The organism is Nitrosomonas europaea (assembly GCF_900167395.1).
Lineage (GTDB): Bacteria > Pseudomonadota > Gammaproteobacteria > Burkholderiales > Nitrosomonadaceae > Nitrosomonas > Nitrosomonas europaea.
This window is the reverse complement of sequence record NZ_FUWK01000001.1, coordinates 150,172-196,572: the sequence shown is the minus strand read 5'-3', so window position 1 is coordinate 196,572 and position 46,401 is coordinate 150,172. Positions and strand designations below refer to the sequence as shown.

At 52.6% G+C, this 46,401-nt stretch carries 47 protein-coding genes, 3 tRNA genes and 2 other RNA genes (1 of these 52 only partly in view); 31 read left to right on the top strand and 21 right to left on the bottom strand.

What is annotated here, in order from left to right; translation table 11 throughout:
- From B5D58_RS00915 to B5D58_RS00880, 8 genes are all read left to right on the top strand, one after another.
- The coding region (locus B5D58_RS00915; RefSeq protein ID WP_143779539.1) for an integrase core domain-containing protein at positions 1 to 355 on the top strand (355 nt) is incomplete at its 5' end.
- Between the two features lie 89 nt (positions 356 to 444).
- Positions 445 to 765, top strand: coding sequence for a helix-turn-helix domain-containing protein (locus tag B5D58_RS00910; RefSeq protein ID WP_011112990.1), 321 nt, complete (start codon positions 445 to 447; stop codon positions 763 to 765).
- Positions 762 to 1,673, top strand: a complete 912-nt coding sequence (locus B5D58_RS00905; protein WP_011112991.1) for an ImmA/IrrE family metallo-endopeptidase — start codon at positions 762 to 764, stop codon at positions 1,671 to 1,673. The genes B5D58_RS00910 and B5D58_RS00905 overlap by 4 nt, the downstream gene beginning before the upstream one ends.
- Positions 1,674 to 1,690: 17 nt before the next feature.
- Positions 1,691 to 2,905 (top strand): hypothetical protein, encoded by a 1,215-nt coding sequence (locus B5D58_RS00900; protein WP_011112992.1) that lies wholly within the window; start codon positions 1,691 to 1,693, stop codon positions 2,903 to 2,905.
- A gap of 125 nt (positions 2,906 to 3,030) precedes the next feature.
- On the top strand, positions 3,031 to 3,249 hold the full coding sequence (locus B5D58_RS00895) for a hypothetical protein (RefSeq protein ID WP_041356897.1): 219 nt from the start codon (positions 3,031 to 3,033) through the stop codon (positions 3,247 to 3,249).
- The gene (locus B5D58_RS00890; protein ID WP_041356898.1) at positions 3,246 to 3,752 is read left to right on the top strand and encodes a DUF2924 domain-containing protein; all 507 of its coding nucleotides are present in this window, start codon (positions 3,246 to 3,248) and stop codon (positions 3,750 to 3,752) included. Before B5D58_RS00895 ends, B5D58_RS00890 begins: the two co-directional genes overlap by 4 nt.
- Positions 3,749 to 5,104 carry a recombinase family protein gene (locus B5D58_RS00885; RefSeq protein ID WP_011112994.1) on the top strand — a complete coding sequence of 452 codons (1,356 nt, stop codon included), beginning with the start codon at positions 3,749 to 3,751 and terminating at the stop codon, positions 5,102 to 5,104. Before B5D58_RS00890 ends, B5D58_RS00885 begins: the two co-directional genes overlap by 4 nt.
- The gene (locus B5D58_RS00880; RefSeq protein ID WP_011112995.1) at positions 5,101 to 5,568 is read left to right on the top strand and encodes a hypothetical protein; all 468 of its coding nucleotides are present in this window, start codon (positions 5,101 to 5,103) and stop codon (positions 5,566 to 5,568) included. Before B5D58_RS00885 ends, B5D58_RS00880 begins: the two co-directional genes overlap by 4 nt.
- 21 nt (positions 5,569 to 5,589) lie before the next feature.
- On the opposite strand, the gene B5D58_RS00875 is transcribed toward B5D58_RS00880, so the two are convergent.
- The 7 genes from B5D58_RS00875 to B5D58_RS00845 all read right to left on the bottom strand — a co-directional run bounded on the left by B5D58_RS00875 (position 5,590) and on the right by B5D58_RS00845 (position 11,039).
- Positions 5,590 to 6,441 (bottom strand): hypothetical protein, encoded by an 852-nt coding sequence (locus B5D58_RS00875; protein WP_011112996.1) that lies wholly within the window; start codon positions 6,439 to 6,441, stop codon positions 5,590 to 5,592.
- 11 nt (positions 6,442 to 6,452) lie between these two features.
- Positions 6,453 to 7,034 carry a helix-turn-helix domain-containing protein gene (locus B5D58_RS00870; protein ID WP_143779491.1) on the bottom strand — a complete coding sequence of 194 codons (582 nt, stop codon included), beginning with the start codon at positions 7,032 to 7,034 and terminating at the stop codon, positions 6,453 to 6,455.
- 106 nt (positions 7,035 to 7,140) lie between these two features.
- Positions 7,141 to 7,932, bottom strand: coding sequence for a TIGR04255 family protein (locus tag B5D58_RS00865; RefSeq protein ID WP_234988944.1), 792 nt, complete (start codon positions 7,930 to 7,932; stop codon positions 7,141 to 7,143).
- 420 nt (positions 7,933 to 8,352) lie between these two features.
- Positions 8,353 to 8,712, bottom strand: a transfer-messenger RNA (tmRNA) gene (gene ssrA, locus B5D58_RS00860).
- Positions 8,713 to 8,785: 73 nt separating this feature from the next.
- Positions 8,786 to 9,433, bottom strand: a complete 648-nt coding sequence (locus B5D58_RS00855; protein ID WP_011112999.1) for an HAD-IA family hydrolase — start codon at positions 9,431 to 9,433, stop codon at positions 8,786 to 8,788.
- 26 nt (positions 9,434 to 9,459) lie between these two features.
- Positions 9,460 to 10,167: a bifunctional 2-polyprenyl-6-hydroxyphenol methylase/3-demethylubiquinol 3-O-methyltransferase UbiG gene (ubiG, locus tag B5D58_RS00850; RefSeq protein ID WP_011113000.1), complete on the bottom strand. Its 708-nt coding sequence runs from the start codon at positions 10,165 to 10,167 to the stop codon at positions 9,460 to 9,462.
- Positions 10,168 to 10,343: 176 nt separating this feature from the next.
- The gene (locus tag B5D58_RS00845; RefSeq protein WP_011113001.1) at positions 10,344 to 11,039 is read right to left on the bottom strand and encodes an OmpA family protein; all 696 of its coding nucleotides are present in this window, start codon (positions 11,037 to 11,039) and stop codon (positions 10,344 to 10,346) included.
- Positions 11,040 to 11,395: 356 nt separating this feature from the next.
- On the opposite strand from B5D58_RS00845, the gene B5D58_RS00840 reads away from it, so the two are divergent.
- Genes B5D58_RS00840 through mutM form a run of 4 tightly spaced genes read left to right on the top strand, consistent with a single transcriptional unit; the run spans position 11,396 to position 15,155 of the window.
- Positions 11,396 to 12,166 (top strand): ABC transporter ATP-binding protein, encoded by a 771-nt coding sequence (locus tag B5D58_RS00840; protein WP_011113002.1) that lies wholly within the window; start codon positions 11,396 to 11,398, stop codon positions 12,164 to 12,166.
- Positions 12,163 to 12,909, top strand: a complete 747-nt coding sequence (locus B5D58_RS00835; RefSeq protein WP_011113003.1) for an ABC transporter permease — start codon at positions 12,163 to 12,165, stop codon at positions 12,907 to 12,909. Before B5D58_RS00840 ends, B5D58_RS00835 begins: the two co-directional genes overlap by 4 nt.
- 23 nt (positions 12,910 to 12,932) lie before the next feature.
- Positions 12,933 to 14,294 (top strand): GldG family protein, encoded by a 1,362-nt coding sequence (locus tag B5D58_RS00830; RefSeq protein ID WP_011113004.1) that lies wholly within the window; start codon positions 12,933 to 12,935, stop codon positions 14,292 to 14,294.
- Positions 14,295 to 14,339: 45 nt separating this feature from the next.
- Positions 14,340 to 15,155 (top strand): bifunctional DNA-formamidopyrimidine glycosylase/DNA-(apurinic or apyrimidinic site) lyase, encoded by an 816-nt coding sequence (mutM, locus tag B5D58_RS00825; RefSeq protein WP_011113005.1) that lies wholly within the window; start codon positions 14,340 to 14,342, stop codon positions 15,153 to 15,155.
- A gap of 18 nt (positions 15,156 to 15,173) precedes the next feature.
- On the opposite strand, the gene B5D58_RS00820 is transcribed toward mutM, so the two are convergent.
- Complete coding sequence (locus B5D58_RS00820; protein WP_041357376.1) at positions 15,174 to 15,806, bottom strand: DsbA family protein; 633 nt, start codon at positions 15,804 to 15,806, stop codon at positions 15,174 to 15,176.
- Between the two features lie 18 nt (positions 15,807 to 15,824).
- Positions 15,825 to 17,639: a translational GTPase TypA gene (gene typA / locus B5D58_RS00815; RefSeq protein WP_011113007.1), complete on the bottom strand. Its 1,815-nt coding sequence runs from the start codon at positions 17,637 to 17,639 to the stop codon at positions 15,825 to 15,827.
- 129 nt (positions 17,640 to 17,768) lie between these two features.
- On the opposite strand from typA, the gene B5D58_RS00810 reads away from it, so the two are divergent.
- From B5D58_RS00810 to B5D58_RS00780, 7 genes are all read left to right on the top strand, one after another.
- A complete protein-coding gene (locus B5D58_RS00810; RefSeq protein ID WP_011113008.1) occupies positions 17,769 to 18,374 on the top strand; it encodes a riboflavin synthase in 606 nt (201 codons plus the stop codon).
- Positions 18,371 to 19,480, top strand: coding sequence for a bifunctional 3,4-dihydroxy-2-butanone-4-phosphate synthase/GTP cyclohydrolase II (ribBA, locus tag B5D58_RS00805; protein WP_011113009.1), 1,110 nt, complete (start codon positions 18,371 to 18,373; stop codon positions 19,478 to 19,480). The genes B5D58_RS00810 and ribBA overlap by 4 nt, the downstream gene beginning before the upstream one ends.
- A 55-nt stretch (positions 19,481 to 19,535) precedes the next feature.
- A complete protein-coding gene (ribH, locus tag B5D58_RS00800) occupies positions 19,536 to 20,030 on the top strand; it encodes a 6,7-dimethyl-8-ribityllumazine synthase (protein ID WP_011113010.1) in 495 nt (164 codons plus the stop codon).
- On the top strand, positions 20,027 to 20,530 hold the full coding sequence (gene nusB, locus B5D58_RS00795; protein ID WP_011113011.1) for a transcription antitermination factor NusB: 504 nt from the start codon (positions 20,027 to 20,029) through the stop codon (positions 20,528 to 20,530). Before ribH ends, nusB begins: the two co-directional genes overlap by 4 nt.
- A gap of 67 nt (positions 20,531 to 20,597) precedes the next feature.
- A complete protein-coding gene (gene thiL / locus B5D58_RS00790; protein WP_011113012.1) occupies positions 20,598 to 21,596 on the top strand; it encodes a thiamine-phosphate kinase in 999 nt (332 codons plus the stop codon).
- Complete coding sequence (locus tag B5D58_RS00785) at positions 21,574 to 22,116, top strand: phosphatidylglycerophosphatase A family protein (protein ID WP_011113013.1); 543 nt, start codon at positions 21,574 to 21,576, stop codon at positions 22,114 to 22,116. Before thiL ends, B5D58_RS00785 begins: the two co-directional genes overlap by 23 nt.
- Entirely contained in the window at positions 22,113 to 22,655 is a 543-nt protein-coding gene (locus tag B5D58_RS00780; RefSeq protein ID WP_011113014.1) for a CinA family protein, read from the top strand. The genes B5D58_RS00785 and B5D58_RS00780 overlap by 4 nt, the downstream gene beginning before the upstream one ends.
- A 178-nt stretch (positions 22,656 to 22,833) precedes the next feature.
- Here the strand turns inward: B5D58_RS00780 and B5D58_RS00775 are convergent, their stop codons facing one another.
- Positions 22,834 to 23,706, bottom strand: coding sequence for a DUF6733 family protein (locus B5D58_RS00775; RefSeq protein ID WP_011113015.1), 873 nt, complete (start codon positions 23,704 to 23,706; stop codon positions 22,834 to 22,836).
- A gap of 398 nt (positions 23,707 to 24,104) precedes the next feature.
- Between B5D58_RS00775 and rnpB the strand changes: the two genes are divergently transcribed.
- Positions 24,105 to 24,393, top strand: an RNA gene (gene rnpB / locus B5D58_RS00770) — RNase P RNA component class A.
- A gap of 94 nt (positions 24,394 to 24,487) precedes the next feature.
- Here the strand turns inward: rnpB and B5D58_RS00765 are convergent.
- From B5D58_RS00765 to B5D58_RS00730, 8 genes are all read right to left on the bottom strand, one after another.
- A complete protein-coding gene (locus B5D58_RS00765) occupies positions 24,488 to 25,702 on the bottom strand; it encodes a porin (RefSeq protein WP_011113016.1) in 1,215 nt (404 codons plus the stop codon).
- 313 nt (positions 25,703 to 26,015) lie between these two features.
- Complete coding sequence (recQ, locus tag B5D58_RS00760; RefSeq protein WP_011113017.1) at positions 26,016 to 27,665, bottom strand: DNA helicase RecQ; 1,650 nt, start codon at positions 27,663 to 27,665, stop codon at positions 26,016 to 26,018.
- Positions 27,662 to 28,072: an RNA-binding S4 domain-containing protein gene (locus B5D58_RS00755; RefSeq protein WP_011113018.1), complete on the bottom strand. Its 411-nt coding sequence runs from the start codon at positions 28,070 to 28,072 to the stop codon at positions 27,662 to 27,664. The genes recQ and B5D58_RS00755 overlap by 4 nt, the downstream gene beginning before the upstream one ends.
- An 89-nt stretch (positions 28,073 to 28,161) precedes the next feature.
- Positions 28,162 to 28,995 (bottom strand): sulfite exporter TauE/SafE family protein, encoded by an 834-nt coding sequence (locus B5D58_RS00750; RefSeq protein ID WP_011113019.1) that lies wholly within the window; start codon positions 28,993 to 28,995, stop codon positions 28,162 to 28,164.
- Positions 28,996 to 29,001: 6 nt separating this feature from the next.
- Complete coding sequence (locus B5D58_RS00745) at positions 29,002 to 30,741, bottom strand: bifunctional protein tyrosine phosphatase family protein/NAD(P)/FAD-dependent oxidoreductase (RefSeq protein ID WP_011113020.1); 1,740 nt, start codon at positions 30,739 to 30,741, stop codon at positions 29,002 to 29,004.
- Positions 30,742 to 30,855: 114 nt separating this feature from the next.
- Positions 30,856 to 31,227, bottom strand: a complete 372-nt coding sequence (locus B5D58_RS00740; RefSeq protein ID WP_011113021.1) for an ArsR/SmtB family transcription factor — start codon at positions 31,225 to 31,227, stop codon at positions 30,856 to 30,858.
- The gene (locus B5D58_RS00735; protein ID WP_011113022.1) at positions 31,224 to 31,691 is read right to left on the bottom strand and encodes a YeeE/YedE family protein; all 468 of its coding nucleotides are present in this window, start codon (positions 31,689 to 31,691) and stop codon (positions 31,224 to 31,226) included. Before B5D58_RS00735 ends, B5D58_RS00740 begins: the two co-directional genes overlap by 4 nt.
- Before the next feature lie 27 nt (positions 31,692 to 31,718).
- Entirely contained in the window at positions 31,719 to 32,147 is a 429-nt protein-coding gene (locus B5D58_RS00730) for a YeeE/YedE family protein (protein WP_011113023.1), read from the bottom strand.
- A gap of 107 nt (positions 32,148 to 32,254) precedes the next feature.
- Here B5D58_RS00730 and B5D58_RS00725 point away from each other — a divergent pair, with 107 nt between their 5' ends.
- Entirely contained in the window at positions 32,255 to 33,118 is an 864-nt protein-coding gene (locus tag B5D58_RS00725; protein WP_011113024.1) for an MBL fold metallo-hydrolase, read from the top strand.
- A 49-nt stretch (positions 33,119 to 33,167) separates the two neighbouring features.
- Here B5D58_RS00725 and B5D58_RS00720 read toward each other — a convergent pair whose 3' ends face one another.
- A complete protein-coding gene (locus B5D58_RS00720; RefSeq protein WP_011113025.1) occupies positions 33,168 to 33,749 on the bottom strand; it encodes a peptidoglycan L,D-endopeptidase MepK in 582 nt (193 codons plus the stop codon).
- Between the two features lie 26 nt (positions 33,750 to 33,775).
- Entirely contained in the window at positions 33,776 to 35,512 is a 1,737-nt protein-coding gene (locus tag B5D58_RS00715; protein WP_011113026.1) for a L,D-transpeptidase family protein, read from the bottom strand.
- Between the two features lie 369 nt (positions 35,513 to 35,881).
- On the opposite strand from B5D58_RS00715, the gene dnaA reads away from it, so the two are divergent.
- The 10 genes from dnaA to B5D58_RS00665 all read left to right on the top strand — a co-directional run bounded on the left by dnaA (position 35,882) and on the right by B5D58_RS00665 (position 43,747).
- Positions 35,882 to 37,261, top strand: a complete 1,380-nt coding sequence (gene dnaA / locus B5D58_RS00710) for a chromosomal replication initiator protein DnaA (protein ID WP_011110653.1) — start codon at positions 35,882 to 35,884, stop codon at positions 37,259 to 37,261.
- Between the two features lie 200 nt (positions 37,262 to 37,461).
- The gene (gene dnaN, locus B5D58_RS00705) at positions 37,462 to 38,583 is read left to right on the top strand and encodes a DNA polymerase III subunit beta (RefSeq protein ID WP_011110654.1); all 1,122 of its coding nucleotides are present in this window, start codon (positions 37,462 to 37,464) and stop codon (positions 38,581 to 38,583) included.
- Between the two features lie 48 nt (positions 38,584 to 38,631).
- The gene (gyrB, locus tag B5D58_RS00700; RefSeq protein ID WP_011110655.1) at positions 38,632 to 41,061 is read left to right on the top strand and encodes a DNA topoisomerase (ATP-hydrolyzing) subunit B; all 2,430 of its coding nucleotides are present in this window, start codon (positions 38,632 to 38,634) and stop codon (positions 41,059 to 41,061) included.
- Positions 41,062 to 41,083: 22 nt separating this feature from the next.
- A complete protein-coding gene (locus B5D58_RS00695) occupies positions 41,084 to 41,527 on the top strand; it encodes a YbaN family protein (RefSeq protein ID WP_011110656.1) in 444 nt (147 codons plus the stop codon).
- A 50-nt stretch (positions 41,528 to 41,577) separates the two neighbouring features.
- Entirely contained in the window at positions 41,578 to 42,309 is a 732-nt protein-coding gene (locus B5D58_RS00690) for a pseudouridine synthase (protein WP_011110657.1), read from the top strand.
- 135 nt (positions 42,310 to 42,444) lie between these two features.
- Positions 42,445 to 42,520: transfer RNA gene (locus B5D58_RS00685), tRNA-Gly, on the top strand.
- 91 nt (positions 42,521 to 42,611) lie between these two features.
- Positions 42,612 to 42,685: transfer RNA gene (locus tag B5D58_RS00680), tRNA-Cys, on the top strand.
- 25 nt (positions 42,686 to 42,710) lie between these two features.
- Positions 42,711 to 42,799: transfer RNA gene (locus B5D58_RS00675), tRNA-Leu, on the top strand.
- Positions 42,800 to 43,020: 221 nt separating this feature from the next.
- Entirely contained in the window at positions 43,021 to 43,344 is a 324-nt protein-coding gene (fdxA, locus tag B5D58_RS00670; RefSeq protein ID WP_011110658.1) for a ferredoxin FdxA, read from the top strand.
- Between the two features lie 43 nt (positions 43,345 to 43,387).
- Positions 43,388 to 43,747: an exosortase system-associated protein, TIGR04073 family gene (locus tag B5D58_RS00665; protein WP_011110659.1), complete on the top strand. Its 360-nt coding sequence runs from the start codon at positions 43,388 to 43,390 to the stop codon at positions 43,745 to 43,747.
- 23 nt (positions 43,748 to 43,770) lie between these two features.
- On the opposite strand, the gene mfd is transcribed toward B5D58_RS00665, so the two are convergent.
- Positions 43,771 to 46,401 carry the 3' portion of a transcription-repair coupling factor gene (mfd, locus tag B5D58_RS00660; RefSeq protein ID WP_011110660.1) on the bottom strand. It continues 834 nt past the right edge of the window, so the window shows 2,631 of its 3,465 coding nt (coding positions 835-3,465); the start codon falls outside the window, past its right edge — the gene reads right to left on this strand; the stop codon is at positions 43,771 to 43,773.

Here is a 46,401-nt window from a genome sequence, read left to right as displayed (position 1 = left end):
CCAGTTCACCCACCGCAAAACAGACAGGCATGCTTTCTTGCATATCTTCGACCGTGTCTGCCTGGAAAATGGTACGGAACATCGCCTGACCCAGCCAAATCACCCCTGGACCAATGGTCAAGTCGAACGCATGAACCGCACCCTCAAGGAAGCAACCGTCAAACGCTATCATTATGAAAATCATCAACAGTTGCGAGAGCATCTTTACAGCTTCCTGAATGCCTACAACTTCGCCAGGCGACTCAAAACCTTACGAGGACTCACACCTTACGAATACATCATCAAATGCTGGCAAAACGAACCTGAACGTTTTATCATCAATCCATACCATCACAAAGTGGGACTAAACATCTAGGAGTAATGCGGAGTTTGTCAAGCAGGTACGAATCCGTTCGGCGTAGTGGTATTATTTTCGGCCTGACGCCAACACATGAGGAGAGACCGGTGCCATCGCCCCTGGGGGACAAGATCCGCGCATTGCGGAAGCAAAAGAAGCTCAGTCTGGAACAGTTGGCCGAACTGACCGACTCCAGCAAGAGCTACATCTGGGAACTGGAAAACAAAGACGACCCGAAACCATCGGCCGAGAAGATCGGCAAGATCGCTACCGTCCTCGAGGTCACCACGGAGTTCCTGCTGACCGAGTCGGCAACCACCCCGGACGAGGAAGTGCTCGACGAGGCCTTCTTCCGTAAGTACAAAAACATGTCCGAGCCCGACAAGAAGAAGATCCGCAAGATCCTCGATGCCTGGGAAGATGAATGACGGACGCGAAAAAGCCCATGGCCGAGGCCAACCGCATCTCGTCCATGCTCAACACGGTTCTCGGTGCGGATCGCTTTCCGGTCAAGGTTGACGAGCTGGCGCTGGAGTATTCCCGCCAGTGCTTTTCGGACTCGCCGATCGACACGGTTCGGGGCGAGGATCTGGAAGGTTTCGATGGTCTGCTGAAGGCCAACAAGGCGCGCTCGAAGTGGCTGATCCTCTACAACAGCGCCACCCCGTCGGAAGGCCGAAAGCGCTTCACGATTGCGCATGAGTTCGGCCACTACATACTGCACCGCCACCAGCAGGACCTCTTCGAGTGCGGCGGCGACGACATCGAGACGGGTGACAACAACGAGCGCGACATCGAGGCCGAGGCGGATCTGTTCGCCTCAACCCTGCTGATGCCGCTGGACGACTTCCGGCGCCAAGTGGATGGACAGCCGATCAGCTTCGATCTGCTCGGCCACTGCGCCGACCGCTATGGGGTATCGCTGACGGCTGCCGCCCTGCGTTGGACTGAGATCGCACCCAAGCGCGCGATACTGGTGGCCAGCCGCGACGATCACATGCTGTGGGCCAAGTCGAACAAGGCGGCCCTCAAGTCCGGCGCCTACTTCGCGACGCGCAAGAACACCATCGAGCTTCCGCACGATGCGCTGGCGCACAGCTACAACGCCTTTGACATGTGCGACAACCGGACGGGGCGCGCTCAGTCCTGGTTTGCCCGTGAACCTGCCAGCATGCCGGTCACGGAGATGACGCGCGTCGCGGGTCAGTACGACTACACGCTGACACTGCTATTGCTGCCTGAGGCCGAGTGGCAGGGAGCGCGGCACGATGATGAGGAACCGGAGGAAGACACCTACGACCGCTTCATCCGCAACGGCCAGTACCCGGTGCGGTAGCTCATGGTGGATCGATCATGAGCGCCCACAAGTGGCAATTCGCTTCCCGTTTCCGCCGTCATGCGTTTGGCTGGCGCTCCGATACGCCGGTGCAGCGGATCAAGGAAGCCATCACGGAGATCAAGCAGGTCGCCCGCAAGGAGCCTGTACTCGCGGCTGAAGGAGCCATCACCCTGCTGGAAAAGCTCTCCCCAGCGCTGGAGCAGGTGGACAGTTCATCGGGCGCACTGGGGTCGGCCGTCAACAAGGCCATCGATACCCTGGTGCCCATCATCGTCAAGGCTGACGTCGAGCCGAAGCTGCGACAACGCTGGCTCGAACGCTTGTGGCAAGCGCTGCAGGACGACGAAATGCCCTACATCGAAGTGCTCGGCGATTACTGGGGCGAGTTGTGCGTGACGCCGGAACTGGCGTCGCACTGGGCCGATGAGTTTTTGCCGGTCGTCGAGAGCGTGTGGAGCCCGAAGGCTTCCGGACACGGATTCTTCAAAGGCACCAGCGCTTGCCTGGCATCGATGTACGCTGCAGGTCGCCATCAGGAGCTGTGGGCGCTGCTCGATAAGGCACCCTTCAAATGGTGGCACGACCGGCGCTGGGGCGTGAAGGCATTGGCAGCGATGGGCAAGAAGGCGGAGGCGATCCGCTACGCCGAGGAGTCGCGCGGTCTCAATGATCCTGGCTGGCAGATTGCCCAGGCCTGCGAAGAGATCCTGTTGTCCTCCGGTTTTCTCGACGAGGCCTACCGCCGCTATGCCATCGAGGCAAATCAGGGCACGACGAACCTGGCGACGTTTCGCGCCATCGCCAAGAAGTATCCCCACAAGCAGCCGGAAGAGATCCTACGCGACCTGGTAGCCAGCACGCCTGGCGCCGAGGGCAAATGGTTCGCCGCTGCGAAGGATGCGGGCCTGTTTGATGTGGCGATCGAACTGGCCACGCGCAGCCCGACCGATCCGCGCACGCTGACACGCGCTGCCCGTGACTATGCCGAGAAGCAGCCAGCATTCGCGCTCGCAGCCGGCTTGGCCGCGTTGCGCTGGATCTCTCTTGGACACGGCTATGAAATTACCGGCACTGATGTGCTCGATGCTTATTCGGCAGTCACGCAGGCGGCGGTGAACGCTGTTGTGCCAACCCAGCAGGTCAACGAGCAGATCCGGGACATGATCGCCAGCACCCAGCCCGGCAATTCGTTGATGAAGACCATCCTCGCCCGTCATCTGGCGAACTAAAAGGGACCTGCTTTTCGCAGCAACCCGCATCGGTTCGCACGGCTCCGAAACTCCCTCATGGTGTCGGCGGCAGTCCATCCGGACAATTTCACTGCATGTGAGTTTGACCGAGAGGACCGCCACCGATGCATCAAATCAACCATCTACCACCGGAGCGGATGACGCCGGAACAGCGTCGCCACGAGATCGCGTCGTTGCTGGCCAACGGCCTGGCACGCTTGCGTATCACCGGCGCAGAAGAGTCCGCAAACAAGCCAGAAGCGAGCGGGTTTGAGCTTGGCTTCTCTGGCAACCAGCGCGTTCATACAGACCCCGTCAACAAGACAACTACGGAGTCGAAATGAGCACGCAAACACCATCATTTTCCACGCCGCCATCGGTGGCGGCGCAGATCGCGAGGCTTCCCGAGATGCCGATGGCAGAAATCCGGGCACTCTGGCAGAAGCTGGTCGGTGGCGACACGCCCACCCACAACCGCCAGTTCCTCGAGCGCCGGATTGCCTACCGGCTGCAGGAGCTGGAATTCCGCAAGGCCGACGCCAACCTGCTGGATCGCAACCAGCGTCGAATCGAATCACTGGTCGAAACCGGCAAGGTGAAAAAACGCGACCGCGATTACCGTCCGGCCGCAGGCACGGTACTGGTTCGGGAATACAAAGGCGTCGAGTACCGCGTGATCGCGACCGCCGACGGCCAGTATGACTTCCAGGGACGCATATACCCGAGCCTCTCGATGATCGCCCGCGAAATCACCGGCATGCGCTGGTCGGGTCCGCTGTTCTTCGGGCTCAAGCCGCCGTCCAACGCCAAGGCCAAGCCGTCCCCCAAGAAGAGAGGTGGGCGATGAGCGAAGTCTTGAAGCGCCGCATGCGCTGTGCGGTCTACACGCGCAAATCCACCGATGAAGGGCTGGACCAGGAGTACAACTCGATCGACGCGCAGCGCGATGCCGGTCATGCCTACATCGCCAGCCAGCGCGCCGAAGGCTGGATTCCGGTCGCCGACGATTACGACGATCCCGCCTTTTCCGGCGGCAACATGGAACGCCCGGCGCTCCAGCGCATGATGGCGGACATCGAAGCCGGCAAGATCGACGTGGTCGTCATCTACAAGATCGACCGCCTGACACGCAGCCTGGCCGACTTCTCCAAGATGGTCGAAGTGTTCGAGCGCTACGCTGTGTCGTTCGTGTCGGTCACCCAGCAGTTCAACACGACGACCTCGATGGGCAGGTTGATGTTGAACATCCTGCTGTCCTTCGCGCAGTTCGAGCGCGAAGTCACCGGCGAACGTATCCGCGACAAGATCTCGGCCAGCAAGCGCAAGGGTATGTGGATGGGTGGCGTGCCGCCGCTGGGCTACGACGTCGAGAACCGGCGGTTGGTGCCCAACGAGCGCGAGGCCAAACTGATCCGGCACATCTTCCAGCGTTTCGTCGAGCTCGGTTCCAGCACCGCACTGGTCAAGGAGCTGAAACTGGATGGCGTGACGTCGAAGGCGTGGACCACACAAGACGGCAAGACTCGCGATGGCAGGCTGATCGACAAGGGCCACATCTACAAGCTCCTCAGTAACCGGACTTACCTTGGCGAGTTGCGTCACAAGGACCAGTGGTACCAGGCCGAGCACCCGCCCATCATCAACCGCGAACTGTGGGACAGCGTCCATGCGATCCTGGAGACGAATGGTCGAGTGCGGGGCAACACGACGCGGGCCAAGGTTCCCTATCTGCTCAAGGGCATCGTGTTCGGCAACGACGGCCGCGCACTGTCGCCGTGGCACACCACCAAGAAGAATGGCCGGCGCTACCGTTACTACGTGCCCCAGCGCGACGCCAAGGAACACGCGGGTGCCTCGGGGTTGCCGCGATTGCCGGCCGCAGAACTCGAGTCGGCGGTGCTCGATCAACTGCGCGCAATCCTGCGTGCCCCGAATCTCCTGGGTGAGATGTTGCCGCAGGCGATCAAGCTCGATCCTACTTTGGACGAGGCGAAGATCACCGTGGCCATGACCCGGCTCGACGCGATTTGGGATCAACTGTTCCCGGCCGAGCAGACCCGGATCGTGAAGTTGCTGGTGGAGAAAGTCATCGTGTCGCCCAATGACCTCGAAGTGCGGCTGCGCGCCAACGGCATTGAGCGTCTGGTGCTGGAGCTGCGCCCCGAACCGGTCGAGCAACAGGAGGTAGCACGGGCATGAGCGACATCCGAATCCAGAAGACCGGTGAGCCGGACATCCTGCAGACCAGCGACGGCAGGCTGACCCTGTCAGTGCCGATCCAGATCAAACGCCGCAGCGGCCGCAAACTGGTCACCTTGCCAAACGGCGAAACTGCGCCGGTCAGGCCGTGGGACGTGGCACCGACCTCCATCCAACTGGCGCTGGCTAGGGGTCACCGCTGGCTGGCGATGCTCGAATCAGGAGAGGCGAAGTCCTTGAAGGAGATCGCCACGCGGGAAGGAATCGACAACAGCTACGTCAGCCGGATGGTCAACCTGACCACGCTGGCGCCCGACATCGTGGCGGCCATCCTGGACGACGCATTGCCGAACCACGTCACGCTGTTTGACCTGGCGGTGGACCCGCCCGCGTTGTGGGATGAGCAGCGGAGAAAAGTCTGGGACACTTCGTTTAGCACTTCCCGTCTCATGCAGGACGCTTAGGAGTCGCTCCGTTCAGTTGGATCAAGGTGTGATCATTGGTTGTGGAGGGTCTTCTTGAAGGCTCATATGCTCCAGGCGCCATTGCTTCAGCATCTCACGTTGAGCGACGGTAATGGCACTGTCCGAAATTGGGTCGCAATACATGAGGCAGATGTTTTTCCATCCTGAGTCCTTGGGGTGAAAGGCTGCCTCGAAAAGCTCTTCCAGCGCTTCAGCTGCCTTGCCTGCGACTTGTGCAGCAGCAGGCTCGTCTCGAAGGCTGTCATAGAGCACGACAATCCCAAGCTGATAGACGTCATCCGGCCCATCGCGCTCAACGTCTTTACCTTCATCAAGATCGAAAAGCAGTGCGCGTATGTGATCGCCACCGTCTGCCAGGATGCCCTCTATGCGTTTAAGAAAGGTTCGTTTTCCTGGTAGGTTGGCACTACGCAGGCGGTCCTCAAAAGCTTCTGGAAACGCGGCGCGGTGATAACGAGACGCGAGCCACCGCTGAAGTATTCCGATACCCTGGCCATCAAGCCATATGTCTTGGCGGGGGTGAGTGGAAAATAGTTCATGCTTTGCTACTGGCCGCTTACTCGTTGCCAATAGTTCGATTGCTACGGGTCCGGCCTCTGACTGATATTCGATGTGCAGGCGCCTGGCAGTTTTGCCGAATGAATCTCCGCCAAGCTTGTCAATGCGTTTGCCGACCACGACCTCAACGCATGGTTCTTTGTCCTGCGATGCTGATAGGTCGCAGTCGTGGGAAGCGACCACAGCGAAGTGCTGATCATCACATTCGGGAGCCAGCAGATTGAGCGCCTTCGCTGCTTCAAGAGTTACGACATTGCCTTGGCGCCATGAAAACTGCCGATCATTGTCTGCCATGCACTGGCCCCTCACGCATCTTCATCAAGGTGAGGAGAACCAAATTCTGTGGAAGTACCGGGAGTCGCAGATCTTCCCGCTAGACGTGCAGCGAGGCGCTGGCGTTGCTGGGATTCCCTGACCAGAGTGGCGGCGAGCGTTTTTGCCAACTCCACGGCATTTCCGTTTTCTCTGACGGCGTCCAAAATGGACTGGCCACCAGCAATCTTTCTGCGGAAAACTTGAGGGGATGCCTCGATCTCAGCTTCAATGAATACGTCAGTCGCTCGTGCCAGCTCTGAAAGACGTTGTGCGTTTCGCTGCGAAAGAGTGCCTCCCTTAATCCACTCATGTACTGCTTGTCGCGATACGCCAAATACCCTGGAAAGCTCGGAAACTGAGATCTTCGTGACCGCACGAATGTGTGCGATGTCTCGAGCAGATTCGCTGATGGCGCCTACCGAGCTCTCGCTCAGTCCGCTGATCTCGATCTGGTTGATGTCCCAATTTGCAGTAGCCGCGCTAGCGTGCAAATAGTTCGGCGACAGCAATCCAAACGTACCAGCTACGCAATAGGTCAAGATGCGCCCTCGAAGATTATTCTGCCGCGCCATGTCCACAAGAAGATCATCTTCTTTCGTAAATGCGGCAGTTCGGGCTATGGGTCTTGCTGGACCATTGGTCTGATAGGCTGCGTACATGTTTATCTCCTTTGCGTTTTTAGCTATTCCACGCTGAGACCGCGATCGGCGTAACAGTTGCGTCAAATGCAATGCCGACACCATCACGCAACACTTGCAGCTGAGATTTTATGAGTTCCAGATTGAAAGGGTGCCGGCCTTCGATTGAAGCATCGGTATCAACGATGGCATGAACGCCATTGATCTCGCGGAATCGATCGGCAACCTTCACTCCAATGGGTTGAAGATCCATTGGAAATCCTAGCGGCCCAGATTGGATGATCGTTCGTGCGAGAACGGCGCACTTGGCTGTTTGGATATGTGTTTCGGAAAACGAGTGAGAGACCGTGACATCTTCCGGCAAACGGCTGCTCAGCCCGAGCACGCCAGGCGCCAAGTACTCAGCGAGCCCTGTCTCACCACCAGGAGGAACGACTGCGTCGAGGTACCGTAGACCAATCCGCTCGGAGTGGGCCAACGTGACGCATTCGTGAACGATGGCCAACCCTCGCATGAATTCGTCAGCAAGCGCTTCAAACGTTTCATACTCTGTCGTGTGAAACGATAGGGCATTCTGTTCGACGATGAACCCCCTGGTGCTGTCAGTGCTAAAAAACATCAGTCGCTCGACTTGTTCAACGACCGGGGGCTGTGTTTGTGGGGCGTCTCCCAGTTGTGGCGCAAGCGTAAATGCCATGGCGATCCCTTTCTTGAAGTCGGGGTAGCCCGCTTTCCGCATACGATCCTGGATGTCGGGTGCGTAGGAGCCGAGCCGAAGGACGGGGTTGTGCCGGACTTGGGCAATGGTGAAGTACACCGGTGCGTTCTTCATTTTTTGGCCCATGGCACTCTCCAGTTGACGGCGGGATTGACACTTTACAGTATAGTTGACACCTTGTGAAGCGGTAGGTTCACAAGGAAAGACACTGCTGTAAGCGTTGATGCAGACGGGTCGTCTGCGCGAACTTGTTTCCTCCGCCACCCGATGCTGCAATCCAACGGCTTGATTCGTCCGCGCGTAACTCTCTGATTTGTATGGGGCTGACTTGCGGTCTTTGCGGACTTCGGGCCGGTTTCAGGGAGCGAGGTCGGAGCGAGGAATGGCCAGGAGAGAGTGGAATGTGGTCCGGAACGGGCTGAGAGGCTGACCGGTGCAGTCCGCAGGCTTCCGCAGGAACCCGCAAGAACACGCGGGAACCGGTGCGATCAGGCAAGAAAAAACCCCAACCGAGAATGGTTGGGGTTTTGTTATTGGTGGAGGCGGCGGGAATTGAACCCGCGTCCGCAAGTCCTCTACAGACAGTTCTACATACTTAGCCATGTTATTTAATTTGACCTGGCATCCGCCAACCGGCAGGCTGATGACAGGCGAGTTACCTATTTTTTAGCGCTCTGCAAAGTAACCCTGCAAAACGCGATCCTCGTTAATGACTCCACTGTCTGTTGCCAGACCCGGCGTTGAGGCCCACCGGTGTGGAGTTTAGCCGGATTAAGCGGCTAAAGCGTAGTTTTCGTCGTTTGCGACTATTTTTTTTCAGCTGTTTTACGAGGGTACTGAACCTCGGTATGCCCTGCGCTGCTTTGCAACCCACGTCGAAACCGGATCGCCCCCTAATAATAAATTCTTGTCGTTTAAGAGCTAGTATTAATGAGAAAGTTCAACCGGGGGGGTGGATTGTAACAGATTAAATGTGATGCAGCAGATCACGCGGGTGATCGATCAGTTCAGCAGCACCCCACGTCTCCGGTGGCGCACAATTGCCAAGATAGCCGTAGAGTGCCACGATGGGTTTCACCCCGGCAGCGAGGCTGGCCTGTACATCACGAATATCGTCACCCAGATAAATACAATGATCAGGAGCCATGTTTATCTGGCGACAGGCAGTAAGTAACGGCTCAGGATGTGGTTTGCTGTAAGGAGTATCATCTCCACTGATGATACAGGCTGCACGATGGTGTAAACCCAGCAGATGCATCAGTGGTCCGGTGAATTTTGCAGGCTTATTGGTGACGATTCCCCATGGAATGGCCCGGCTATCCAGTTGTTCGAGCAGTTCGGTGATTCCCGGAAACAGGCAAGTATCCTGGCATAACTGCTCGGTATAAAACGAAAGAAATTCCTCTCGCATAGCCTGATATTCAGGGTCGCCCGGTTTCAGGTCAAAACCGAGACTTAGTAACCCGCGTGCTCCGGCAGAAGCTTCGGTACGGATCAGTTCGATCGGCAGAGGAGGCTGATTGCGGGCAGTACGTTGCCGGTTGAGTGCGCGACCGAGATCCGGTGCGGTATCCGCAAGGGTGCCGTCGAAATCAAATAAAACGGCTTCGATCATCCGTCGTTAAATGCATTAACCTCGAATCAGGCCCGGAACGCCATGATGTAATTGACACTGGTATCTGCTTCTAGTGCATAAACCTTTGTAATCGGATTGTAGGTCATACCGACGATTCCGGATTCCATGAGTCCGGCACTGCGAGCCATGTGTGCCAATTCAGAAGGCTTGATGAACTTTGCATATTCGTGCGTTCCCCGCGGCAGCAGCCGAAGGATGTATTCAGCGCCGATGATGGCATAGAGATAGGATTTCGGATTACGGTTCAGCGTCGAAAAAAATACCCATCCACCACTTTTCACAAGGCGAGCACAAGATTGAATCACACTGGCAGGATCAGGCACGTGCTCCAGCATTTCCATACAGGTAACGACGTCGTAGTAGCGGGGACGTTCCGTTGCAAGTGCTTCCACGGTTATTTTACGGTAATCAACCTGATTACCACTTTCCAGCAGGTGTAATTTCGCTACTTTCAACGCCTTGTCGCTCAGATCGATTCCCGTCACGCTGGCGCCACGTGCTGCCATGGATTCTGACAATATTCCGCCACCACAGCCAACATCGATGACTGTTTTCTCACTTAGCCCGCCAATAATTTCATCGATATAGTTCAGCCGGAGCGGATTGATTTCATGTAACGGTTTGAATTCACTGTTTGGATCCCACCAGTGGTGTGCCAGTTGGCTGAATTTTTCCAGCTCCATTGGATCTGCATTGATACCATCATTATCCATACGATTACTTACCTGAAAATTAACCGGAAAAATGCTTTTGCCAATAAACCATACGCTTGGGTGATTCGTAGCTTGATCCCAGTATAACAAGTTCCCGATCGGGATCTCTTTCAATACTAAAAAGCCCTGCACACCGGCAGGGCTTTTTAGCGATCCAAACGAATATGAATCAAATTTTAGTTAACGGTTTCTCTCGTACCGGCAACTTCAATTTCCACACGACGATCCGGCGCCAGACAATCGATCAAAGCTCTGGTTGCCTTGGTTCCATGGCAGGAATCACCCGTAACCGGGTTGGCTTCACCTTTACCATCCGTGAAGATACGATCAGAGCCGATTCCTTTGGAAACCAGATAGCTCTTGACTGCTTCCGCGCGTTTTATGGACAGGTTTTTGTTATAAGCTTCCGAACCGATACGGTCGGTATAACCTACAGCAATGATCAAGTCGTAATTCACGCCTTCCAAGTTAGCAGCAAAATCATCCAGTGCCTGTTTGCCGGCTGGTTTCAGGACGGCCTTGTCAAAATCGAACAAGGCATCAGCAGAAAAAGATACTTTCTCAGGTTCGGTAACAACAGGAACTACCGGTGGTGGTGCCTCAACCACTTGTTCAGGTTGTTTGACCAGATCAGGATCGCACTCATAGATGGCTTTGGCAGGTGTCCAGTAGCCGGTACGCCAGCACAGGCCAGTCGAATTTCTCGCTACGACACCACGATCATCCACAGCGTAAGCCTCAGCTTTGTCCACCGCACTCAAACCCTGTCTTTCTTCCTCATGTGTATTGGCCATTACGGCTCCGGATGCCAGCAATCCGGGCAAAATAACGGCTCCCATCAGGTATTTCCTGGCTAATATCATTTTTTTCATGCTGTTGTCCTTATCCTCAGGTATAAAAATACTGTGTCAATCACCACACTCACTCTTTTTATACGACCACTCGCACTGTCACGATCCTCCCGCTCATCGCAATCAGCATAACTGCTCGCATACTACCGGCGTCGATTATGATTTGATCCTTTTACCTTTGTCAAACCGAAGTGTATCTTCTGCACAACACTGTATCAAAGCAAATGACTCAGAATGGACTAAACTGCGGAAAGTGTTAATACAGTAAATTTCATGACCTTATTCATGACCCTATGATAGCCGCGAGATTGAGGGAGCAGCCCTTTTATCGAAAAAATCTGCCGGGATGAGTAATATAATGAGGTGCGGATCTGATAATGTTTATTGATGTGACCTCGAACAGCCCTCATCCAGTCATTGAAGCCAATGGGTTAAGCCGTCATTTTGGTGATCGTGTCGCCGTACATGATGTAAACCTGAAATTGCACCGTGGTGACATTCTCGGGTTTCTGGGGCCAAATGGCGCCGGCAAAAGTACCACCATGCGAATGCTGACCGGCAATCTGGCACCGAGCAGTGGAAGCGTGCATATTTGCGGAACCAATCTGCTGGATGATCCGCTGGAAGCAAAACACCATATTGGTTATCTGCCTGAAATTCCGCCACTCTACAAGGAACTGACGGTAGATGAGTATTTACGCTTTGCCGCCCGGCTGCATGGTCTTGCCAAAACATCGCTGCAAATTGCCCTGGATGAAGTAAAACAGCAGTGTGAACTGAATGATGTGGGAAAACGACTGATTGGCGTTCTGTCGAAAGGTTATCAGCAGCGCGTTGCAATTGCGCAGGCGATCATCCACCGGCCGCAACTGATCATCCTGGATGAACCCACAGTCGGCCTCGATCCCAATCAGATCCAGAAAGTGCGCGCACTGATTTGTGAACTCGGCAAGACTCACGCCATCATTCTTTCCTCGCACATCCTTTCAGAAGTGGAAAGTGTATGCAATCGCGTGCAAATCATGCATCAGAGCAAACTGGTGCTGGATGACAGTCTGGATAACCTGAAACGGCAAAACATGAATCTGGAAAACATATTCATCCAACTCACTGCCGGAAATACACCCACCGGGGAGTCAGTGCAATGATGATGCTTACCATTGCCGGCAAGGAGTTGAAACTGCTGTTCGCGTCATCACTGGTATGGATCTTTCTGGCGGGAATGCAACTGGTACTGGCCTGGGTATTTCTGGGACGGCTGAACACTTTTCTCGAAATACAACCCCAACTGGCACAACTGGCCAACCCGCCAGGTGTTACTGAAGTGATCATCTCACCCGTTTTTTCCGTAGCCTCTATCGTACTGCTGGCCGTCACACCCGTGCTGAGCATGCGCCTGTTTGCGGAAGAGCGCCGCAACCATACACTGGCCATGCTGATTTCTGCACCGGTTTCCACATCAGCCATCGTACTGGGCAAATTCATGGCACTGATGATTTTCTTCTGCCTGATACCCCTGCTGATCGTAACACTGGCCATTTCATTACTGACCGGGGGAACGCTGGATTTTGGCCTGCTGGGGAGTAATGTGATCGGATTGATCCTGCTGGCAGGCTGTTTTGCTGCACTGGGGCTGTATATTTCCAGCCTCACATCCCACCCGACCGTTGCAGCACTGGGTTGCCTGGGCGTGCTGCTGTGCCTGTGGGTAATGGATATCGTGGCAATCGAGTCGGAAAGCGCCGCGCATCACTTTTCCCTGTTCAGACATTTCGAAAGTTTCAATATCGGCCTGATCGACTCGTTCAGCCTCGTCTTTTTTCTCCTGTTCACCATTACCTTTCTGGTATTGACCATCCGTCATCTGGAAGGTGAACGACTGAATGGCTGAACTTTCCTTCCAACCGGTTTTTTATGGCACGCTTCAATAAAAAGTTACGGTTACGATCCCGCTGGCAGAGCGGTATATTCACCGCCCTGTTTCTGATACTGGTAGGGACACTGGGCTATCTGGCGCAGGAATTCCGCATACAGTGGGATATCAGCCAGAACAACCGCAACAGCCTGAGCCAGGCCAGTATCGATCTGCTACAAACACTCGATGATCCTCTGCATGTCACGGTTTATGCAACGCAGCAAGATCTGCAGCTGGGAGATATTCGCGGAATCATCAGCAACTTCATCAGTGTATATCAGCGAATCAAGCCCGACCTGACCCTGAATTTCATCGATCCGGTAGAGCAACCACAACAGGCACAAAGCGCAGGAGTCAGGCTCAATGGTGAAATCGTCATCAGTTATAAACAGCGCAAGGAGCGCCTTACCTCTATCAACGAACAGGCATTTTCAAACGCACTGGTGCGGCTGGCACGCACTGAAAAAAAACAACTGCTGATATTGTCCGGCCATGGTGAGCGGAAAATGGATGGTATCACCCAGCGGGATCTGGGAAATTTCGGTAAAAAACTGCAGGAAACCGGCTTCGAAAGCACACTATTCAGCCTTACCGATCCACCTGAGATTCCGGATACCGGCGTACTGGTCATCGCCTCCCCGCAAATCGAATTGCTGGAAGGGGAAGTGAAAAAGATTCTGGATTACCTTGCCCGCGGCGGGAATCTGCTGTGGCTGGTAGATATCGGTTCATTGAACGGATTACTGCCTCTGGCCGAGAAACTGGGAATCGTATTTACCCCCGGCGTCATTGTCGATCCTCAGGCAAACCGGCTGAGAGTACCTACCACTTTCGCACTGGCAACACGCTACGGCGCACATGCCGTAACGGAAAACTTTGACTACATCACAGTATTTCCTTTTGCGCGCCAGCTCATCCTGGAGGAAGGTACCGACTGGCACCGTACCATCCTGGCAGAAGCTGCGCCTGAAGGCTGGGTGGAAACCGGCTCAACCGATTCGTCGGAAGGTGAAATCACCTTCGATGAGGAAAACGACGTTTCAGGCCCGATAAGTGTTGCCGTGGCATTGAGCCGGGTGGTGGAAGATCGCGAACAGCGGATCATCGTGGCGGGCAGCGGGCATTTTCTGGCCAATGGCTATCTCGGTAATGGTGGCAATCTGGATCTGGGCATGAACATGATCAACTGGCTCGCCGGTGATGAAGCGTTTATCCCGATTCAGCCACGTGCCACCCTCGACAGCCAGCTGGCGCTGAGCGAACTGCAATTGACCCTGATCGTCACCGGCTTCCTTATCATCCTGCCGCTGGTGTTTCTTATCGGCGGAATTTCTATTAACTGGTACCGCAAGCGCAGATGACGTGCGATCCGGTCTCTGCCGCTCATTGCTGGCTCCTGCCCGATCATGCCGGAATTACCTGAGGTCGAAATCACCCGGCGCGGAATCGACACCCATCTGGCCGGCAGGGTCATCACGCAGATCAGCATTCGCAATCCCGTTCTGCGCTGGCCGATATCTGCCGGGTTGATTGCCCTGTTACCCGGACAGCGGATCAATGCAATCGCCCGGCGAGCCAAATATCTGCTGTTTGCCTGCAGCAGAGGAACGCTCATCATGCACCTGGGCATGTCCGGCAATTTGCGTGTGTTGCCTGAATCGACTCCACCACAATTGCACGATCATTTCGATCTGCAAGTGGACAATGGAATGATGCTGCGTTTTCGTGATCCGCGGCGGTTTGGCGCCATCCTGTGGTGGGATGGCGATATTCGTCAGCATCCGCTATTACAGAAACTGGGTCCCGAACCTTTGAGCGATGATTTCGATGGACAGTTTCTGTATACAAAAACACGAGGGCGCAACGCCAGTATCAAGGAAGTGCTCATGAACCAGCACATCGTGGTCGGTATAGGCAACATTTACGCCAATGAAGCTTTGTTTCAAGCCGGGATTTCCCCTCTGGCCGCGGCTGGCAGTCTGAATACCATGCAATGCGAACGGTTGGTTGATGCTGTCAAGGCGACTCTGCTGCGTGCAATCAAGGCTGGAGGAAGCAGTCTGCGTGACTTCACTGATTGTGAAGGCAGTCCGGGTTATTTTCAGCAGCAATATTGGGTGTACGGGCGAGCCGGCCAGTCATGCCGGCAATGCGGAGAGCTTGTGAGTAAAACCCGGCAAGGCCAGCGGTCCACTTTCTTTTGTGCACGGTGTCAGCACTAAAAAATCAGTCAGCTTCAATCAAACTCCATGCTGCTGCAGCCAGGTGTCCAGCAGCTGGCGCAATGCTTCGATCGGACGATAACCTGTAGTAATCAGATAGCGATCTGTTCCGCTTTCAACCACAAGCGCCGGAAATCCACTTATTCCCCATTGTGCCACACGCTGAAAACCTGCCAGTGTCCGCTGTTTCGCCTCATCAGATTGAAATACCGGAGTAAATCGTGATTCCGGTATGCCCAGATCTACTGCAAGTTTTTTCAAAATGGCAAGTTGCGCAACATCTTCCTGCCCGACATAAAAAGCACGCTGTATCGCGGCAAAAAAAGGAAATACCTTTTCCGGTTCGATCAGTGAAACACTGACGACACCCCGGCAGGCAGGTTCGGTGTCGTAAATGAAACCTTCCGGCAAAGCATTTTCAAAAGTGAAAGGCTGGCCAGTAGTGATATGTACTGAATGCCAGTGATGCAGGATTTGTGCTCTTTTTTCCGGTAAAAGCGGCGTGTTCGTTCCCGGCCGCAATCCACCCGGCATTATCTTCACCGTTAAAAATGCTGAATATTCCTGCCGGATGTTCTCGATTACCGGTGCAAACCCCCAGCACCATGAACACATGGGGTCGGCTATATACCACAGAACCGGTTTTTCCATGGCCATTAGCCAAGAATGTCAGGCTGCGCTGCGGGATGCCCGTTTACGTTCGTGTTCCAGCAGGAAGCGTTTACGGATGCGAATGCTTTTCGGCGTAATTTCAACCAGCTCGTCATCTGCGATGAATTCGATGGCTGATTCCAGCGTCAACTGAATCGGCGGTGTCAGCACCACTGCCTCGTCATGGCCGGATGCCCGGATATTGGTCAGTTGCTTGCCCTTGATCGGGTTAACAACCAGATCATTCTCACGGCTGTGGATACCAATCACCATGCCTTCATACAATGGCTCTCCGGGGCTGACGAACATACGTCCGCGTTCCTGCAGCTTCCACAGCGCGTAGGCCACCGCCTCGCCCATTTCTGCTGAAATCAGCACCCCGTTTTTGCGTGAGGCCATATCCGGCCGCATTGGTGCATATTCATCAAAAACATGACTCATGATGCCGGTACCACGCGTCAGCGTCATAAATTCCGACTGGAATCCGATCAGGCCGCGTGCGGGAATACGGTAATCCAACCTGACCCGACCGCGCCCGTCAGTCACCATATCCAGCAGGTCACCACGGCGTGTTCCCAGCGCTTCCATTACCGCGCCCTGATTGGCTTCATCGATATCGACGGTCAGAACCTCGAACGGTTCACACTTTTCACCATCAATTTCACGGATCACCACCTTGGGACGGGACACCGCCAGTTCATAACCTTCCCGGCGCATGTTTTCGAGCAGAATCGTCAAATGCAATTCGCCGCGGCCGGAAACGAGAAACGAGTCGGTTTCACCGGTTTCTTCCAGCCGCAACGCAACATTGGTCAGCAGCTCCTTTTCAAGACGTTCACGCAACTGGCGGCTGGTAACGAATTTACCTTCCTTACCTGCAAAAGGCGAGGTGTTGACCTGAAAATTCATCGAAAGCGTCGGTTCATCGACTACCGGCATCGGCAATGCCTCCGGATGATCGATATCCGCCAGGGTCGTTCCGATACCGAGTTCCTCGATACCGCTGATCAGCACAATGTCACCGGCCGCGGCTTCGCTCAGCTGGATCCGATCCAGCCCGCGAAATCCGGATACCTGATTGACACGTGCTTTTTTCGGTGCCCGCTCACCTGTCAGCACCATGACTTCCTGCCCCGGCTTCAGGCGACCACGATTGATCCTTCCAATACCGAGACGTCCGACGAAACTCGAATAATCGAGCGCACTGATCTGCAGCTGCAGCGGCTGGTCGGGATCACCCACCGGCGCCGGAACATGTTTGAGTATCATGTCGAACAGCGGGCGCATGTCGCTGCCAGGCTGATTGGCATCCAGCGTGGCATAGCCGTTGAGTGCAGAAGCATAAACCACCGGAAAATCGAGCTGCTCCTCAGTAGCATTCAATTTATCGAACAGATCGAACGTCTGGTTCACGACCCAGTCCGGCCGTGCGCCAGGACGATCGATTTTGTTGACGACCACGATCGGACGCAAACCGGAAGCCAGTGCTTTACGGGTCACGAACCGGGTTTGCGGCATGGGACCCTCAACGGCATCCACCAGCAGCAGCACGCCATCCACCATCGACAGTACGCGCTCGACCTCTCCACCGAAATCGGCATGGCCCGGCGTATCCACGATATTGATATGTACACCCGCGTAGTCGATTGCACAATTCTTGGAAAAAATCGTGATTCCGCGTTCGCGCTCGATATCATCCGAATCCATCACTCGTTCAGCAACAGTCTGGTGAGCGGCGAAGGTGCCGGCCTGGTGCAGCAGCTTATCCACCATCGTGGTCTTGCCATGGTCCACATGGGCGATAATGGCGATATTACGGAGCAGGCGTGTCATAATTGAAAGTTCCTCGGCAGTCGGTCTGGACGATTCCAGACAAACTGTGAATTATATCAGTGATCGAGCTGCCCGATTGACCGGGGTCTCATCTGTTTGCGGCAGAATTCATTCAAAACCCGGAAAAACATGTTCACAGGAATTATCGAAGCAGTTGGCAATATCCGACACGTCCATCCGGAAAAGGATGCGGTACGTATCTATATCGATCCCGGTAAACTGGATCTGGCGGATGTCGCCATTGGCGACAGTATTGCTGTCAATGGCGCCTGCCTGACTGTCACTGCATTTGAAGAGGGATGCTTTACCGTCGATGTCTCCGGTGAAACCCTGAGCTGCGCACATGGGCTGGATATTCCCGGCAATCCGGTCAATCTGGAAAAAGCGCTGCGGTTCTCCGACCGGCTGGATGGTCATCTGGTCAGCGGCCATGTGGAAGGGATCGGCGAGGTCGTGGAATTCACGCAGACGGGTGACCGCTGCCTGCTGGCAATCGAATTGCCTACGCAACTGCTCAAATACGTCATCCCCAAAGGTTCAATCACGGTCGATGGTGTCAGCCTCACTGTAAATCAAATAGAGGCCGGACGGGTTGAAATCAACCTGATCCCCCATACATTGGCCAATACGACTTTCGGGCAGTTTAACCCTGACAGGAAAGTGAATCTGGAAACCGATATGATAGCGAAATACGTGGCACGTTTACTCGATCAGGCCCAAGGCAGACAACCATGACGATTTCCTCGACTGAAGAAATTCTGGCAGATTTCAGAAATGGAAAAATGGTTATTCTGATCGATGAGGAAGATCGCGAGAATGAAGGTGATCTGGTGCTGGCTGCCGACTTTGTCACACCCGAAGCGATCAACTTCATGGCTCGATATGGCAGAGGACTGATCTGCCTGACATTGACGGAAGAACGCTGTCATCAGCTCAAACTGCCTATGATGGTGGCAGACAACCATTCACCACTTGGCACCAATTTCACCGTCTCCATCGAGGCGGCAACGGGTGTGACGACCGGTATTTCCGCCGCCGACCGAGCTTGTACCGTTCAGGCAGCCGTCAAAGCCGATGCCAGACCGGAAGACCTGGTTCAACCGGGTCATATTTTCCCGCTCAAGGCACAGAAAGGGGGTGTACTGGCGCGTGCCGGCCATACCGAGGCAGGCTGTGATCTGGGACGTCTGGCAGGTTTGACTGAAGCTGCGGTGATCTGCGAGATTTTGAAAGAAAATGGCGAAATGGCACGATTGCCGGATTTGATCGAATTTGCCGGCAAACACACTCTCAAGATCGGGACGATTGCTGATCTCATCCATCATCGCAATCTCACGGAAAGTCTGGTATCACGTTTTGCCGAGCGTCCCCTGCACACTGCCCACGGCGAATTCAGGCTGATTGCCTACCATGATAAGATTGCCGGTGTAACTCATATCGCGCTGGTAAAAGGCACATGGAATACCGGTGAGGAAGTACTGGTGCGAGTGCACGAACCTCTGTCGGTGATCGATCTGCTGGAAGCCGATGATCACAGCCACTCCTGGAGCATTCATGACGCCATGGCGGTCATTGCACAAGCCGGGAAAGGAGTGGTCGTGCTGCTGCACCGCAAGAATGATGCCAGTGTGCTGACCGACCGGATTTTGCGAGCCAGGCCGCGGCAACCGGACAAACCCGTGCCGGATCTGCGCCAGCATGGTATCGGCGCGCAGATTCTCAAGGACCTCGGAGTCAGTAAAATGCGCCTGCTGGCCACTCCCCGCCGTATGCCCAGCATGACCGGTTTCAGTCTGGAAGTTGCCGGGTATCTGGAACCGGGAAACCGTATTCGCAAGTAAAACCGTTTTTTCTATCAGTAGTCGATAAGCCGATCCCAACAAGGAGGTACACGTTATGTCCTATTATGACAATATCCTGGAAATAGATTCAAACCTCGACGGAAACGGGTTGTGCATTGGTATTGTCATGAGCCGTTTCAATATCGACGTGAGCGAAGGATTGCTCGGAGCCTGCACGGCAGAGCTCACCAGACTGGGTGTACAGGAAGCGGACATCGTTCTGACAACCGTACCCGGCGCACTGGAAATTCCGGTTGCCTTGCAGAAGCTGGCTGAATCGGATCGGTTTGATGCCCTGATCGCCCTGGGTGCGGTAATCCGTGGCGAAACCTATCATTTCGAAGTGGTAGCCAATGAATCGGCACGGGGACTGGCGGCCGTCGGACGGGAATACAACATTCCAATCGCAAACGGTATTCTCACGACCGATGATGAAGATCAGGCGACTGCCCGCATGGCTGAAAAGGGGGGGGAGACAGCACGTGTCGCGATAGAAATGGCCAACCTGGTGCTGACCCTTGATGAAATGGATCAATCTGCTCCCACATGATGTCAACCGAAACCGTTCCCCCCGTAAAACGGGTACAAGGCCACAAAGGCTACAAAAACCGTCGTCGTCTGTCACGTGAACTTGCCTTGCAGGGGATCTACCAATGGCAAGTCACCGGAGGTAACGCTCGGGACATTGGTATGCAACTGCAGCAAGTCAGCTTTTTCAGCAAGGCAGATGGCCCCTATTTCTCCGATTTGCTGCAGGGTGTCCTGGAACACGCTGCCGACCTGCAAACGCAGATCCAGCCGCATCTCGATCGGCAAATAGCTGAGCTCAGTCCGGTGGAATGTTCGATTCTCCTGATTGGTACCTATGAAATGGTTTACCGCCCTGAAATTCCCTGTCGTGCCATCATCAACGAAGCCATCGAACTGGCCAAAAGCTATGGCGGAACGGATGGACACAAATACGTCAATGGCGTGCTGGATAAACTGGCCACCCGGTTACGTGCCGTCGAACTCCAGCACCCGCCTGCGCGAAATAAAGATTCCGGTTAAATCATCAGGCAGTCCACCGGCGCCGAACCCGTCGACAGTCTTCCTGCCGTACTTACGATAAGCGGCCATGAACTCAGAGTTTGATGTAATCGATCGCTACTTTACCCGTCCCAGGCGTAATGCCTTGCTTGGGCCGGGTGATGATGCCGCGCTGATTGCCTGCAAACCGGGAATGGATTGGGCGATATCGGTCGATACTCTGGTTGCAGGGCGACATTTTTTTCCCGATGTCGATCCTGCCACGCTGGGGCATAAAGTGCTGGCTGTCAATCTTTCCGATATGGCCGCCATGGGTGCCACACCATGCTGGGCAACCCTCTCCCTGACTTTGACCGAAACACTCGCGCAGGATGATATCTGGCTAAAGGCTTTTTCCAGCGGATTTTTTGCACTGGCCGACCAGTACCAGGTCGAACTGATCGGGGGAGATACGACAGGTGGTCCGCTCAATATCAGCGTACAGATCATCGGTGAAGTCGAACGGGGAAAAGCCCTCCGGCGCAGTGGTGCCCAACCGGGAGATGATATCTGGGTATCCGGTCATCTGGGTGACGCCGCTCTGGCGCTGCAATCCCTGCAACAGCACGTGACACTGACAGCGCAGGAAGCCGCACCTTGTCTGGCTGCATTACATACCCCCATGCCTCGCGTCGCCCTTGGAAAAGCACTGGTAAATGTAGCGCATAGTGCCATTGATATTTCGGATGGTCTGCTGGCTGATCTGGGCCATATTCTGGATCGCTCCGGTGTTGCAGCCACGATTGATTTTGACCACATCCCTCGCTCCCCGGCATTGAAAAATAAACTACAGCCGGAAAACACCGTCACAAATACCATCTGTCAATTAGCCATTGACTGTTTACTGGCAGGCGGTGATGATTATGAGCTGTGTTTCACCGTACCGGAAAGCAAGCGCGATGCTGTCATACAACTGGCACAGGAATCCGGTATCCTGCTTTCCCGCATTGGAAAAATCATACCGGGAAAAGGATTGACTGTTCTCGGTACTGACAGTAACCCGCTAATCTTTAAGAATAAAGGCTATGATCACTTCTCTGCCCGATAATTATTCGCCACAACGTCAAATTCCGATCAAACCGGATATCACTTTCGTACATGTCCGGCTCGCACATTTCATTGCCATGGGCGCCGGTATCGGCCTGATCCGCTACATGCCGGGTACCGCTGGCACTATTGCCGCCTTTCCGTTTTACCGTTTTCTCGATTCAATCATCGAGCCGGTATCGCTGCTGCTGATCATCGATGTTTTTTTCATCATGGGCATCTGGGCATGCGCAGTCACCGGTCGAGCCCTCAATTCACCTGATCATTCCGGCATGGTATGGGATGAAATCGTCGCTTTCATGCTGGTACTGTTTTTCACACCGGATCACTGGACCTGGCAGCTCGCTGCTTTTTTCCTGTTCCGGTTTTTTGATATCGTCAAACCCGCACCCATCGGTTATCTGGATGCCAGACTCAAAGGTGGGCTGGGTGTCATGCTGGATGATTTGCTGGCTGCGTTCTACACGCTGCTTTGCCTCGCTGGCTGGAAATCGATGGTTCTGTTTGAAAGCTACTTTTGAGTACTTACCCAACCGTTCCGGATGACGAAACTCTACTGGAACTTGCTCGGCGAGCCGGAAAGTTACTCGAACAAAACGGATTGAAGCTGGTTTCAGCAGAGTCCTGCACCGGTGGCTGGATCGGGCAGATCATCACCGCCATTCCTGGCAGCTCCGCCTGGTATGACCGTGGCTTCATTACCTACAGCAACTCATCCAAACAACAAATGCTGCATGTACAACCATCCACTCTCACACAATCTGGTGCCGTCTCCGAACAGACAGCCCGGGAAATGGCGCTGGGCGCACTTACTCTGAGCCAGGCACAGGTAGCCGTATCCGTGACCGGCATCGCTGGCCCTGCCGGCGGTTCTGCAGAAAAGCCGGTCGGCACTGTATGTTTCGCCTGGATGCTTGAAAGTGCCTCTGCGACATCGGCAAACAGTAAAATCTGCCGGTTCAGCGGCAATCGCGAAGCTATTCGGCGACAATCCGTCGCCATAGCACTGCAAGGCATGCTCGAATTGCTGGAAAATACTACACCGCTGAATCTTGCCTGACAAAAGCCGGATAAAATATTGCCTGCGGCCATAGTTGGACAGGTAATTGTTCGTGTTACGGATTAATCAGTAATTATCGACGAGTCGATTTAGTACAGTGACAGGAAGGTAGAAACTGGAGATTATTTATGTAACCCCATTTCAGAAAATGGGGTTACGGAGCAGCGGATTGTTTTTATCAGAAATTAAGCTTGATACTGGCCTGATAAAAATTATTGGATACATCACTCTTCACGTCGAATCCACCTGCAAAACGTAAAGCGAGATTTTTCGGCAGACCAAATTCGATGTAAGGACCTACCCAGTTATACACAACGCCTTCCAGGCTGCTGTCTATACGGTTTTTAGCCGCCCAAAGGTGTTCCCAGTGAATTCCGACAGAATTGATCGGTAATGTCTTGCCAAGACCAAACAAGGCGGGTTTTACCCCGACATTGATCCAGTTATGCAAAAAATCCCTGGCACGCGGACCGCGTGTTGCCATGTAGTAAGCAACGTAGAGATTCGCTGCAAAATAATCGTTATCATAATTAACGACCAGATTAGGTACAACCCCTTCCCCAGCACGAATATCTTCACCGACAACCTCAGAAGATAACAGCGAGCCGTTCAGCATCCCGATATTGGGATTGATGCTCAACGTATTGTCAAGAAATCTGAAATTCAGACCAATACCAAACTCTGTCCAGAGCCCCTGTCCGCCCACATTGTTACCACCTGATACCACGCTGCTTTTCCCGAAATTAGGATTGGTCCATAACCACGAGTAGAACGTGAAATCGATATTATCAGCAACTTCATAACCCGCATCTAAGATAGTCTGGAAGCCAAAAAAAGCATCCTGCTTCAGAACTACCCCTCCATGAAACTTATGTTTATCAAATCCGTGGCTATCGCCATGCTCTTCGTTTTCTGAACGTCCCTCAAGATTAGCAATCTTTGCCTCCAAGGCCTCCACTTTCTGCCTGAGCTCCCTGTCTTCCTCGGCAGACACACTTGTTGCAGTACATGCTAGACCCAGAAGCACCAGACCCGCTATCTGCTTTTTCATCGATGAGTACCTTTCTCAATATAAAATTGAAATTATTGTTTTTCCAGGTCAGACAACGTCACTCCCCCTGACCAGAAAAACGATTAACAATATAACTGACCGTAAAATGGCTACCCGTGAACTAATAAACTAATGAACTGTCTGAGTAGTCAGACCGGTAGTTGACTAAATTTTTTCTTTTCACTCCACGTTATGAAGTGAAATTTTTTATAACTGATTTAAAAAAACGGGTCAAGGTTTTTCTGCTGGAAATTTAGAGAACTTCTGATCAAATACCACATAGTCGCACATTGTGTTTTGCAAACGGAATGCAAGGCGAGTGAGACAGTGAATGATTGGCTCCTTCACGATGAGCTCGATGCTGCAGTCTGTCTGCAAACTCTGTTAGAATCACCAGCGAAGCCGGTCAGACAGTCGCTGCCTGGTGACAGGGAGAGGAAAGTCCGGGCTCCACAGAGCAGGATGCCGGTTAACGGCCGGCCGCCGTGAGGTGAGGAACAGGGCCACAGAGACGAGCGTATTAAGTTACGGTGAAACGCGGTAACCTCCATCCGGAGCAAGATCAAATAGGCAGATGATGACGCTGCTCGCTGAGTCTGCGGGTAGATCGCTCGAGCACACGGGTAACTGTATGCCTAGAGGAATGACTGTCCACGACAGAACCCGGCTTATCGGCCGGCTTCCCCATGAACAATCTCAACAACAGGTTCAAGCAGATACAAAAAAGGGGCAGATTACTCTGCCCCTTTTTACAACCGTTCGATTATCTGATCGTTACCGATTAGAAATCGTGACGTACACCTACCGAATAGACGTTGCGATCAGTATCTGTTGCGATATTTCTGTCTTTCACCCAAACACGCTGGTAACCACCAAACAGGCTGGAACGACGGCTCAGATTATGAATCACACCGACAGTGATGTTCTCGACATTACGTTTTGCATAGTATGGATCCAATGTCAAAATATCACCCGTCTTTTTCGCTACCGCCATACCACCTTGGGCAATCAGCGTGGTATTGCCAATGGTGTAGTCAGCACCCGCTATCCACAGACTACCATTACCGTTCGGATTCATAGCGGAGTTACACTGGCCACGGCCACCATCAGCACTTTGAGTAGGACTGAGCGGGTTATAATCCCCGAAAGCAGATGCATGGGTACAACTTGCCGCGCCACCAAATGGATTGGCATCGTACACACGCTCATACTGGCCACGCAGACGAAAATCTCCTACACTGAAAATCGCACCACCACGCCAGATTTGCTCATCCTTGGATGCGCCCAGCGATTTTTGCAGTTTACTGACGTTATCTCTGGAGTAAGCACCAAACACATCTACGCCAACCGCATCAAACTGTCCGCTGTACTTGGCAGCAACCTGGAAATCCCATTCACCATTCTCACCACCAGCATACGATGGATCGCGTGTTGGATCATTTTTATCCGCATCTCCCGGCATCAGCAAACCGGCAACCGAGAAACCTTCCACTACCGGTGAATCAAAACGCACCGCACTGTTGACGAAACCGTGATCACCTGAACCATAACCATTATCGGATGAGGCCATCAAGCCGCCACTACCATTTGCGTGCAAACTGGTGTAGGCAAATGGATCAATAGTATGACCGCCGGCAAAATCTTTGAGTACAGATTGAACGCGACCAAATTTCAGTTCACCCCATTGATCGCCACCCAGACCAACCCATTGTTCACGGGCAAGGTGTTTATCCTCACCACCGCCTGGGTTGAGTGAGTACTCGATACGGCCAATGGCACGTAATCCTGCACCCAGATCTTCAGCAATCTGCAGACCCCAGCGGGATTGCAGTGCATCATCCGCTACAGCGGTTTGTGCATTGAACCCGTCCATATCGACAGTTGCGTATTCAGCCTGCAAGCGACCGAAAATGGTGACATGCGTACCTTCCGCTGAAGCTGCCAGCGGAGCTGCCAATGCGCCGGCCACTGCCAGTGCCATCAGTCTTTTATTCATTTGAAACTCTCCTTAAAGAAAAACAACCTGGGTCAATAAAGATAGATCGTAATACCGTGCTTCCCACATTTTTCACTACTTCTGTTCCAACCTGACTGAAAGTGTTGCGTGCTTCCTGCCTTTCGGTCAGAAGGGTTGAATGGATTGTGCCCAAGCAGAATCTGTTGTGCAACATTAAACAAGCTTTTTACGCTCTTACAGCCAAATTATGTTGCGTTATTGCAACACCCTGGCAATATCCGTAAAATTTCTTTCAACTTGCTGCATAACTCGTGGAACAAATCAGTCAGATATAACAAAGGACACTGAATCGTTACCCGCCACACTTTGTTTGTGGTTCGCAGCTAAAAGCCTGGCAGCGTGACGATGGTACGGATAAACCCGTGGAAATCTGCTGGTATGGCGCTGAATGGTGATGATGTGAAAGCCGAAGTTTTATACGGGTCTCTCCACGCAACACGCTCCTGGCTGCCGATGTCAACTGCAGGGCGATGCGTTCTCCGCCAGCACGATCCTCACCGGCGACAAGATAGTCCAGCGCCAGCAGATGCCTGAAAACGATACGCCACCCTTCGGTACTCAATTCATGGCCGATGCCAAAAGTGCTGATGCAATCGTGCCCCCATTGCCTGACACGATCTGTTCGTTTTCCGGACAGGATATCGATCAGATATTCCATGCCAAAGCACTGGCCCGTCCGGTAGACGCAGGACAATGCTTTCTGGGCAGCGATCGTGACATCCTGAACGGGTATCGTTTCCAGGCAGGCATCACAATTGCCGCACGGCAGACTACCGGTTGGTTCACCGAAATAGTCGAGTAGCGGCTTTCTGCGGCAAACCGTCGTTTCACACAGCACCAGCAGCGCATCCAGTCGAGCGGCCGCTGCTTGTCTGATCGGGGCAGGCAACCGTTCTGTGCCGGATTCGGTCTGGGACCGCAGCCGGATGATGTCGCCGGGCCCGTAAACCATCCAGGCACTGGCCGGCAGACCATCACGCCCGGCACGGCCGGTTTCCTGATAATAGCTTTCGATACTTTTAGGTAAATCCAGATGTGCGACAAAACGTATGTCCGATTTGTCGATACCCAGCCCGAATGCGGAAGTGGCAACCATCACGATACCATGTCCCTGCAAAAATTTTTTCTGGTGCCGGGTGCGAATGGAGGTTTCCATACCGGCATGGTAGGCAAGTGCCGGTATGTGATTGCTATTGAGCCAGGCAGCTGTTTCCTCGACTTTTCTGCGGGATTGACAATAAACGATACCAGCCTCTCCAGCATGTTGGCTGCGGATGAAGTTCAACAACTGTATCCGGCTATTGGATCGGGCCGTAATACGGTAGCAAAGGTTGGGGCGATCGAAACTACTGATAAAGGAGCGGGCCTGGTGTAAATCGAGACAACGCAGGATATCCGCACGAGTTCTGGCATCGGCACTGGCGGTCAGGGCAATGCGCGGTATTTGCGGAAATTTCTCCGGCAGAATCGACAATTTGCCGTATTCCGGCCGGAAATCATGCCCCCACTGAGAAACACAATGCGCTTCATCAATGGCAAACAGGGCGATGGGGATGCGCTGCAGCAGCGCACGGAACCGAACGGTCAACAGTCTTTCCGGTGCAACGTAGACCAGATCATACTCTCCCGCCAGCATCCTCCGTTCGACAGCCGCCGCCGCTTCAGGTGTCAGCGCTGAATTGAGATACACTGCCCGCACCCCCTGCCGGCACAGTACGGCCACCTGATTCTCCATCAGCGCAATCAGTGGCGAAATGACAATAGCCGTACCCTTTCTCAATAATGCAGGAATCTGGTAGCACAATGATTTGCCACCGCCGGTCGGCATCAGTACCAGGCAGCTATCTCCATTCACCACATGAGTAATGATTTCGGCCTGCTGGCCGCGAAATTCGCTGTAACCGAAAATTTCCCTGAGCAGTGTCTGGGCGTGCGAGATCATTTCTCGCTCATGAAACGCTCCAGATCACGCCGGGCACGTTTGGTGGGTCTGCCTTTACCGGCGTAATGCGGCGGGGTCGGCTGCGATTTAAGGTTTTCTGCCACGGCCTCACGCGCCTGCCGGCTTTCTTCCGTTTCCTGATAAAGCAGGCGAGCTTCAGTGGCGGATCTGCGCTGGTTGGACAACGCCAGCACTTTTACCAAGTAGTGATAAGGCCCGATACGAATAGCAAGCAGGTCACCCGTATTCAGAATCCTGGAAGGCTTGGCTCGCATCCCATTGACCTGTACCTGCCCGCGTTCGACCGCATCGGCAGCCTGTGAACGCGTTTTGTAAAAGCGGGCGGCAAACAGCCATTTGTCGATACGGAATTTCTCGTCTGCAGACTGTGCACTCTTTTCGGTCATAAGCGAGCAGAAAAGGTTATTAAACGAATCAGCGAATTGCTTTTGTCGAGCAGGGTTGGCTGGATTCTCCCTGCCGGGCAGCAGGATTGTCAAGAAAGGGCGGAAAAATCGATGGAGTAAACCACCTTGACGATCATACCAAGCGAGATGCACCAGGCCAGAATGGCAAAACCGTATTGCAGCTTCGCTTCATCGAAACGATGGGCATATCGTCTGCCCGTCAGCGTGCCGATGACCGTTCCCACAGTAAAAGGCAGGGCAAGCGGCCAGTTCATGAAGCCCATGGATGTGGCCGAAACGACCCCGGTGATAGAAATCAGTGTAGTGATGGCAAGTGCAGTTGCCGTCAGAGATTGCATGGGCAGATTCGATACCTTCCTGAGTGCAGGAATGGTAATGAACCCGCCTCCCACCCCGAGCAGGCCGGACAGAAAACCGGTTGCCACTCCGGAAAACAGCAACCCTTTGGCACAGGGTATGGTCCATATCAGACGGCCACTTTCCAGACTGAGCTGACAGGGCGGGTAAACAGCTTCTTCCGGCGGTGCCGGCTGCGCGGATCGCCTGCCCTGGCGGTACATATAGCCGGCTGCAAAAGCCAGCACAGCGGAAAACACTACTGTCAGCAGTAAATCTGGCAGTTGCCGGGCAATCCAGATCCCGGCCGGTGCGACCAGCATACCGGTACTCGCGATAAGAGCGGCTGCCCGGTAACGGACGATTCCCTGCATGAAGGCGTTACAGGTGGCAACAGCTGCCGATACAGCGATCGACAGCAGGGCAACCGGTGCAGCTTCCGCAATGGTCGTATGCAGGCTGAAAACCAGTAGCGGGACGGCAATGATGGCGCCGCCTGAACCGGTCAGCCCCAGCACGAGCCCGGTAAAAACACCGGGCAATATCGCCAGCCACTGGATTTCCATGAAAAATTACTTGGTTTCAGTGGAGCGCGTCAGCCACTCACGCCCTTTCAGCATACCTTCCCAGTACAGCCACGGGAAAAGTTTGACTTTGAACCACCAGTAGAGCTTTCTGGCAACAGCCGGGTTGAGCGGAAATGTCGGCAGCAGTTTTCCACCGAAACCAAATTCGGCCAGCACCACTTTGCCATTTTCAACCGTAAGCGGGCAGGCACCGTATCCATCGTAAACAGCATGGAATTCCCGACCATCTTTCGCTGCCAGCAGGTTCTCAGCGACAATGACAATCTGTTTTCTGACGGCCGCTGCCGTTTTCGTATTAGGAGAAGAACAAGCATCACCCAAAGAGAAAATATTAGCGAAACGGGTATGTTGCAACGTTTTTGGGTTAACTTCACAGTAACCACTGGCATCTGCCAACGGACTATCACGCAGGAAATCCGGTGCTGCCTGGGGTGGTGTGACATGCAGCATATCGAAGGGTTTATCCACGCGCGTAACTTCCCCCGCTTCATTCTTGATTTCGAAGGTAGCAATTTTTTCCGGGCCGTTGACCTTGACCAGATTGGAATTGAATACCAGATTGGCATGGTATTTACGGACATATTCCATCAGCGGCGGAACGAAATCGGCCACGCCAAACAGTACCGCCCCGGCCGAATCGAATTCGACCTCGATTTTGTCCAGAACACCCTGGCGCTGCCAGTAATCACAAGACAAGTACATTGCTTTCTGCGGTGCCCCGGCACATTTGATCGGCATGGGGGGTTGTGTAAACAGCGCCTTGCCACCTTTGAGCTGTTGTGTCAGTGACCAGGTGTACGGTGCCAGATCGAATAGGTAGTTGGAGGTGACACCGTTCTTGCCGAGCGTTTCCTGAATACCTTCTATTTTTTCCCAGGCGAGACGAATACCGGGACATACGATCAGCTGCTGATAGCCGATGGTGCGGCCATCGGCCAGATGAACCAGATTGTCATTCGGGGAAAATCCGGATACTTCCGCCTTGATCCACTCAGCGCCGTGCGGAATGACATCGGCCGTATTGCGAACGGTTTGATCCACCGCATAAGCACCGCCACCGACCAGTGTCCAGGCAGGTTGATAGTAATGTTTGTCATTCGGTTCGATGATGGCGATACGCAGGGATGAACGCCGGCGCAGCAGGCTGGCAGTGACCCCCAGGCCGGCTGAGCCGCCTCCCACCACCACGATGTCGAAAGCATTATCCCAGTTGCAGGCTGGTGTAACAGGGATCGATTTGCCTGCCGCTTCATCGCGGGAAGACGCAGCCGACACTGCGGCGGCACCGGCTGCCTCACTCTCTGCTTCGGTGACAGCTGCTGCCTCATGTTCCCAGTCACAAGCTGCAGAAATGGTTTCAGCAGGCGTGGTGGTTGTACCCACGTCACGACTGTACAACGCGCGAGCGCGATTGCCCGAATTGCAGAAAGCCAGCACCGGCCCGGGCAGGGTTGCCATCAACTGGTGAAAGGCAGAGCATTTTTCATCTGAAACCTGGCCGATTTCAACCGGTAAGTAAGCAAATTGCAATCCCGCGGCTTTTGCTGCCTCTTCCAGCTCCGTGCTGCCGGGCTGATGTTCTCCTCCTTCTCCATCGGGGCGATTACAAATGATGGATTTGTAACCGGCTGCAGCGATTGCTGCTACATCGTCCACACTGATCTGGCCTGAGATCGCTATTTTTTCATCCAGCTTTTTCCAGTTTGTTTCAGAAGCTACGCTCATGGTACTTTCTCCTTGTTTAGAGATGAAATTTCTGAGGCTGCCAGTAACAACATACTGGCTGCATGATAGCAGGCAGCATATTCAGGATTCGAACCCCGGACGGAGCCGAACCGTTTACTGTCTGCCGTTGTGAGTGACGTCATCCGGAGAATGATGATGCTCATTCTGACAGTACACACTGAACAGCGTATTCATGATTTGTACCGCTTCCGGACTGGCGAGGCTGTAATAAATATATTTTCCCTGGCGTTCGGTAGAAACGAGTTTTTCATCACGCAATACAGTGAGCTGCTGTGACAGGGTGGGCTGCCGAATGCCAAGTGTCTGTTCCAGTTCGCCGACATTTTTTTTTCCTTGTATCAGTTGACACAGGATCAGCAGCCGGTCTTCATTGGCCAGTATCTTCAGCATGGAGCAGGCTTTGGCTGCGGAAGCCTTTTTTTCCACCATGACCGAGAAATCCGGCTGCGTATATTGGTCCGTCATTTTCTTTCAATATTTCCCGGTTGTCGATAGTTTACATTCGAATCTGACTGACGGTGTTTTTCCAGCCGATCGAAAATGAACATGCCCAGCAGCATGGCGACCATGAATACGATACCTCCAGTATGACCCGATGCTGCCAGAACCAACCCTGGACCAGGACAGATGCCAACCAGCCCCCATCCCATACCGAACAACAGACTGCCCAGGATCAGGCGAAGATCGACGGTGCGGGTTCCGGGCAGATGAACCGGTGTGGACAGCAGCGTTCGGCCGCGCCGTTTTGCTGCTCTGAAGGCAAAAAACCCGATACTTATCGCACCCAGCATGACAAACATCAGCGAGGGGTCCCATAGCCCGGCGACATCCAGAAAAGACAGCACTTTTGCAGGATCGGTCATGCCGGACAGTATCAGGCCCAGACCAAACACCAGGCCGGAAAGTAATGCGGTGAACGGTATGAGCATGTTTTCCCTTTCTCAGTGAATGTGTTTTCAACTCAGGGAGTGGCGAACGACGTAAACCACCATCATCCCCATGATCATGAACAAAACTGTCGCTACCATCGAGCGCGGTGAAAGCCGCGACAGACCGCAGACACCGTGGCCGCTGGTACAGCCGGAACCATAACGGGTTCCTATCCCGACCGCCAGCCCGGCTAACGCAAGTACAGTATGGCTGGTTTCAATGTGAACCGGCGGTAATTCTCCCAGCCACTGCCATAGCCACGGGGCGAGCAATAATCCGCTGACGAAGGCAGCTCGCCATGCGAAATCTCCTCTACGTAATTCGACCAGTCCGCCGATGATCCCGGATATTCCCGCGATTCGCCCTGTGATGAGCAGCAGCAGAGCCGTTGCCAGGCCAATGATCATGCCACCGGTGAATGCGCTGGCAGGGGTAAATGATTGCCAGTCGATCATAAATGTTCTCCTTGACAGATAAAATTATACTAATACATTATATTTATAAACAATATAATTTTTTATATAGTATAATGTACGAATATAAATAATTCAAGGAGCCGATGATGCAACCCAATATCCAAGCATTCTTTGATCCAGTTACGTGGACGGTCAGCTATGTTGTATTCGACAAGCCAGGTGGGCACTGCGCCATTATCGATCCGGTGCTCGACTACGACCCCAAGTCCGGAAGAACCAAGCATCATTCTGCCGATGTGCTGATCAAATTTGTACATTCGAAAGAACTGACAGTAGACTGGATTCTCGAAACTCATGCCCATGCCGACCATCTTTCCTCTGCTCATTATCTTCAGCAGGAGCTGGGTGGAAAAGTCGCTATTGGCAGCCGGATTTCAGGCGTGCAGCAGGTATTCAAGAAACTGTTCAACATGGGGCCGGATTTCCAGCCGGATGGCTCACAGTTCGATCATCTGTTCGACGATGGGGATACCTTTGAAGTAGGTGAGCTGAAAGGCAGGGCCATTTTTGTGCCTGGACATACACCGGCTGATATGGCCTACCAGTTCGGGGATGCGATTTTTATCGGCGATACGATGTTCATGCCGGATGTGGGAACGGCCCGTGCTGATTTCCCTGGCGGGGATGCCCGGCAGCTTTATCGTTCCATTCGTAAACTGCTGGATCAGTATCCGCCGGAAACGAGGCTGTTCATGTGTCACGACTATCCGCCCGGCGATCGCCCGATACAGTGGGAGAGTACAGTTGCTGAACAACGAGCACACAACATTCATGTGCACGATGGTATCAACGAGGACGGATTCGTTGCGATGCGCACCGCGCGTGATGCTACTCTGGAAATGCCGGTGCTGATCCTGCCATCTGTTCAGGTCAACGTGCGGGCGGGACAAATGCCGCCCGCCGAAGATAACGGTAGGGTGTATCTGAAAATACCGATCAACGTGTTGTAAACCAGTTTATACAACCCCCCGGCCAGTTTCAGGGTCGGGAGAACCATGGTTACCAGTAGCGAACATTGCCGGTATCGATATGAATGAAATTCGACTTCGGATAATAGCCAACTCCGCCGGCATGCATCGACATTGCTGCCCGGCGCAAAACATGGAGCGGGACACCGGGCAGGCGGATGTCGATTGCCTTGCCCTGCATGTGCAGACTGTTCTTGGCTACCCCATGACTTTGTACCGAGAGAGCAGCATTGGTGGCCGGTGAGCGATATCCCGAAACTACTTGAAATTCCTTTGAATTTCCAGTCTTGTGATGCAAGTGCTGCATCAGATCGAGTAATCTCGGATCGATCCGGTGAATATCGCCGGATCGATGATCACGTAACACTTTTTCAATCATTCGCAGCGCTTCGGGGATGTATTTTCCCCGCTCCCAATAGGCGGTTCTGACTCGCTCGCCTGTATGCAGATTCAGCAAAGACACTCGTTTTTCATAAACACGGGAATAAGCCGCATTGGCTGCCGGCATGGCAAGCAGTGCGCAGGCACCCAGACCGGCCTGCAGCAGCCGGCGGCGGGTGGCACCCTGTTCAGTGAGCATTTCCAGATTATCAGTAATGATAAGTTTGGACATTGTTATCCTCCATGGTCGTGCCAGATTTAAAAAGATTGTGACAGGTGCGGCTCCGGCTGCAACCAGCGGGCATAAGCCAGTGCCCGTTTGTCGCGCCCGTAGACATCAGCTGAAAAGTGGACTTCGCCCTGCCCGTCATTCCAGGCGGTCAGATACAACAAATAAACAGGAATCGGTTCAGGTAAATGCACGGTTTGTGTCTTACCGCTATCGATTTTCTCCAGAATATTGGCTTTTTCAAAAGATGGCCCCAGTACGAATTCCGCCAGTTGCATCGGTTTTTCCAGACGGATACAGCCTGAACTGAAGGTACGGATATCCCTCTGGAACAGCGATTTCGAAGGGGTATCGTGCAGATAGATGCTGAAAGGATTGGGAAACATGAACTTGATCGTGCCAAGCGCATTCCTTTTACCGGGATCCTGCCGCAGAACATAGGGAAACGACCGGCTGAACGCGTGCCAGTCAATGGCATCGGGATCCAGCTCAAGTTCGTAATGATAATCGGAAAACACTCGAATCCCTTCGGAAGCGAAATAATCCGGATTGTGTTTCTGTTTTGGCAACAAATCCTTACTGGCGATACTTGCGGGTACGTTCCAGTACGGGTTGAGAACCAGGTGCGAAATCCGGCTGTTGAAACTTGGTGTTGAGCGATAATCACGCCCGACCACGATACGCATGTTCAGCACGCGCACATTATTCCGGATTGCCGCCAGATTGAACCCGGCGATGTTGACCAGGATGTAACGATTACTGAATTCCCTGGGTAGCCAGCGCAGCCGTTCAAGTGTAATGCGCAGCTGCTGAATATGTTCGACCGCTGTCATGTTCATGGCTCGTCGGGTATTTTTACCGACGACACCATCGGTATTCAGTCCATACTGATACTGAAAGGCTTTGATCGCTGTTTCCAGCTGGTCATCGTACAGCTCGCTGTCGTCACTGGCGATGTCATATTCCGGCTTTTCAAAAACAGAGTACGCTTCCCTGATACGCTGACGGATCAACGGGATGGCCGCGTGTCTGGTTCGGGGATGAATCGAGGGAATATCATCCGGTATTCGCGTCCATACCGTACCGGCAGCAACCAGAATACGCAACCTGACCAGCAACCGTTTGAGCGTGTGATATTGCGGCATATTGGGTGGCAAGCTCGCCAGCACCTGTTCCAGTTGTTCTGCTGAATCCACGGAAGCAATACTTTGCTGCAGGAAATTCACCGGGTCGAGCCGTCGCTGTGGAACGTACCAGTCGGGATCAGCCAAGGTAGCCGTCAGCCGGCCATTGGACAAGTCATGTACCAGCGCCAGCAGGGACCGGGTCGTACCCAGTTCGAGCGGAAGAGAAACCTGATCGGGAGATTCCGCACGCCACCGGCGTAACGTTTCGATATGGTAATCACTGCTTGCCAAGCCCTCTTCATCGGCTCGTCCGATAAAGGTCAGTGCTGTATCCAGTAACACACCAGAATCTTCTTTCAGAGCCCAGACCGGCTGATAGTCGCGTTGTGCGTAAAAATGCCGCAGCTTTATCAGTTCCGCTTCATTCACTCCCTCCCAGGCGTTTTTTGCCAGCTGCTCACGTATTGCATCTGCACTGACCGCTACAGGCCGGTTTTCCGCAGCAGCAGACAGAACAGTGAGTGCAAAACAGAAAAAGACCAGATACTGTGCAATAGCCAAATAGTTGAGTCGAAACTCGCTAACGCCTTGATCAAACGATAAGAAAGCTTTCCTGGATTTCTGGTGTAAAGGGGTCATCAATCGGATGGATTTTTCTCCGGATCCGGAGAAATTTTTAAAGATTTTTCGTGAAGCTACTTTTTAACATACCTTGCCCGAATTCATAAAGCAGAAACAGAGGGTGAATCCGAAAACCATCAACTGATAATGAGATTAATAATTGTATTTAAAACGATTCTAATATGGCAAAACAGATAGTATGCAATAAGACAACCTTCTGCAGAAAACTTCATTATACTACTCATTCGGCAGGTAAGCGGAGCCTGCACCCACTCAAAGATAAAACCGTTTGCTTTTCAGTCACAATTAACTGTTTGTTTTTCCTCCAGATTTTTCCGTGTTTTCCGAAATATTTTTCGGCATTCAGGCTCATTTCATCTATACGTCATGCAGAAAATAGAAACTTTCTGGCATTTCTGTCTCAAGCATTTCAGGCAGGAATTGAACGGACAGCAATTCAATACCTGGATCAAGCCGCTCAAGCTGGAAGTCTGTCCGGATGAGAAAAACACGCTGATCCTGATTGCACCCAACCGTTTCGTGCTGCAGTGGATCAAGGATAATTTCGTTACCCGTATCGACGAAATGGCGCAGGATCATTTCAACGAAAGAATCAGCTTCAGGCTGGAATTGCGGGAACCAGCCGAAAGCGAAGCTCAGACAGTCAGGACCTCAGCGCAGAAAAACAGAGAGGACAAAAAACCGGCAGCGGAAAAAACACAAGGTGTCACAAGCAGAAAAACCAACCCCAGTCAGCTCAACGCCAGTTTTACCTTTGATGCGTTCGTTACCGGTAAAGCCAATCAACTGGCGCGTGCAGGTGCCATTCAGGTGGCAGAACGGCCAGGTATCGCCTACAACCCTCTGTTCATTTACGGTGGCGTCGGGCTGGGTAAAACTCATCTGATGCAGGCGATTGGCAATTATGTGCTGGAGCTGGATGCAGGTGCCAAAATCCGTTACGTCCATGCCGAAAAATACGTATCAGACGTGGTCAGTGCCTATCAGCATAAATCGTTCGACAAATTCAAACTTTACTATCACTCGCTCGATCTGCTGCTGGTGGATGATGTCCAGTTTTTCAGCGGTAAAAACCGGACACAGGAAGAATTCTTTTACGCTTTCAACGCACTGATCGAAGCCCACAAGCAGGTGATCATTACTTCGGATTGTTACCCAAAGGAGATCTCCGGACTGGAAGAACGGCTGGTATCGAGATTCGGCTGGGGGTTGACCGTAGCAATCGAACCTCCTGAACTGGAAATGCGCGTGGCCATTCTGCTGAAAAAAGCACTCGCTGAAAAAATTGAGCTGGACGAAAATACTGCCTTTTTTATCGCCAAGTATATCCGTTCCAACGTACGCGAACTGGAAGGTGCGCTGAAGCGGGTTCTGGCATTTTCGCGCTTTACCGGTCATTCGATTTCTCTCGATCTGGCCAAAGAGGCGTTAAAAGATCTGCTGGCAATCCAGAACCGGCAAATTTCGATTGAAAACATTCAAAAAACCGTAGCGGATTACTACAAAATCAAAGTGGCCGACATGTATTCGAAGAAACGTGTCCGGACCATCGTCCGTCCCCGGCAAGTAGCAATGGCAATTGCCAAGGAACTGACACAACTGAGTTTGCCGGATATCGGTGAAGCCTTTGGTGGAAGAGATCACACCACCGTACTGCACGCCCACCGGAAAATTATCGAATTACGTACTTCCGACCCCGGAATAAACCGGGATTTCAACGCATTGATGCACATCCTGCGTGGATGACACCCTACTGTAAAAAAACTGAATGATTTGTGGATAACCTGAATAAAATTCCGACTGAAAAATTTCATCCACAATTCATCCACAGGCCATACCGAAACCATACAAGACTAATCATTAATGTAACTATATAATACATAAGATATTTTTTTACTTGTTCCGATTTATATCGCTGATTAACTATTATTTAATCTTTTAATTAAATGAAATTAACAATAACCGACCGGGATCTGCTGTTCAAACCGCTGCAGACAGTCAGCGGCATTGTGGAACGCAGGCATACCCTGCCGATACTCTCGAATACCCTGATCGAAATCAGGAACGGACAATTGACACTGGTCACTACCGATCTGGAGATAGAAGCCGAAGCAACTTCCAATATTCCTGAACTGGAAAACCAGGGTGCCTTGCAGACAACCGTTTCTGTCAGAAAACTGCAGGACATATTGCGCGCACTGCCATCGGGCGCAGCTATCGAACTGACCCGGTCAGAAAACCGCTTACAGATCGTTTCCGGAAAAAGCCGCTTCAGTCTGCAACTGCTTCCGGCAGAAGACTTTCCAAGGATGATCCGCGACAGTGAGCCTTGCAGTGCGACATACACATTGGCACAGCGAGTTCTCAAAAAACATCTGCAACGGGTGGCACATGCCATGGCACAGCAGGATTTGCGTTATTACCTGAACGGAATGCTGTTACTGATCGAAGACAATAAATTGACGCTGGTGGCTACCGACACTCACAGGCTGGGGATAACCTCGATCGATCTGGACGGAAATTTCGAAAAATCCGAAACCATCGTTCCGCGTAAGACGGTACTGGAACTGATCAGACAACTGGAAGACAGCGATAAACCGGTCATCGTCGAGATTTACCCGAAAAAGGTATGCTTTCGTTTTTCGGATGCTGTACTGGTCTCAAAAGTGATTTCAGGAAAATTTCTCGATTTCAGACGCGCAATTCCGCAAACCAGCGTGTTCCAATTTGACGTCAACCGGCTTGATTTCCTCCATGCACTCCAGCGTACCGCGATCATTTCCAGCAGCAACGATCTGTTCCGCAACGTCCATCTGAACATTACCAACGGAAAGCTGAACATTTCAGCCAAAAACAAGGAGCAGGAGGAAGCACAGGAAGAAATAGACATCGTTTATTCGAATGAGACGATCGACACCAGTTTCAACATCGTTTACCTGATGGAAGTGCTAAACAACCTGGACAGCGAACAGATCAGGTGTTCGTTCGAGAGCATGCAAAGCGCCATTCTGATCACATTGCCGGATGACGAGCAGTTCAAGCATGTTTTGATGCCGATGCGTGAATAATTCACATTTAGCTGCCTTACCGGAATTACGAGAGAGAAAACTGCAAGCATGAACACAAATCAACCCGAATCTGCCAAAAAAACTGATAACAGCCATCGCGACTACAACTCGGACAGCATCAAAATTCTGAAAGGGTTGGATGCTGTACGCAAACGCCCCGGAATGTACATCGGTGATACCAGCGACGGTACCGGTTTGCATCACATGGTATTCGAGGTAGTCGACAATGCCATTGATGAAGCCCTGGCCGGCTATTGCGATGATATCTCTGTCATCATTCACGCTGACAATTCTGTCAGCATTCATGACAACGGTCGTGGTATTCCTACTGACATCAAACAGGATGATGAACTGAAACGTTCAGCAGCTGAAATCGTCATGACAGAGTTGCACGCAGGCGGAAAATTTGATGACAATTCCTACAAGGTGTCCGGCGGGTTGCACGGTGTGGGAGTTTCTGTGGTAAATGCTCTGTCCGAATGGCTGCGCCTGACCATTCGCCGCAACGGCAATGTTTACCAGATGGAGTTCCGGGAAGGTGTTGCCGTTGCTCCCCTGAAAGTGACCGGCCAGACTGAAAAACACGGGACCGAAGTCCATTTTCTCGCCAGCCAGTCAGTCTTTGGCGATATTACCTATCATTACGATATTTTTGCCAAGCGGTTGCGTGAGCTCTCCTTTCTCAACCATGGCATCAAGATCAGGCTGGCCGACCAGCGCGATGACCGGGAAGAAGTTTTTGCCTTCACCGGAGGTATCCGCAATTTCGTCGAATACATCAACCGCAGCAAAACCGTGCTGCATCCCAGTATTTTTTATGCCAAAGGTCTGAAAGACAATATCACCGTCGAAATTGCAATGCAGTGGAATGACAGTTATGCCGAACAGGTGCTGTGCTTCACCAACAACATTCCACAAAAGGATGGCGGTACTCATCTGACTGGGCTGCGTGCGGCCATGACACGGACACTCAATAATTACATCGAAAAAAATGAACTGGCCAAAAAGGCCAAGGTTGATACGACTGGCGATGATATGCGTGAAGGAATAACCTGCGTTCTGTCAGTCAAGCTGTTCGAACCCAAGTTTTCTTCCCAGACCAAGGAAAAACTGGTGTCATCGGAAGTACGCCCGGCAGTCGAGGAAATCGTCGTGCAGAAGCTTTCAGATTTCCTGCTGGAAAATCCAAACGAAGCCAAAACCATCTGCAACAAGATCATCGAAGCCGCCAGGGCACGGGAAGCCGCCAGAAAAGCTCGCGAGCTGACTCGCAGAAAAGGTGTACTGGACAGCATGGGTTTGCCTGGAAAACTGGCAGACTGTCAGGAAAAAGACCCTAAATTATGTGAGCTCTATCTGGTGGAGGGTGATTCTGCCGGTGGTTCCGCCAAGCAGGGACGTGATCGAAAATTCCAAGCCATCATGCCACTCAAGGGAAAAATACTTAATGTTGAAAAATCCCGTTTCGACAAACTGATTTCTTCTCAGGAGATCGTGTCGCTGATAACGGCACTGGGAACCGGTATCGGCAAGGATGAATACAATCCAGACAAACTGCGCTATCACCGTATCATCATCATGACTGACGCCGACGTGGACGGGTCACATATTCGCACCTTGCTGCTGACCTTTTTCTATCGGCAAATGCCTGAGCTGATCGAACGCGGGCATATTTATATCGCACAGCCTCCTCTGTACAAAATCAAGCATGGCAAACAGGAGCGTTATCTGAAAGATGATTACGAACTCAAGCATTACATACTCGGCCTGGCTTTGGTGGGTGCAGAACTGCATACCGGGGCGAATAATCCGCCGATCACCGGTGAAGCGCTGGCCAGAATTGCAGATGAATATCTTCTGGCGGAAACGGTGATTGAACGGATGAGCCGCCTGATCGATCGTACGGTCATGTATGCGCTGCTCAAACAGCCGGATATCGACCTGAGCTCTGAAACCAGTGCCAGGGACAGTGCTGCCAGACTGGCCATTTTGCTGGATGATGTCGAAATTCTTGCCGAGTACGATGAGAATTTTGAGCGCTATCGCCTCAAGATCATTCGTAAACAACACGGCAATCTGCGTACCAGTTATCTGGACGATGATTTTCTGCAAAGTGGTGACTTCGCCAGAATCAGGCAGGCTGCGCAGATATTGCATGGCCTGATTGGAGAAGGAGCAAAAGTCAAGCGAGGTGAGCAGGAAATATCTGTTCGAGAATTTAAGGAAGCGCTGGAATGGCTGCTGGAAGAAACGAAAAAAGGCATTACCATTCAGCGTTACAAGGGGCTGGGTGAAATGAATCCGGAGCAGTTGTGGGAAACTACCATGGATCCGGGCAATCGCCGTCTGTTGCGTGCGCAGATCGAGGACAGTATCCTGACCGATGAAATTTTTACTACCCTGATGGGGGATGTAGTCGAGCCTCGCCGGGCATTCATCGAAAGCAATGCCCTGCGTGCGAGGAATATCGATATTTAGGCAGTTTACCGGGGGGATTGTCATGTCAATAGAGCCTGATGGAACAGTGAACCGGCCAGAGGAAAACATTCACCTGCTTCAGCTGCATGATTCACCCGTCATGCGCTGGCTGTACCTGAGTATAGGCATGACAGCCCTGTTCATGGGCATATTGGGCATATTTCTGCCGATATTACCGACGACCCCTTTCATTTTACTGGCGGCCGGTTGTTTTGCACGCAGCTCCGAGCGTTTCCACAGCTATTTACTCAACCATCGTATTGCCGGTCCGATCATCCGGGAATGGTGTGAGTACCGCAGCGTGGCGCGCCACGTCAAGCGCTGGGCGTATCTGGTGATGGCGCTGTCTTTCGGGAGCTCGATTTTGATCGTTTCTTCCTGGTGGTTGAAAGGTATGCTGGCCTTGCTGGCCATGATTTTGTTTACGTTTATCTGGCGGCTGCCTGTACGGGATCAGAGCAGGTAAATCGTTGATATATGACGTTATAAACCATTGTTTCCAGGTTTTTCTCACCGATGGAAAAAGTTCGCCTGTCCAAACTGATGTCCGCCCGGGGGATATGTTCACGCAGGGAAGCAGATGTTTACATCGAGCAGGGCTCGGTGTATGTAGATGGTCAGCCGGTTCGTGAACTGGGGACGAAGATTTATCCGTGGCAGGAAATCGTGCTCGATCGAGCAGCCCAGATCAGACAGAACCAGCAGGTGACGATTTTACTGAACAAACCGGTCGGTTATGTATCCGGCCAGCCCGAACCTGGCTACAAATCCGCTATCAGTCTTGTCAATAATGATTCCCACTTTCATCAGGATCGTTCGTCTTTGAGGTTTGTACCACAGCACCTCAAAAATATCGCACCTGCCGGCCGGCTGGATATCGACTCACAAGGATTGTTGGTGTTTACCCAGGATGGTCGCATTGCCAAACAATTGATTGGAGAATATTCGCAAATCGAAAAGGAATACCTGGTACGGGTAAGCGGTAATTTGACACGGGAGGGATTGGCGTTGCTCAACCACGGCTTGCAGCTCGATGGCCAGGCATTGAAACCCGCCAGGGTAAGCCGCTTAAACCAAGATCAGTTGCGTTTTATTTTACAGGAAGGAAAAAAGCGGCAGATCCGGCGGATGTGCGAACTGGTCGGATTGAATGTGACCGGACTGAAACGCGTGCGGATTGGTCAAATCAGACTGGCTGATCTGCCGGAAGGCAAATGGCGTTATCTCGGAAAGAATGAATCATTTTGAGGATACGGGAACCTGGTCCGACCCTATATCAATCGAAACAATTATTACCGGAGCCATTATTCTTGACAAAATCGGAAGGGTCTCTATAATCACCCGTCTGTCGAGAGGCGAATCCGGTTTGGTCTGGTATCGTTTGCGGGAATAGCTCAGTTGGTAGAGCGCAACCTTGCCAAGGTTGAGGTCGCGAGTTCGAGACTCGTTTCCCGCTCCAGTTTTATGCTGTATCCTCCGACGTTTTCAGTCCACGTCAAATTTTCATGCTTTGGCGCCGCAGAGCAGGTGGCGTCATCCAAACAGTTCACGGCGGGGTGGCAGAGTGGTTATGCAGCGGCCTGCAAAGCCGTCTACGCCGGTTCGATTCCGACCCCCGCCTCCATATTGACAGTTTCAACTTCGTAATTGCCCGGGTGGTGAAATTGGTAGACACAAGGGACTTAAAATCCCTCGGACATTAACGTCCGTGCCGGTTCGATTCCGGCCCCGGGCACCAGGGCTTCAGGCAATGCCCGGGTTTTACCGTTTCTGACCCTCATTGAATAAATCTCGTGCAACGCAGCATGTCTGATACCAGAAGGCTGGCACAAACAACACTCTTTGAAGCCAAAGCGGCGTCACGCGGATAACACACACTCCCGGTGTGTAGCAGAATTTATCGAGATTCTGATAGAATTGTAAGTTTCTTTCAGAAAGTGTCGCTCAAGGAATATCATCATGACTTATGTAGTAACTGAAAGTTGTATTAAATGTAAATACACTGATTGCGTAGACGTATGTCCCGTGGATTGCTTCCGTGAAGGCCCCAATTTTTTGGTGATCGATCCGGATGAATGTATCGACTGCACGTTGTGTGTGGCAGAATGTCCGGTGGAAGCCATTTATGCAGAGGATGATGTCCCCGAAGATCAGCGTCAGTTCATTGCACTCAATGCAGAATTGTCAAAAATCTGGGATCCAATCATCGAGAAAAAAGATGCACTGCCGGATGCAGATGAATGGGCCTCCGTTACAGACAAACTGGATAAATTGGAACGCTGACCAGACTCACTGTTGCCAAAATAAGATCAAGGAGACGCCAATAATGAAAACTTCAATTACACAGGTTGTTTTTCTGATTTTGTTTTGCGTATTGCCACAAACCACTATGGCACAGCGTAATATGCCACAGAGCTACCCGGTCGCAGCGAGTGAGAAGCTGGTCAACGGTATTGCCAACGCTGTAACCGGTGTTATCGAACTTCCTAAAACCGTGATTCTTACCAGCCGGCGCGACGGGCCTGCTTACGGGCTGACTGTCGGCCTCGTGACCGGCATCATGCATACGATTGGCCGTACCGTGTTCGGTGTGCTGGATGCCGCAACCTTCTTTATTCCTACCCAACCGACTGTTCGTCCACCTTATATCTGGCAGGATTTCGATAAAGAAACTACCTACGGGTAAATCGACTATTACCTGCCGGTTTCTCAGTTTTTCAGTAACGTCATCAGTTTTTTGATTTTTTTGACGCGTTCGCCAACATCCGGTATTTGCAGCCGGACGCTCAGGCGGTCAGGCCCTGACAGGCTGTATTCCTTGCTGCTCTGAATGAGCTGAATGATTTTTATGGCTTCGATCGGGGGTTCTGGTACAAATTGCAACTGAATGTTGTCTGGTCCGGCATCGATACGGGTAATGCCCAGCTGCCTGGCTTCGATGCGCAGCCGATGACTGTCCAGTAACGCGCGGGCAGGATCAGGTAACAGACCAAAGCGGTCGATCAGCTCCTGGTGAATCTCGTCCAGTTCTGTTTCATCACTGCAACCCGCCATGCGTTTGTACAGAATCAATCGCTCATGGATATCGCCACAGTAACTTTCTGGCAATAGCGCCGGTACATGCAATCTGATTTCTGTGGAAACTCCCAGGGGTTGCTGCATATCCGGTTCATGACCGGCTTTCAGTGATTTGATTGCTGCGTCCAGCAGTGAACTGTAAAGGCTGAACCCTACTTCCTGCATTTCGCCACTTTGTGAGTCACCTAATACCGCGCCCGCACCGCGAATTTCCAGATCGTGCATGGCCAGATAAAACCCGGAGCCGAGCTCTTCCATCGCCTGAATAGCTTCCAGACGCCTGGTTGCCTGCGTGGTCAGTGCTGCTTTTTCCGGTGGTGTCAGCAGATAGGCATACGCCTGGTGGTGCGAACGGCCGACTCTGCCGCGTAACTGGTGCAACTGTGCCAGCCCGAACTTATCGGCACGATGGATGATGATAGTGTTGGCGGTGGGAATGTCTATCCCTGTTTCAATGATGGTCGTACACAGCAGCAGATTGAAACGCTGCTGGTAGAAATCACGCATGACATGTTCCAGTTCACTTTCCCGCATTTGCCCGTGCGCAATGTTTATTCTTGCTTCCGGCAGCAGCGTGGTCAATCTGGTATACATGTTCTGAATGGTGCTGACTTCATTGTAAAGAAAATAGATCTGCCCGCCGCGTTTCAGTTCACGCAGACAGGCTTCGCGGATGATTCCTTCCGAGTAAGGGTGTACGAATGTCCGGATCGCCAGGCGTCGCTGGGGTGCAGTGGCAATCACCGAAAAATCTCTGAGGCCTTCGAGTGACATCGCCAGCGTGCGCGGGATGGGTGTTGCGGTCAGCGTCAGTACATCCACTTCGGCACGCAGTTTTTTGAGCTGTTCTTTCTGACGCACTCCGAAACGATGTTCTTCATCGATGATGACCAGTCCCAGGTTTTTGAATTTGACCTTATCCTGAATCAGTTTGTGTGTACCGATGATGATGTCAGTTGTCCCCTGCGCCAGGCTTTGCAGCGCTTCGGCCTGTTCCCGAGCTGAACGGAAACGTGAAAGCTCGGCAATTTTTACCGGCCATTGATCAGCAATCAGCCCGAAACGATCAGAGAAATTCTGATAATGCTGTTCTGCCAGCAGTGTGGTGGGAACCAGTACGGCTACCTGCTTGCCATCGGTGACTGCAACAAAAGCTGCCCGCAGGGCAACTTCTGTTTTGCCGAAGCCGACATCACCACAAATCAGCCGATCCATCGATTTGCCGGACACCATATCCTGAATGACTGCATTGATGGCAGTGGCTTGGTCTGGTGTTTCCTCGAAACCGAAACCATCGGCAAAAGCATTGTAATCATGCTGGTTGAACCGGAATATATGGCCTTTGCGGGCAGCGCGTTGCGCATACAGGTTCAACAGTTCAGCGGCAGTATCGCGTACCTGCTGCATCGCTTTGCGCTTGGCCTTTTCCCATTGGCCACTTCCCAGTTTGTGCAGCGGGGCTGCTTCCGGTGCGGCACCACTGTAACGGCTGATGAGATGAAGCTGTGTGACCGGCACATACAGCTTATCTCCCCCCTGGTATTCCAGAGCGAGAAATTCACTGGACTGGCCTGAATCATCCTCACCCATATTCATGTTGACCAGCCCGAGATAACGCCCGATACCGTGCTGTTCATGTACCACCGGACTGCCGGGCTTGATTTCGGACAGATCACGCAAAATGGAATCGGCCGAAACAGTCTTGCGTGCATCACGTGTACGCTGTCCGCGTACATGCGTGGCATACAGCTCGTTTTCGGTAACCAGCGCCAGGTTTTCAGCAGCAAGGATAAAACCGCTGTGCAGGGAAGCCACACTGAGCATGCAAGAGGCAGTGTCTGACTGAAATGCAGCAAAATCCTCGCAGAGTTTCAGTTTCAGGCCATATTCGCGCAGGTATTCCGCCATCAGCTCGCGTCGCCCCATACTTTCTGCCAGTAGTAAAACCCGTCCGCCCTTTTGCGTAAATGTATGGACAAAAGCGGTCAGCTGCTCGATCGGGTTGGAAGCGCGACGATCCACGCGTACAGGTGGAAGGGAACGGGCAAAAGGCTTATCGGTCTTTACCTGTTGCCCGGTATGCATTTCTATTCGTTTGTATGATTTGAGGTAGCCGTAAAACTGATCTTCCGGCAGAAACAGATCCATCGGAGGAAGCAAAGGCCGATCCGGATCATTGCGCATCAACTGATAGCGTGAACGGGTATCCTGCCAGAAATTTTCGATGGCTGGTGTGATCTCCCCGTGCAGACACACTGTGGA

Excerpts from the sequence above, each read along its gene's own strand:
- ribH (WP_011113010.1), top strand. The coding sequence starts at position 19,536 with ATGTCCTATTATGACAATATCCTGGAAATAGATTCAAACCTCGACGGA.
- B5D58_RS00835 (WP_011113003.1), top strand. The coding sequence starts at position 12,163 with ATGATGATGCTTACCATTGCCGGCAAGGAGTTGAAACTGCTGTTCGCG.
- B5D58_RS00755 (WP_011113018.1), bottom strand. The coding sequence starts at position 28,072 with ATGACCGAAAAGAGTGCACAGTCTGCAGACGAGAAATTCCGTATCGAC.
- gyrB (WP_011110655.1), top strand. The coding sequence starts at position 38,632 with ATGAACACAAATCAACCCGAATCTGCCAAAAAAACTGATAACAGCCAT.
- B5D58_RS00905 (WP_011112991.1), top strand. The coding sequence starts at position 762 with ATGACGGACGCGAAAAAGCCCATGGCCGAGGCCAACCGCATCTCGTCC.
- B5D58_RS00735 (WP_011113022.1), bottom strand. The coding sequence starts at position 31,691 with ATGCTCATACCGTTCACCGCATTACTTTCCGGCCTGGTGTTTGGTCTG.
- B5D58_RS00745 (WP_011113020.1), bottom strand. The coding sequence starts at position 30,741 with ATGAGCGTAGCTTCTGAAACAAACTGGAAAAAGCTGGATGAAAAAATA.
- B5D58_RS00740 (WP_011113021.1), bottom strand. The coding sequence starts at position 31,227 with ATGACGGACCAATATACGCAGCCGGATTTCTCGGTCATGGTGGAAAAA.
- B5D58_RS00890 (WP_041356898.1), top strand. The coding sequence starts at position 3,246 with ATGAGCACGCAAACACCATCATTTTCCACGCCGCCATCGGTGGCGGCG.
- B5D58_RS00845 (WP_011113001.1), bottom strand. The coding sequence starts at position 11,039 with ATGAAAAAAATGATATTAGCCAGGAAATACCTGATGGGAGCCGTTATT.
- typA (WP_011113007.1), bottom strand. The coding sequence starts at position 17,639 with ATGACACGCCTGCTCCGTAATATCGCCATTATCGCCCATGTGGACCAT.
- fdxA (WP_011110658.1), top strand. The coding sequence starts at position 43,021 with ATGACTTATGTAGTAACTGAAAGTTGTATTAAATGTAAATACACTGAT.
- B5D58_RS00840 (WP_011113002.1), top strand. The coding sequence starts at position 11,396 with ATGTTTATTGATGTGACCTCGAACAGCCCTCATCCAGTCATTGAAGCC.
- B5D58_RS00665 (WP_011110659.1), top strand. The coding sequence starts at position 43,388 with ATGAAAACTTCAATTACACAGGTTGTTTTTCTGATTTTGTTTTGCGTA.
- B5D58_RS00785 (WP_011113013.1), top strand. The coding sequence starts at position 21,574 with ATGATCACTTCTCTGCCCGATAATTATTCGCCACAACGTCAAATTCCG.
- mutM (WP_011113005.1), top strand. The coding sequence starts at position 14,340 with ATGCCGGAATTACCTGAGGTCGAAATCACCCGGCGCGGAATCGACACC.
- B5D58_RS00900 (WP_011112992.1), top strand. The coding sequence starts at position 1,691 with ATGAGCGCCCACAAGTGGCAATTCGCTTCCCGTTTCCGCCGTCATGCG.
- B5D58_RS00715 (WP_011113026.1), bottom strand. The coding sequence starts at position 35,512 with ATGACCCCTTTACACCAGAAATCCAGGAAAGCTTTCTTATCGTTTGAT.
- B5D58_RS00750 (WP_011113019.1), bottom strand. The coding sequence starts at position 28,995 with ATGGAAATCCAGTGGCTGGCGATATTGCCCGGTGTTTTTACCGGGCTC.
- B5D58_RS00720 (WP_011113025.1), bottom strand. The coding sequence starts at position 33,749 with ATGTCCAAACTTATCATTACTGATAATCTGGAAATGCTCACTGAACAG.
- B5D58_RS00695 (WP_011110656.1), top strand. The coding sequence starts at position 41,084 with ATGTCAATAGAGCCTGATGGAACAGTGAACCGGCCAGAGGAAAACATT.
- recQ (WP_011113017.1), bottom strand. The coding sequence starts at position 27,665 with ATGATCTCGCACGCCCAGACACTGCTCAGGGAAATTTTCGGTTACAGC.
- B5D58_RS00775 (WP_011113015.1), bottom strand. The coding sequence starts at position 23,706 with ATGAAAAAGCAGATAGCGGGTCTGGTGCTTCTGGGTCTAGCATGTACT.
- B5D58_RS00820 (WP_041357376.1), bottom strand. The coding sequence starts at position 15,806 with ATGGAAAAACCGGTTCTGTGGTATATAGCCGACCCCATGTGTTCATGG.
- B5D58_RS00830 (WP_011113004.1), top strand. The coding sequence starts at position 12,933 with ATGGCACGCTTCAATAAAAAGTTACGGTTACGATCCCGCTGGCAGAGC.
- ribBA (WP_011113009.1), top strand. The coding sequence starts at position 18,371 with ATGACGATTTCCTCGACTGAAGAAATTCTGGCAGATTTCAGAAATGGA.
- B5D58_RS00855 (WP_011112999.1), bottom strand. The coding sequence starts at position 9,433 with ATGATCGAAGCCGTTTTATTTGATTTCGACGGCACCCTTGCGGATACC.
- B5D58_RS00730 (WP_011113023.1), bottom strand. The coding sequence starts at position 32,147 with ATGATCGACTGGCAATCATTTACCCCTGCCAGCGCATTCACCGGTGGC.
- B5D58_RS00870 (WP_143779491.1), bottom strand. The coding sequence starts at position 7,034 with ATGGCGCGGCAGAATAATCTTCGAGGGCGCATCTTGACCTATTGCGTA.
- dnaA (WP_011110653.1), top strand. The coding sequence starts at position 35,882 with ATGCAGAAAATAGAAACTTTCTGGCATTTCTGTCTCAAGCATTTCAGG.
- B5D58_RS00885 (WP_011112994.1), top strand. The coding sequence starts at position 3,749 with ATGAGCGAAGTCTTGAAGCGCCGCATGCGCTGTGCGGTCTACACGCGC.
- B5D58_RS00765 (WP_011113016.1), bottom strand. The coding sequence starts at position 25,702 with ATGAATAAAAGACTGATGGCACTGGCAGTGGCCGGCGCATTGGCAGCT.
- ubiG (WP_011113000.1), bottom strand. The coding sequence starts at position 10,167 with ATGGATAATGATGGTATCAATGCAGATCCAATGGAGCTGGAAAAATTC.
- B5D58_RS00865 (WP_234988944.1), bottom strand. The coding sequence starts at position 7,932 with ATGAAGAACGCACCGGTGTACTTCACCATTGCCCAAGTCCGGCACAAC.
- thiL (WP_011113012.1), top strand. The coding sequence starts at position 20,598 with ATGAACTCAGAGTTTGATGTAATCGATCGCTACTTTACCCGTCCCAGG.
- B5D58_RS00875 (WP_011112996.1), bottom strand. The coding sequence starts at position 6,441 with ATGGCAGACAATGATCGGCAGTTTTCATGGCGCCAAGGCAATGTCGTA.
- B5D58_RS00895 (WP_041356897.1), top strand. The coding sequence starts at position 3,031 with ATGCATCAAATCAACCATCTACCACCGGAGCGGATGACGCCGGAACAG.
- nusB (WP_011113011.1), top strand. The coding sequence starts at position 20,027 with ATGATGTCAACCGAAACCGTTCCCCCCGTAAAACGGGTACAAGGCCAC.
- dnaN (WP_011110654.1), top strand. The coding sequence starts at position 37,462 with ATGAAATTAACAATAACCGACCGGGATCTGCTGTTCAAACCGCTGCAG.
- B5D58_RS00880 (WP_011112995.1), top strand. The coding sequence starts at position 5,101 with ATGAGCGACATCCGAATCCAGAAGACCGGTGAGCCGGACATCCTGCAG.
- B5D58_RS00725 (WP_011113024.1), top strand. The coding sequence starts at position 32,255 with ATGCAACCCAATATCCAAGCATTCTTTGATCCAGTTACGTGGACGGTC.
- B5D58_RS00810 (WP_011113008.1), top strand. The coding sequence starts at position 17,769 with ATGTTCACAGGAATTATCGAAGCAGTTGGCAATATCCGACACGTCCAT.
- B5D58_RS00690 (WP_011110657.1), top strand. The coding sequence starts at position 41,578 with ATGGAAAAAGTTCGCCTGTCCAAACTGATGTCCGCCCGGGGGATATGT.